This window comes from Pseudomonas sp. Z003-0.4C(8344-21), assembly GCF_900104975.1.
Classification (GTDB): Bacteria; Pseudomonadota; Gammaproteobacteria; order Pseudomonadales; family Pseudomonadaceae; genus Aquipseudomonas; species Aquipseudomonas granadensis.
Genome location: NZ_LT629756.1, coordinates 1,648,752 through 1,706,422, shown reverse-complemented (window position 1 = coordinate 1,706,422; position 57,671 = coordinate 1,648,752). Strand labels below are relative to the sequence as shown.

45 protein-coding genes and 1 pseudogene (2 of these 46 cut by a window edge) are annotated in these 57,671 nt (G+C 59.1%); 20 read left to right on the top strand and 26 right to left on the bottom strand.

Annotated elements, in window-relative coordinates; genetic code table 11:
* From ruvC to BLU24_RS07845, 6 genes are all read right to left on the bottom strand, one after another.
* Window positions 1-56 carry the 5' end (the start) of a crossover junction endodeoxyribonuclease RuvC gene (gene ruvC, locus BLU24_RS07870; protein WP_007962095.1) on the bottom strand. The gene continues 472 nt to the left of window position 1, outside the view, so the window shows 56 of its 528 coding nt (coding positions 1-56); the start codon lies at window positions 54-56; its stop codon lies off the left edge, out of view.
* Window positions 57-195: 139 nt separating this feature from the next.
* Window positions 196-942 (bottom strand): YebC/PmpR family DNA-binding transcriptional regulator, encoded by a 747-nt coding sequence (locus BLU24_RS07865; RefSeq protein WP_034153419.1) that lies wholly within the window; start codon window positions 940-942, stop codon window positions 196-198.
* Window positions 943-1,070: 128 nt separating this feature from the next.
* Window positions 1,071-2,846 carry an aspartate--tRNA ligase gene (gene aspS, locus BLU24_RS07860; protein ID WP_090285617.1) on the bottom strand — a complete coding sequence of 592 codons (1,776 nt, stop codon included), beginning with the start codon at window positions 2,844-2,846 and terminating at the stop codon, window positions 1,071-1,073.
* Between the two features lie 97 nt (window positions 2,847-2,943).
* Complete coding sequence (locus BLU24_RS07855; RefSeq protein ID WP_016773499.1) at window positions 2,944-3,165, bottom strand: FmdB family zinc ribbon protein; 222 nt, start codon at window positions 3,163-3,165, stop codon at window positions 2,944-2,946.
* Window positions 3,166-3,296: 131 nt separating this feature from the next.
* Window positions 3,297-3,635 (bottom strand): ribbon-helix-helix domain-containing protein, encoded by a 339-nt coding sequence (locus BLU24_RS07850; protein ID WP_093098969.1) that lies wholly within the window; start codon window positions 3,633-3,635, stop codon window positions 3,297-3,299.
* A 185-nt stretch (window positions 3,636-3,820) separates the two neighbouring features.
* Window positions 3,821-4,291 (bottom strand): Dps family protein, encoded by a 471-nt coding sequence (locus tag BLU24_RS07845; protein ID WP_007951212.1) that lies wholly within the window; start codon window positions 4,289-4,291, stop codon window positions 3,821-3,823.
* 313 nt (window positions 4,292-4,604) lie between these two features.
* Here BLU24_RS07845 and BLU24_RS28075 point away from each other — a divergent pair, with 313 nt between their 5' ends.
* A complete protein-coding gene (locus BLU24_RS28075; protein WP_090285622.1) occupies window positions 4,605-5,207 on the top strand; it encodes a cold-shock protein in 603 nt (200 codons plus the stop codon).
* A gap of 60 nt (window positions 5,208-5,267) precedes the next feature.
* Here BLU24_RS28075 and BLU24_RS07835 read toward each other — a convergent pair whose 3' ends face one another.
* Both BLU24_RS07835 and BLU24_RS07830 read right to left on the bottom strand, forming a co-directional pair.
* A complete protein-coding gene (locus BLU24_RS07835; protein ID WP_090285625.1) occupies window positions 5,268-5,474 on the bottom strand; it encodes a SlyX family protein in 207 nt (68 codons plus the stop codon).
* 3 nt (window positions 5,475-5,477) lie between these two features.
* Window positions 5,478-5,903, bottom strand: coding sequence for an HIT family protein (locus BLU24_RS07830; RefSeq protein WP_093098966.1), 426 nt, complete (start codon window positions 5,901-5,903; stop codon window positions 5,478-5,480).
* 893 nt (window positions 5,904-6,796) lie between these two features.
* Here BLU24_RS07830 and BLU24_RS07825 point away from each other — a divergent pair.
* Complete coding sequence (locus tag BLU24_RS07825) at window positions 6,797-8,125, top strand: OprD family porin (protein WP_090285629.1); 1,329 nt, start codon at window positions 6,797-6,799, stop codon at window positions 8,123-8,125.
* Window positions 8,126-8,243: 118 nt separating this feature from the next.
* Here the strand turns inward: BLU24_RS07825 and BLU24_RS07820 are convergent, their stop codons facing one another.
* Window positions 8,244-9,086, bottom strand: a complete 843-nt coding sequence (locus BLU24_RS07820) for a mechanosensitive ion channel family protein (protein WP_090285631.1) — start codon at window positions 9,084-9,086, stop codon at window positions 8,244-8,246.
* A gap of 149 nt (window positions 9,087-9,235) precedes the next feature.
* Complete coding sequence (locus BLU24_RS07815) at window positions 9,236-9,721, bottom strand: YajQ family cyclic di-GMP-binding protein (protein ID WP_090285634.1); 486 nt, start codon at window positions 9,719-9,721, stop codon at window positions 9,236-9,238.
* 140 nt (window positions 9,722-9,861) lie between these two features.
* On the opposite strand from BLU24_RS07815, the gene BLU24_RS07810 reads away from it, so the two are divergent.
* Genes BLU24_RS07810 through BLU24_RS07800 form a run of 3 tightly spaced genes read left to right on the top strand, consistent with a single transcriptional unit; the run spans window position 9,862 to window position 13,449 of the window.
* A complete protein-coding gene (locus tag BLU24_RS07810; protein WP_093106525.1) occupies window positions 9,862-10,779 on the top strand; it encodes a putative 2-dehydropantoate 2-reductase in 918 nt (305 codons plus the stop codon).
* A gap of 45 nt (window positions 10,780-10,824) precedes the next feature.
* Window positions 10,825-12,861: a sensor histidine kinase gene (locus BLU24_RS07805; protein WP_093098963.1), complete on the top strand. Its 2,037-nt coding sequence runs from the start codon at window positions 10,825-10,827 to the stop codon at window positions 12,859-12,861.
* 3 nt (window positions 12,862-12,864) lie between these two features.
* Complete coding sequence (locus tag BLU24_RS07800; protein WP_093098960.1) at window positions 12,865-13,449, top strand: cob(I)yrinic acid a,c-diamide adenosyltransferase; 585 nt, start codon at window positions 12,865-12,867, stop codon at window positions 13,447-13,449.
* Between the two features lie 120 nt (window positions 13,450-13,569).
* On the opposite strand, the gene BLU24_RS07795 is transcribed toward BLU24_RS07800, so the two are convergent.
* The 4 genes from BLU24_RS07795 to secA all read right to left on the bottom strand — a co-directional run bounded on the left by BLU24_RS07795 (window position 13,570) and on the right by secA (window position 19,375).
* Window positions 13,570-14,517, bottom strand: a complete 948-nt coding sequence (locus tag BLU24_RS07795; protein ID WP_093098957.1) for a Nudix family hydrolase — start codon at window positions 14,515-14,517, stop codon at window positions 13,570-13,572.
* Window positions 14,514-15,146 (bottom strand): glutathione S-transferase family protein, encoded by a 633-nt coding sequence (locus BLU24_RS07790; RefSeq protein WP_093098954.1) that lies wholly within the window; start codon window positions 15,144-15,146, stop codon window positions 14,514-14,516. The genes BLU24_RS07795 and BLU24_RS07790 overlap by 4 nt, the downstream gene beginning before the upstream one ends.
* Before the next feature lie 153 nt (window positions 15,147-15,299).
* Window positions 15,300-16,517: a bifunctional glutamate N-acetyltransferase/amino-acid acetyltransferase ArgJ gene (argJ, locus tag BLU24_RS07785; RefSeq protein ID WP_093098951.1), complete on the bottom strand. Its 1,218-nt coding sequence runs from the start codon at window positions 16,515-16,517 to the stop codon at window positions 15,300-15,302.
* Window positions 16,518-16,639: 122 nt separating this feature from the next.
* Window positions 16,640-19,375, bottom strand: coding sequence for a preprotein translocase subunit SecA (secA, locus tag BLU24_RS07780; RefSeq protein WP_093098948.1), 2,736 nt, complete (start codon window positions 19,373-19,375; stop codon window positions 16,640-16,642).
* A 307-nt stretch (window positions 19,376-19,682) separates the two neighbouring features.
* Here secA and BLU24_RS07775 point away from each other — a divergent pair, with 307 nt between their 5' ends.
* Window positions 19,683-20,138 (top strand): DUF721 domain-containing protein, encoded by a 456-nt coding sequence (locus BLU24_RS07775; protein WP_093098945.1) that lies wholly within the window; start codon window positions 19,683-19,685, stop codon window positions 20,136-20,138.
* A gap of 108 nt (window positions 20,139-20,246) precedes the next feature.
* Here BLU24_RS07775 and BLU24_RS07770 read toward each other — a convergent pair whose 3' ends face one another.
* Complete coding sequence (locus BLU24_RS07770) at window positions 20,247-21,734, bottom strand: helicase HerA-like domain-containing protein (protein WP_093106521.1); 1,488 nt, start codon at window positions 21,732-21,734, stop codon at window positions 20,247-20,249.
* Between the two features lie 186 nt (window positions 21,735-21,920).
* Between BLU24_RS07770 and BLU24_RS28165 the strand changes: the two are divergent.
* The 5 genes and pseudogenes from BLU24_RS28165 to BLU24_RS07750 all read left to right on the top strand — a co-directional run.
* Window positions 21,921-22,904 (top strand): annotated as a pseudogene (locus tag BLU24_RS28165) (HAMP domain-containing protein); the annotation flags it as partial.
* A 141-nt stretch (window positions 22,905-23,045) separates the two neighbouring features.
* Complete coding sequence (locus BLU24_RS28160) at window positions 23,046-23,810, top strand: methyl-accepting chemotaxis protein (RefSeq protein WP_442965781.1); 765 nt, start codon at window positions 23,046-23,048, stop codon at window positions 23,808-23,810.
* A 254-nt stretch (window positions 23,811-24,064) separates the two neighbouring features.
* The gene (locus BLU24_RS07760) at window positions 24,065-25,186 is read left to right on the top strand and encodes a glycosyltransferase family 4 protein (RefSeq protein WP_172833248.1); all 1,122 of its coding nucleotides are present in this window, start codon (window positions 24,065-24,067) and stop codon (window positions 25,184-25,186) included.
* Entirely contained in the window at window positions 25,179-25,955 is a 777-nt protein-coding gene (locus tag BLU24_RS07755) for a DUF2334 domain-containing protein (RefSeq protein ID WP_093098939.1), read from the top strand. Before BLU24_RS07760 ends, BLU24_RS07755 begins: the two co-directional genes overlap by 8 nt.
* Window positions 25,952-26,950, top strand: coding sequence for a lysylphosphatidylglycerol synthase transmembrane domain-containing protein (locus tag BLU24_RS07750; protein WP_093098936.1), 999 nt, complete (start codon window positions 25,952-25,954; stop codon window positions 26,948-26,950). Before BLU24_RS07755 ends, BLU24_RS07750 begins: the two co-directional genes overlap by 4 nt.
* On the opposite strand, the gene BLU24_RS27755 is transcribed toward BLU24_RS07750, so the two are convergent.
* Both BLU24_RS27755 and purU read right to left on the bottom strand, forming a co-directional pair.
* Complete coding sequence (locus BLU24_RS27755) at window positions 26,934-27,110, bottom strand: hypothetical protein (protein WP_172833247.1); 177 nt, start codon at window positions 27,108-27,110, stop codon at window positions 26,934-26,936. The two genes, BLU24_RS07750 and BLU24_RS27755, sit on opposite strands and share 17 nt — an antisense overlap.
* An 84-nt stretch (window positions 27,111-27,194) precedes the next feature.
* Entirely contained in the window at window positions 27,195-28,043 is an 849-nt protein-coding gene (gene purU, locus BLU24_RS07745; protein WP_093098933.1) for a formyltetrahydrofolate deformylase, read from the bottom strand.
* Between the two features lie 334 nt (window positions 28,044-28,377).
* On the opposite strand from purU, the gene mvaT reads away from it, so the two are divergent.
* Window positions 28,378-28,755: a histone-like nucleoid-structuring protein MvaT gene (gene mvaT, locus BLU24_RS07740; RefSeq protein WP_085689457.1), complete on the top strand. Its 378-nt coding sequence runs from the start codon at window positions 28,378-28,380 to the stop codon at window positions 28,753-28,755.
* A gap of 96 nt (window positions 28,756-28,851) precedes the next feature.
* On the opposite strand, the gene sbcB is transcribed toward mvaT, so the two are convergent.
* Complete coding sequence (gene sbcB / locus BLU24_RS07735; RefSeq protein WP_093098931.1) at window positions 28,852-30,282, bottom strand: exodeoxyribonuclease I; 1,431 nt, start codon at window positions 30,280-30,282, stop codon at window positions 28,852-28,854.
* Between the two features lie 237 nt (window positions 30,283-30,519).
* Here sbcB and BLU24_RS07730 point away from each other — a divergent pair, with 237 nt between their 5' ends.
* From BLU24_RS07730 to BLU24_RS07705, 6 genes are read left to right on the top strand one after another with little or no spacing between them, the layout of a single operon-like run.
* The gene (locus BLU24_RS07730) at window positions 30,520-31,245 is read left to right on the top strand and encodes an RDD family protein (RefSeq protein WP_093098928.1); all 726 of its coding nucleotides are present in this window, start codon (window positions 30,520-30,522) and stop codon (window positions 31,243-31,245) included.
* Window positions 31,242-32,219, top strand: a complete 978-nt coding sequence (locus tag BLU24_RS07725) for a stage II sporulation protein M (RefSeq protein ID WP_093098925.1) — start codon at window positions 31,242-31,244, stop codon at window positions 32,217-32,219. Before BLU24_RS07730 ends, BLU24_RS07725 begins: the two co-directional genes overlap by 4 nt.
* Window positions 32,206-33,753, top strand: coding sequence for a DUF4129 domain-containing protein (locus tag BLU24_RS07720; protein WP_093098922.1), 1,548 nt, complete (start codon window positions 32,206-32,208; stop codon window positions 33,751-33,753). The genes BLU24_RS07725 and BLU24_RS07720 overlap by 14 nt, the downstream gene beginning before the upstream one ends.
* Window positions 33,750-34,913, top strand: coding sequence for a DUF4350 domain-containing protein (locus BLU24_RS07715; protein ID WP_093098919.1), 1,164 nt, complete (start codon window positions 33,750-33,752; stop codon window positions 34,911-34,913). The genes BLU24_RS07720 and BLU24_RS07715 overlap by 4 nt, the downstream gene beginning before the upstream one ends.
* Entirely contained in the window at window positions 34,910-35,911 is a 1,002-nt protein-coding gene (locus BLU24_RS07710; RefSeq protein ID WP_093098916.1) for an AAA family ATPase, read from the top strand. The genes BLU24_RS07715 and BLU24_RS07710 overlap by 4 nt, the downstream gene beginning before the upstream one ends.
* A complete protein-coding gene (locus tag BLU24_RS07705) occupies window positions 35,908-37,236 on the top strand; it encodes a DUF58 domain-containing protein (protein WP_093098913.1) in 1,329 nt (442 codons plus the stop codon). The genes BLU24_RS07710 and BLU24_RS07705 overlap by 4 nt, the downstream gene beginning before the upstream one ends.
* Before the next feature lie 55 nt (window positions 37,237-37,291).
* Here the strand turns inward: BLU24_RS07705 and BLU24_RS07700 are convergent, their stop codons facing one another.
* The 4 genes from BLU24_RS07700 to BLU24_RS07685 all read right to left on the bottom strand — a co-directional run bounded on the left by BLU24_RS07700 (window position 37,292) and on the right by BLU24_RS07685 (window position 52,968).
* Window positions 37,292-41,950, bottom strand: coding sequence for a hypothetical protein (locus tag BLU24_RS07700; protein ID WP_093098910.1), 4,659 nt, complete (start codon window positions 41,948-41,950; stop codon window positions 37,292-37,294).
* On the bottom strand, window positions 41,947-46,053 hold the full coding sequence (locus BLU24_RS07695; protein ID WP_093098907.1) for a neuraminidase-like domain-containing protein: 4,107 nt from the start codon (window positions 46,051-46,053) through the stop codon (window positions 41,947-41,949). Before BLU24_RS07695 ends, BLU24_RS07700 begins: the two co-directional genes overlap by 4 nt.
* Window positions 46,043-49,660, bottom strand: coding sequence for a Tc toxin subunit A (locus BLU24_RS07690; RefSeq protein ID WP_093098904.1), 3,618 nt, complete (start codon window positions 49,658-49,660; stop codon window positions 46,043-46,045). The genes BLU24_RS07695 and BLU24_RS07690 overlap by 11 nt, the downstream gene beginning before the upstream one ends.
* Window positions 49,661-49,791: 131 nt before the next feature.
* Window positions 49,792-52,968: a hypothetical protein gene (locus BLU24_RS07685; RefSeq protein ID WP_093098901.1), complete on the bottom strand. Its 3,177-nt coding sequence runs from the start codon at window positions 52,966-52,968 to the stop codon at window positions 49,792-49,794.
* 324 nt (window positions 52,969-53,292) lie between these two features.
* On the opposite strand from BLU24_RS07685, the gene BLU24_RS07680 reads away from it, so the two are divergent.
* A complete protein-coding gene (locus tag BLU24_RS07680) occupies window positions 53,293-53,667 on the top strand; it encodes a DUF6124 family protein (RefSeq protein WP_093098898.1) in 375 nt (124 codons plus the stop codon).
* Window positions 53,668-53,760: 93 nt separating this feature from the next.
* Here BLU24_RS07680 and BLU24_RS07675 read toward each other — a convergent pair whose 3' ends face one another.
* Window positions 53,761-54,120, bottom strand: a complete 360-nt coding sequence (locus BLU24_RS07675; protein WP_093106512.1) for a PilZ domain-containing protein — start codon at window positions 54,118-54,120, stop codon at window positions 53,761-53,763.
* Between the two features lie 228 nt (window positions 54,121-54,348).
* On the bottom strand, window positions 54,349-54,735 hold the full coding sequence (locus BLU24_RS07670; RefSeq protein ID WP_093098895.1) for a tetratricopeptide repeat protein: 387 nt from the start codon (window positions 54,733-54,735) through the stop codon (window positions 54,349-54,351).
* A gap of 172 nt (window positions 54,736-54,907) precedes the next feature.
* Between BLU24_RS07670 and pyk the strand changes: the two genes are divergently transcribed.
* Entirely contained in the window at window positions 54,908-56,359 is a 1,452-nt protein-coding gene (pyk, locus tag BLU24_RS07665) for a pyruvate kinase (protein WP_090285716.1), read from the top strand.
* A gap of 276 nt (window positions 56,360-56,635) precedes the next feature.
* Here the strand turns inward: pyk and BLU24_RS07660 are convergent, their stop codons facing one another.
* Both BLU24_RS07660 and BLU24_RS07655 read right to left on the bottom strand, forming a co-directional pair.
* Window positions 56,636-57,385, bottom strand: a complete 750-nt coding sequence (locus BLU24_RS07660) for an enoyl-CoA hydratase-related protein (protein ID WP_093098892.1) — start codon at window positions 57,383-57,385, stop codon at window positions 56,636-56,638.
* Between the two features lie 27 nt (window positions 57,386-57,412).
* On the bottom strand, window positions 57,413-57,671 hold the 3' end of the coding sequence (locus tag BLU24_RS07655; RefSeq protein ID WP_093098890.1) for an iron-sulfur-binding ferredoxin reductase. The gene runs 677 nt beyond the window's last position; the window shows 259 of its 936 coding nt (coding positions 678-936); its start codon lies off the right edge, out of view; the stop codon is at window positions 57,413-57,415.

The following is a 57,671-nucleotide window of genomic DNA, read 5'->3' as shown; positions in this document are numbered from 1 at the left end:
ACAATCCCGTAACCGGTAATGCGCGAGCCGGGGTCGATACCAAGAATTAAAGTCATAGGCCTGCTGGTTCGAAATAACACAAAAACAAATGCGGGAGCTGGCTTGCCAGCGATGACGGAGTGTCAGGCGCCATCAATGCTGATGCGCCGACGCCATCGCTGGCAAGCCAGCTCCCACATTGAAGACTAGTCGCTCTTAACCGAGCTGAGCGGCGACGTCTTCTGGAATGTCCGCATTGGAATAGACGTTCTGCACGTCATCCAGGTCTTCCAGCATGTCGATCAGCTTGAGCACCTTCTCCGCACCTTCCAGATCCAGCTCGGCGCTGGTGGTCGGCTGCATGACGATTTCCGCGTCGTCGCCCTTGAATCCGGCCGCTTCCAGCGCGTTACGCACTGCGTAGAAGCTGGTGAACGAGGTGAACACGTCGATCGAGCCGTCCTCGTGCGTGACGACGTCATCGGCGTCAGCCTCAAGCGCCGCTTCGGTCAGCGCGTCTTCGTCAACGCCCGGCGCGAAGCTGATCTGGCCCTTGCGTTCGAACAGATACGCCACCGAACCGTCGGTCCCGAGGTTGCCGCCGCATTTGCTGAACGCGTGGCGCACCGCCGCAGCGGTACGATTGCGGTTGTCGGTCATGCACTCGACCATCACCGCCACGCCGCCCGGGCCGTAGCCTTCGTAGGTCAGCTCTTCAACGTTGTCCGCCTCGGTCGCACCGGCGCCGCGCGCAACGGCGCGGTCGATGATGTCGCGGCTCATGTTCGCGCTCAACGCCTTGTCCAGGGCCAGACGCAGACGTGGGTTGGAACCGGGATCACCGCCGCCCTGACGGGCCGCAACAGTCAGTTCGCGGATCCACTTGGTGAAGATCTTGCCCCTCTTGGCATCCTGACGTTCTTTGCGGTGCTTGATGTTCGCCCACTTGGAATGACCTGCCATAACTCGCTCCGAATTCTCTTTGAAACGTTGCCCGCCCTGCGTGCGCAGCGGCCAGCAAACACAAAAATCTCGACCTGCTCTTATAGAAAGAAAAAAGGCGCATCCGAAGATGCGCCTTCAGGCCCGTCTTACTCAGCCTTTGGCGTTTCGCGCAAACGAATATGCAGCTCGCGCAATGCCTTGGCATCCACAACGCCCGGAGCCTGCGTCATCACGTCGGCAGCACTCTGGGTTTTCGGGAAGGCGATCACTTCACGGATCGACTGGGCGCCGGTCATCAGCATTACCAGACGGTCCAGACCGAAGGCCAGACCACCGTGCGGCGGTGCACCGTACTTCAGCGCGTCAAGCAGGAAGCCGAACTTCTCTTCCTGTTCCGCTTCGTTGATGCCCAGCAGGCGGAATACCGCTTGCTGCATTTCCTTGCGGTGAATACGGATCGAACCGCCGCCCAGCTCGGTGCCGTTCAATACCATGTCGTAGGCGCGCGACAGTGCGCCGGCCGGGTTGGCCTCGAGCTCCTGCGGGGTGCACTTCGGTGCAGTGAACGGGTGGTGCAGCGCCGAGAAGCTGCCGTCGTCGTTCTCTTCGAACATCGGGAAGTCGACGACCCACATTGGCGCCCACTCGCAGGTCAGCAGCTTGAGGTCGTGACCGAGCTTGATGCGCAGCGCGCCCAGGGCTTCGCTGACGATCTTGGCCTTGTCGGCACCGAAGAACACGATGTCGCCATCGACCGCGCCGACGCGATCAAGGATCACGTTGAGCTTGTCTTCAGGGATGTTCTTGACGATCGGCGATTGCAGACCGTCAACACCGGCCGCGCGCTCGTTGACCTTGATGTAGGCCAGGCCCTTGGCGCCGTAGATGCCGACGAACTTGGTGTAGTCGTCGATCTGCTTGCGCGGCATGCTCGCCCCGCCTGGAACGCGCAGTGCGGCAATGCGGCACTTCGGATCGTTGGCCGGACCGCTGAACACCTTGAATTCGACTTCCTTGAGCTGGTCGGCAACGTCCACCAGTTCCAGCGGAATACGCAGGTCCGGCTTGTCGGAACCGTAGCGGCGCATGGCCTCTTCGAAGGTCATGTGCGGGAATTCGCCGAATTCCAGATCCAGCACTTCCTTGAACAGGTTGCGGATCATTTGCTCGGTCAGGCCCATGATCTCTTTTTCATCGAGGAAGCTGGTCTCGATGTCGATCTGGGTAAATTCCGGTTGACGGTCGGCGCGCAGGTCTTCGTCGCGGAAGCACTTGGCGATCTGGTAGTAACGATCGAAGCCGGCCACCATCAGCAGTTGCTTGAACAGCTGCGGCGATTGCGGCAGGGCGAAGAACGAACCGGCGTGAGTACGGCTTGGCACCAGGTAGTCACGCGCGCCTTCAGGGGTGGCACGGGTCAGGATCGGTGTTTCGACGTCGAGGAAACCGTTTTCGTCGAGGAAGCGACGGATGCTGGTGGTCATGCGCGAACGCAGACGCAGCTTCTCGGCCATTTCCGGACGACGCAGGTCGAGGAAGCGATAACGCAGACGGGTTTCTTCGCCGACGTCGGAGAACTCGTTGAGCGGGAACGGCGGGGTTTCCGACTCGTTCAGCACTTCCAGTTCGTAACCCAGCACTTCGATCATGCCCGAGGCCATGTTGGCGTTGGTTGCGCCAGCAGGACGCAGACGCACCTTGCCGGTGATCTTCACCACGTATTCGCTGCGCACGCGATCGGCGGCGGCAAAGCTCTCGGCGCGATCCGGATCGAAGACCACCTGGGCCAGACCGTCACGATCACGGATGTCGAGGAAAATCACCCCGCCGTGGTCGCGACGACGGTGAACCCATCCGCAAAGGGTAATTTCCTGACCTTCCAGGCTTTCGTTCAGTTGGCCGCAATAGTGGCTGCGCATCATGATAATGGTTCGCTTCTCGTCATTCGATATTCGGTGGAGATCCCGTTGCTCAAGCAATGCGGAAACTCACGCGTGTCGTTCGTTCAGGGCTTGAACCCTAGTCAGCTTTGTCGCCACCGGCCAGATTCTTCTTGGCTCCGGTCTTGAAATCGGTCTCGTACCAACCGTTGCCGCTGAGGCGAAAACCCGGCATGGACAGCTGTTTCTTCAGTTCGGGCGCCTGACAGGCAGGGCAGTCGACCAGCGGTGCGTCGCTGATCTTCTGAATGGCTTCCAACTGATGACCACAGGAAGCACATTGGTAATCGTACATCGGCATGGAGGTGTCTCGGCGATCAGATTGCTGCCGCGCGCAGGGCTTTGCGGCGAAAGAGCGGGATTATATCGATTAAATGCGGCCTGTGCAGCCGGTAAGCTGCACAGGCCGCGACCTCGTTTGCACGTGCTGTATCAGAGCGAATCGGACCGCGCCTCCTGACCAATGCCGTTCATCACACACACAACCCGCACCAGTGCGCTGAAATTCTTCACCCCGCCGTGACGCAGATGCACCTCACGGTCGACGTGAGACAACAGCGAGCTGATCGAACAGCAGTTGTCCGCCGCCATTGAGCCGAGGATATTCCAGTAGACCTGCTCAAGACGCAGGCAGGTGGCGTAACCGTTCAGGCGTACGGACCTCGACAATGGCCTGATCAGCGCCATGTCGAATCCGCTGACGAACGGATCGACCTTTAAAGCATGTGGCGCGCCGACTCTGCGGTCGACGCGCCTGTCTCCTTCAACCATATCGCTGACACTCCTTTGTCATCTCTGCTTGTCTGAAAAAGTCACATCCTGTGGCTTTTATAAAAGCGCAGACACAAAGTTATAGCCAGACGACTTTTAGACCGTCGCCGTAGGATAAGCCAACGATACAAGTAAGACTTTGCTCGGGTACGCAGGCCTTGAGAGACAAGGCCTGCGTACGGCAATCAGGCTTCGAGCAATGCGCGCAGCATCCACGCGGTCTTCTCGTGCACCTGCATGCGCTGGGTCAGCAGGTCGGCGGTCGGTTCATCGCTGACCTTGTCGAGCAGCGGGAAAATCCCGCGCGCCGTGCGGGTCACCGCTTCCTGGCCTTCGACCAGTTGTTTGATCATGTCTTCGGCGCTCGGCACGCCTTCCTCTTCCTTGATGGACGACAGACGTGCGTAGGTGGCATAGGCACCCGGCGCCGGAAAGCCCAGGGCGCGAATGCGCTCGGCGATCGAGTCCACCGCCAGCGCCAGTTCGTTGTACTGCTCTTCGAACATCAGATGCAGGGTACGGAACATCGGGCCGGTGACGTTCCAGTGGAAGTTATGGGTTTTCAGATACAGCACGTAGGTATCCGACAACAGACGCGACAGCCCTTCGACGATGGACTTGCGGTCTTCTTCACTAATACCGATATCGATTGCCATTGTGACCTCCTGAGGGCGATTGATTTCATCCAAAAGATGCAGGCCCACTCTAGCAAGGCTGCCGCCACCCCGCAGCCCCGATCAAACGCTTGCACTGCGACAAAACGACCAACGCACTGCCACTGGCCGGGCTGATTTGAGTCGCCGCAGGCTTTGCTGTTAAATAGGCGATGTGTCGCCATGCCCCGTTTTTCGGGGTGTTCGCGCATAGGCTGATGCCGTGAACGTGTCCACCGCCTCTTTTTTTGTTCCGAAGCGAACCGTTCGCCTTCAGCTCTTCCTTGTGAGCCGTCATAAACGTGAGCCAATCAAAATGTTGAAAATCGTCCACCTGCTGATGGGCGCAGCGGCCTTGCTGCTGTCGTTCATACCCAGCTTGAAATCCGAAGCCGTTCCCTACCTGCAACAACCCGATGCACTTTACCTGGCCTTTTTCGGCCTGCTGAACCTGATCCTTGCGCCAGTAATTCCCTACTGGAACAAAGGCCCGCGTCAGCATCTGCAAAACCTGGTCAGCGCTCTTCTGGTACTGACCGTCGTCCTGCAAACCCTGACCCTGATCGCACCGATGCCGGTCATTGCCGGCCAGCCTGCCGTGCTGTTCAGCCTGGTGATCGCACTGGTTGCGGTGGTCGTTCACCTGGCGGTGAGCTTCTATCGCTCTTCACCGGCCGCCGCGCCGACCAGCTACGACATGACCAACCGTGATACCGGCACCGTCAAGTGGTTCAACACCTCCAAAGGCTTCGGCTTTATCTCGCGCGATTCCGGCGATGATATTTTCGTGCACTTCCGTGCGATCCGTGGCGAAGGTCACCGCGTTCTGGTCGAAGGCCAGCGCGTGGAGTTCTCGGTGATGAACCGCGACAAGGGCCTGCAAGCCGAGGACGTCATCGCCGCGCTGCCGCGCCGCTGACCCAAAGCAAAAAACCGCGAACAGCCTGGCTGCTCGCGGTTTTTTTATGCCTGCATGAAATCAATAATGCGGCGGCGGTGCGTCTTCTTCGAAAGAACCGAACTGCCCGACCATTTCTTCCTGGCGCTTGAGCAGTGCCGCCATCTGCAGCTGCAGGCGCTCGACCACGCGCTGCTGCTCCACCAGAACGTCATTCAACGCCTGAATCGTATCGTCCTGAAAGGCCAGCCGGCTCTCCAGATCGGTAACGCGTTGTTCCAGAGTCATGACTCAGCCCTCCACAAAATTGAAATCGTCGGTCAGCACCAGGCGCAGGCGCTCGCGGATGGCGGCGACCTGCTCTGCACTATACGGTCGGGCCGGGTGCTTGCCCCAGACCGGCGCTGGCCACGCGGCATCATCGCGTTTGCGCACGATGACATGCATGTGCAACTGGCTGACAACGTTGCCCAAGGTGGCGACGTTCAGTTTGTCGGCGTCGAACGAATCCTTGAGCAGTTCGGCCAGCATGGTGGTTTCCTGCCAGAGCTGCTGCTGATCAGCGACATCCAACTGAAACAACTCGCTGATATCCTCGCGACGCGGCACCAGGATGAACCACGGGTACTGGCTATCGTTGGACAGCAGCAAACGGCAAAGCGGGAAGTCACCGATGACCAGCGTGTCCTGTTGAAGTCGTGAATCTAAAGCAAACACTGCGCGCACTCCCGGCTGATCGACATATTCAGCTTAGCGGCGATCACTGTGGACGGCCCGCCAAGCGACAGGCGTGCAGCATACCTGTGAATGCGCGAGCCTTCACGACAGCGCTGCCTGCCATCGTCGCGCCGACGCCCCGACATGGGACATTTGCGAACGCTACGCACCAACACAGACCCGATACCCATCGCTATCTCGATGAAACGATCGAAACACACGCTATGCTCGGCCTCTCAAGCGCTCAAAGCCGCGGGAAGCCGAACAGGGGCAGAAAATTATTTGCACCAAAATCGCACAACCCGTCTACGCTCAGTGCGTCGGGCATCCGCCGAATACTCAATGACGGGGTGAACGGGTAACGTTTTTGATTGTCACGCGCGCGAAACAGCGTGACAACACCATGGCAGGGCTAACGTCAAGCGCTGAAAAAAACAGCCTCGAAGCCCCCGTTTCACAAGGTTTTCACAAATGCAGAGAGGCGCTGGGGAAAATAACCGCAAGGAAAACGCGGTTTGAGCACGCTTGTTGCATTCGTACTCATATGGACTATAAGCGCACCACCGGAAGTGGATGCCTAAGCCCCATAAAAACAGTGGCAGGGTTGCCCGATGGAGATTCAAGTGTTTTGCCAGGGACTCTTTTTTACCGATGCAAAAAGGCCCATGAACAGCGAGAAAGTTGTCAGTCCGGCTGCGTCGGTACTGTGAATTTGCGACATCCATCCAGTCATTCGCGACAACGTCGTAAAGAAGCTGAAAGGTTGAATTCGCAAGTATCGCCAACATTGTCGGCGTGATATAAGTTTGCGCCGACACAAAAAGAAAGAGCCGCCCAGATAATAAAACAGGTGGGACGGCAGTACTCTTCTAAAACCAAAGGAGCAAATCACGATGCGCGTGATGAAGTGGAGCATGATCGCACTGGCAGTTGCAGCAGCTGCCGGTTCTCAGTTGGCTACGGCCGCACCGTTCGTTAGTGACCAGGCAGAGGCCAAGGGCTTCGTTGAAGACGCCAAAGCTGACTTGCTGATTCGCAACTATTACTTCAACCGCAATAACAAGAATGGCGGCAACGACCAGAAAGACTGGACCCAGGGTATCTGGGGCAACTTCAGCTCTGGTTACACCCAAGGCACCGTAGGCGTGGGCATTGATGCCTTCGGTTATCTGGCCATCAAACTCGATGGCGGTGACGGCACTGGCGGCACCGGCAACATGAGCCGCGATGCCGATGGCGAAGTCAACGACAGCCAGGGCAAAGCCGGTGCTGCGGTCAAGTTCCGCGTATCGAAAACCGAGCTGAAAGTGGGCGACATGCAGCCGAGCACTTCTCCAGTGTTCGCAGTCGGTGGTTCCCGTATCCTCCCGCAAACTGCCAGCGGCTTCCAGCTGCAGAGCAGCGAAATCAAAGATCTTGATCTCGAGGCCGGCCACTTCTACTCGGGTACCAGCCAGGACCGTAACTCCCGCGAAGGTGGTCTGTACGCCAACTACGCTGGCGAAGAAGCCAACACCATCGACTACTTCGGCGGCAAGTACGGCATCACCGAAAACCTGAGCGCATCGCTCTACGGCGCCAAGCTGGAAGACATCTGGAACCAGTACTACGCCAACGTGAACCTCACCACGCCTTTCAGTGGTGACACCTCGCTGAACACCGACTTCAACATCTACCGCACCACCGACACCGGTGACGCGAAAGCCGGCGATATCAGCAACACCACGTTCTCCCTGGCAACCGCTCTTTCGTTCCTGAAAGCGCACACCATTACCCTGGCCTTCCAGAAGGTCAACGGTGACACGCCTTTCGACTACATCGGCGTGGGCAAGAACAACCGTGGTGGCGACTCGATCTTCCTCGCCAACTCCATTCAGTACTCTGACTTCAACGGTCCGAACGAGAAATCCGCTCAGATCCGTTATGACATCAAAATGGCCGAGTACGGCGTTCCAGGTCTGAGCTTCATGACCCGTTACGTTAAAGGCTGGGACATCGATGGCACTAACACCCCAACTGGCAGCGCTTACGCTGGCCTGTACGGTGAAGATGGCAAGCACAACGAGACCAACCTGGAAGCCAAGTACGTTGTTCAGTCTGGCCCGGCAAAAGATCTCTCCTTCCGCATTCGTCAAGCATGGCACCAGGCTAACGCTGACCAGGGCGAAGGCGACATCAAAGAGTTCCGTCTGATCGTTGACTACCCGCTGTCGCTGTTGTAATCGCATCCAGTTAGTTTGCGATAACACATAAAAAGGCCCATCTCAGGATGGGCCTTTTTTATTGCTGCTGCATTCAACTGCGTTGACTGCCGAGTCAGACAGTTTAATTAGCAACCTATCATTTAGTTGCCGGTTCCTGCATTACACGAATAACCCGCTGCGGAAAAGGAATATCAATCCCGGCGGCTTTCAGGCGATCGCGCGACAGTTCATTGAACATGAACATAACATCCCAGTAGTCGGCAGTTTTAACCCAGACCCGCAAGGAAACCGTGATCGAACTGTCACCCAGTGTCGAAATCACCGCCTGTGGCTCAGGGTCCTGCAATACGCGCTCATCCTTGGCCAGGTCCAGCAACACCTGACGGGCTTTTTGCAGGTCTGCTTCGTAATCGACACCGACATCGAACACAACCTTGCGCGTCGGCTGACGATTGGTGTTGGTGATGATGCCGTTCGACAGATTGCCGTTGGGCAGGATGATGGTCTTGTTGTCGCCGGTACGCAGCACGGTGTGGAAAATCTGGATGCTGTCGACAGTGCCCGCCACGCCTTGCGCTTCGATCCAGTCACCGATGCGGAACGGCCGGAACAGCAGAATCAGCACGCCACCGGCAAAGTTTGCCAGGCTGCCCTGCAAGGCCAGACCGATGGCCAGACCGGCCGCACCGATGGCCGCGACGAACGAGGTGGTTTCCACGCCGATCATCGACGCGACGCTGACGATCAGCAGTACCTTGAGAATGATGTTCGCCAGGCTGCTGATAAAGCCTTGCAGTGCCAGGTCGGCATTGCGCAAGGCCAACAGACCGCCGAGCTTTTGCGTGACCTTGTTGATCAGCCACCAGCCGATGGCGAGGGTAATCACCGCCAGCAGCACGCGGCTGCCGTACTCCATGATCATCGGAATCCACGCCTGGGACGCCTTGACCAGGTGGTCCACCTCAGCATTCAAATCCATGTTCTTTCTCCTGATTTCCGGCTTCCCGGGGTGTACACAAAATAATGTGGGAGCGAGCCTGCTCGCGAATGCGGTGTGTCATTCAAAGATGAATTGACCGACACCTTGCATTCGCGAGCACGCTCGCTCCCACACAGTCACAGAGCAGTTTAGTCGCGGAAATTGTTGAACTGCAGCGGCATGCCGAATTCCTTGGCGCGCAGCGCCGCGATGGCTTCCTGCAGGTCGTCGCGCTTCTTGCCGGTCACACGCACTTGCTCGCCCTGAATGGCGGCCTGCACTTTCAGTTTGGCTTCCTTGATGTGGCCGACGATCTTTTTCGCCAGTTCCTTGTCGATGCCTTCCTTGAGCACGGCGTCCTGCTTCATCAGCTTGCCCGAGGCATAGGCGTCCTTGACCTCAAGGCACTGCACGTCGATCTTGCGCTTGACCAGCGCCAGCTTGAGGATTTCGATCATCGCCTCGAGCTGGAATTCGGCCTCGGCGGTCAGGCTGACGGTCAGGTCCTTTTCCTTGAACTCGAAGCTGCCTTTGCCTTTCAGGTCATAACGACGGTCGAGTTCCTTCACGGCGTTCTCGACCGCGTTGGTGAGCTCGTGTTTGTCCAGTTCGGATACCACGTCGAACGACGGCATGTAATCTCTCCAATAAAAAGGCGCGCTCGATGGTGATGGAGCGCGCTTGGCTTGCGGTTAAAATCGGGCTCATTATAACGGCTCTTTTCCCACCGATACGGCGCGCCGCACATGCCTGCAAGCAATCGAGCAAAAAACTGATGTCGACTCCCTGGCATGTACTGGGCGCCGGCAGTCTCGGCACGTTATGGGCGACCCGCCTGGCCCGCGCGGGCCAGGCGGTGCGGTTGATCGTGCGCGACCCAACGCGTTTGCGCAGCTACGAGGCCGCCGGTGGACTGACCCTGGTAGAAAACGGACAAGCCAGTACCCATGCAGTTCCCGCCGAAACCGCAGACCACCCCGCGCCGATCCGCCGCCTGCTGGTGGCGTGCAAGGCCTATGACGCCGAGAACGCCGTCGCCCGTATCGCGCCGCGACTGGCGGCCGATGCCGAGCTGATCCTGCTGCAGAACGGTCTCGGCAGTCAGGACGCGGTCGCCGCCCAAGTGCCGCATGCACGTTGCATCAGCGCCTCGAGCACCGAAGGTGCGTTCCGTGATGGCGACTGGCGCGTGGTGTTTGCCGGGCATGGGTTTACCTGGCTCGGCGATGCCGCAAACCCATTGGCGCCGATCTGGCTGGACGATCTGCAAGCGGCGAACATTCCCCATGAATGGACCGCTGACATCCTCACCCGCCTGTGGCGCAAACTGGCGCTCAACTGTGCGATCAACCCGCTGACGGTGTTGCACGGCTGCCGTAACGGCGGACTGACCGAGCATCACTGCGAAGTCGCCACCCTGTGTGGCGAGCTGGCCGAGTTGCTTGAGCGCTGCGGCCAACCGGCAGCGGCGGACAACCTGCAAGCGGAAGTCGAGCGGGTGATCCAAGCCACGGCGGCCAATTATTCCTCGATGTACCAGGATGTCGCCAACCAGCGCCGTACCGAAATCAGTTACCTGCTGGGCCACGCCTGCAAAGTTGCCGAGCGCCATCAGGTTAACCTGCCGCACCTGCAACAATTGCAGCAGCGCCTGATCGGCCATCTGCGCAGCCTCGGATTGCCCAGCGACTGAGCAGCGGCTACGCTGGCGACTTGTTCCTTTGCTGCGATAAACCTGATGCCATTGCGCCAGCGCCTCGAAAACCTGCCGGTCGGCCAGAAACTGTTGGCCGCCCTGTTGGTGTTGTTGACCACGGTTCTGCTGGTCGCCAACCTGACCTTTATCAGCGCCGCCTATTACATCTCCCAGGAAAGCATGGCGCCGCAAGCCTTGCAGACCATCGGCCGGCTGATCTCCAACCCGAGTCTGGTCAGTGAAGCCCTGCAATCACCGCAAAGTGCCGAGCGCCTGCTCAAGGAGCTCGACAGTTATTCACCGCTGCGCGCCGCCGCCCTCTACGACGGCAAAGGGCAACGCCTGGCGCAAGTGCAGCGTGGCGACAAGCTCAGCCTGCCGGAGCATTACCGCCACGTCGAGGCCTGGCAACTGACCGAATTTCGCAGCAACCAACTGATCACCCTGCCCCGTCCCGGCACCTCACCGGGCCATTTGCTGCTGGTTGCCAGCAGTGAGCTGCCGATGGCGTTCTACACCGGCACCCTGACTGCAAGCCTGGGCATCCTGATTTTCAGCGTGCTGCTGTGGCTAGTGATTGCCCGGCAGATCAAACGTCTGATCACCCGGCCGATCCATCAGCTCGAGGAGCTGTCGCGCCAGGTCACCCGCGAGGAAAACTACGCCCTGCGGGCCGCACGCGGCAACCACGATGAAATCGGCAGTCTGGCCGAGGCCTTCAACACCATGCTGTCGCGCATCGAAGCGCGCGAGCAGCAGCTCAAGCGCGCCCGCGATGATTCGCAGGCGGCTTACGATCAGGCTCAGGGGCTGGCCGAAGAAACCCGCCACACCAATCGCAAACTGGAACTGGAAGTCCAGGTGCGCAGCAAGATCGAGAAGAAGCTCACCGGTTTCCAGAATTACCTCAACAGCATCATCGACTCGATGCCCTCGGCGCTGATTGCCCTCGACGAGCAGCTCTACGTCACCCAATGGAACCAGGAAGCCAGCGCCCTCTCCGGCACGCGTCTGGACGAAGCGCTGAACCAGCCGATCTTCCTTGCCTTCGAACCGCTCAAGCCGTTTCTGCCGCAACTCAAGCAGACCGTCGAGCAGCACACCGTGGCGAAAATCGAGCGGGTCACCTGGTTCAAGGACGAAGAGCCGAAGCACTACGCGCTGACCTTTTATCCGCTGATGGGCGGTGCCGGGCGCGGCGTGGTGATCCGCATCGATGACATCACCCAGCGCTTGTCGCTGGAAGAAATGATGGTGCAGTCGGAAAAAATGCTCTCGGTCGGTGGCCTCGCCGCCGGCATGGCCCACGAGATCAATAACCCGCTGGGCGCGATCCTGCACAACGTGCAAAACATCCGCCGACGCCTGTCCGCGGATCTGCCGAAGAACCTGGAAACCGCCGAACAACTGGGCATCGAACTGGACACGGTCAACCGCTACCTGCAAGGGCGCGAAGTGCCGCAACTGCTCGACGGCATTCAACAGGCCGGTGCGCGAGCGGCGAAAATCGTTACACACATGCTCAGTTTCAGCCGCCGCAGCACTCGGCAAATGGCCCCGTGCGACTTGCCGGCACTGATCGACCAAGCCGTGGAAATCGCTGGCAACGACTTCGATCTGGCCATCGGTTTCGACTTCAAGGGCCAGGCGATCATCCGCCAGTTCGACCCGGCGCTCGGCCCGGTGCCGGGCACCGCCAACGAGCTCGAGCAGGTGCTGCTCAATTTGCTGAAAAACGCCGCACAAGCCATTCACCAGCGCGAAGACGACGGCGAGCCGGGGCGGATCATTTTGCGCACCAGGCTCAATCCGCCCTGGGCCGAAATTCAGGTCGAAGACAACGGCATCGGCATGAGCGAGAGCGTGCGCAAACGCACCTTCGAGCCGTTCTTCACCACCAAGGAAATCGGCCAGGGCACCGGGCTGGGCCTGTCGGTGTCTTACTTCATCATTACCAACAATCACAAAGGGCAGATGGAAGTGCAGTCCGCGCCGGGCCAGGGCACCTGTTTCACCTTGCGTCTGCCACTGACCCAGCCAACACCCATCGCCGCTGAAAACAATCAACTACCGAGGTAACCCATGGGCTTTCGCCTGTCGAAAATCTACACCCGCACCGGCGACACCGGCGAAACAGGCCTGGGCGATGACCGTCGCGTGCCCAAGGATCATCCACGCATCGAAGCGATCGGCGAAGTCGATACGCTGAACAGTCAGGTTGGCGTGCTGCTGGCCGGATTGATCGCCGAACGTGAAAGCTGCCCGGGGCTGAATGAGCTGATCGAGGTGTTGGCGCCTTGTCAGCATCGCCTGTTTGATTTGGGCGGCGAATTGGCGATGCCGGAATATCAGGCGTTGAACGCAGCGGAAATCGAACGGCTGGAAGCAGCGATCGACGTGTGGAATGAAGAGTTGGGGCCGCTGGAGAATTTCATTCTGCCGGGCGGCTCGATGCTCATTGCTCAAGCGCATGTGTGCCGCAGCCTGGCGCGCAGTGCCGAGCGACGCTGCCAGCACCTGAATGCGCTGGAACCGCTGGCCGGGGTTGGCCTGGCGTATATCAATCGGTTGTCGGATTTGTTGTTTGTTGCGGCAAGGTTGATTGCGCGGCGGCAAGGGGTGGCGGAGATTTTGTGGCAGGCGGCCCCAAAGCCAACAGAAATGTAGCGCCTGTTTAGCCGCCATCGCTGGCAAGCCAGCTCCCACAGGTTTAGTGGCTTACGCAAAATTTGTGAACGACACAAAACCCTGTGGGAGCTGGCTTGCCAGCGAATGGGCCATCAGCCTTTACAGAGACTCAGGCCAGAACGCGCGAATCCCCGCGACACCCTGCGCCCCGACACTCCAGGCCTTGTCCCGCTCCGCAGGCCCTACCCCCCCGAGCAAAAATACCGGTTTGCTGAAACCCTCGATCAAAGTCTCTGTCTGTTCCCACCCTAATGGCTGCCCATCCGGGTGGGTCAGCGTCGGCTGCACTGGCGACAGGGTGACAAAATCCACACCCATCTGCTCGGCCAGTGCCAGCTCTTCGGCGTCGTGACACGACGCGGCGAGCCAGCGCTCCGCCGGCAACGGCCGCCCCGCCGCTGCGTATTTGCGCAACTGCGCCGAGGTGATGTGCCAGCCGGCCGACGGGAAATCGCCAAGCCATTCGAACGGCCCCTTGATCATCAATTGCGCCTTGCCGGCACACAGGCCGACCGCATCCACCGCCAGATCGCGGTACTTGGGGTCGTAGCCATTCGGCGCACGCAACTGAATCAGCTTGATGCCACCCGCAATCGCCTTCTGGATCCCGCGCAGCAGCGCCGGGGTTTCCAGATCCTCGGGGGTGATCAGGTACTCGGCGGGCAAACGCGCCGCGGCGACGATGGGCTGGTTGGCCGCCGGGAAGTCGTAATTCACCAGTTCCTTCGCCGTGACCCAAGCCAACGGCTGGCCCTCGGCGCCATGCGGTTCGCCAGTGAATGCCGAGACTTCCCAGACATCCAGCAACACTTGTTTGTCCGGATAATCGTGGCGAACCTTGATCAGCGGCCGGGCAGCACCAACGACGATACCCAGTTCCTCGTTCAACTCCCGCGCCAGCGCGCTTTCAACCGATTCGTCAGCCTCGACCTTACCGCCGGGAAATTCCCACAGCCCCCCCTGATGCTGGGTGTCGGCGCGGCGAGCGATGAGGATTTTGCCGCTGGCGTCACGAATGACTGCAGCGGCGACGTGAACGCGTTTCACGGCTTCAATTCCTCCAGTCCGGCCTTCTGCCACGCTTTGAATGCAGGCCATTGGTAGACGGTTTCAACATAGGCTTCGTCAGCGGCCGGCAGTTGCACTTGATAGGTGCGCAGGCGTACGGCGATCGGCGCGAAAAAAGCATCCGCCAGGCTTACGCGACCGAACAGGTACGGCCCTTCTTCGGTCGCCGCTGCACGACATTCCGCCCACAAGGCGAGCATGCGCTCGATGTCGACCTTCACTTCTGGCGGCACCGGATCGAGCGGCGCGTCGTGATTGAGGTTGAACGGCATGTGATTGCGCATGGCAAAGAAGCCGCTGTGCATCTGCGCGCAGGCAGAGCGGGCCTGTGCGCGGGCGAAAATATCGCTCGGCCAGAGCTGCTCGGAGGGGAATTGCTCGGCGAGGTATTCGGCGATCGCCAGCGAATCGGCGATGGTACCGCGGGTGGTTTTGAGCAGCGGCACCTTGGCGGTCGGCGAATGCTTGAGCAGTAGCGCGCGGGTGTCGGGCTTGCCGAGTCTGATCAGTTCTTCGCTGTAGGGTGCGCCGGTCAGCTCCAGCGCCAGGCCGGCGCGCAGGGACCAGGAGGAAAGCAGTTTGTCGCCGATGATCAGGTGCAGGGACATGGTGGTGGCGCCTTTTCGTCAGAGGGAAACTCTAGATAAGTGGTGTCCGGGCTGGCGCAATCGCGAGCAGGCTCACTCCTACAGGGGATTTGTGAACGACACAGATCCCTGTGGGAGCCAGCCTGCTGGCGATGCAGGCGGCTCGGTCTCGGATCAGGTGCGGTACTCAGCGTTGATCTTCACATACTCGTGCGACAGGTCGGTGGTCCAGATGGTTTCGCTGCAATCGCCGCGACCCAGCTCGATGCGGATGGTGATCTCTTCCTGCTGCATCACCGCCGAGCCTTGCGCTTCAGTGTAGGTCGTCGCACGGGCGCCGCGGCTGGCAATGCACACTTCGCCGAGGAACACGTCGATCTTGCTCACGTCCAGATCCGGCACACCGGCACGGCCGACGGCGGCGAGAATCCGGCCCCAGTTCGGGTCGGAAGCGAACAGCGCGGTCTTGATCAACGGCGAGTGGGCCACGGTGTAGCCAACGTCCAGGCATTCCTGATGATTGCCACCGCCGTTGACTTCAACAGTGACGAACTTGGTCGCGCCTTCGCCGTCACGCACGATGGCCTGGGCCACGTCCATGCACACTTCGAACACCGCTTGCTTGAGCTTGGCGAACAGCTCGCCTTCAGCACGGGTGATTTCCGGCAGCGCAGCCTTGCCGGTGGCGATCAGCATGCAGCAGTCGTTGGTCGAGGTGTCGCCGTCGATGGTGATGCGGTTGAACGACTTGTTGGCGCCATCGAGCATCAGGTTGTGCAGCACATCGCGCGAAACATTGGCATCGGTGGCGATGTAGCCAAGCATGGTCGCCATGTTCGGGCGGATCATGCCGGCGCCTTTGCTGATGCCGGTGACGGTGATGGTCACGCCGTCATGCTCGAACTGGCGGCTGGCGCCCTTCGGCAGGGTGTCGGTGGTCATGATTCCGGTGGCGGCGGCTTCCCAGTTGTTTTCCGACAGATCGTCGAGCGCGGCTTGCAGTGCGCCTTCAATCTTCTCGACCGGCAGCGGCTCACCGATCACCCCGGTGGAGTACGGCAGGATCTGGCTGGCATCGACGCCGGTCAGCTCGGCCAGTTTCGCGGTGGTGCGCTCGGCAGCCGCCAGGCCCGGTTCGCCGGTGCCGGCATTGGCGTTACCGGTGTTGGTCAGCAGGTAGCGCACGGCATTCTGCACGCGCTTTTTCGCCAGGATCACCGGCGCCGCACAGAAGGCGTTCAAGGTGAACACGCCCGCCACGGTCGAACCTTCGGCACAGCGCATCACTACAACATCCTTGCGCCCTGGGCGCTTGATGCCGGCCGAGGCGATACCGAGTTCAAAACCGGCAACCGGGTGCAACGTTGGCAACGGACCAAGACCAACAGCCATGAATGCGCTCCTTACTCAATGATGTCAGCACCGCCACTCGCAGCGACGGTGGTGTGAATGGCAAAACGCCGCGACGGCAGAAGCCGGTCGCGGCGCGGGGTGTTCAGCGAGTGCGACGGGTTTTACTGGATCTGCCCGTGGCAATGCTTGTATTTCTTGCCCGAACCGCAATAGCACAGCTCGTTGCGGCCCAGCTTCTGCTCGTTGCGCACCGGTGCGGTGGCGAGGGCGACATCGACCTCTTCACCCAGCGCTTCGGGCTGATCCAGCCCTGGCGCTTCGGCGTGTTCGAATTGCATGCGGGCGGCCAGCGCTTCGGCTTCCTGACGCAGGCGTTGTTCTTCGGCTTCCGGATCTTCGCGGCGAACCTGAACGTGCGACAGCACACGGATCGAGTCGCGCTTGATCGAATCGAGCAGCTCGGAGAACAGCGTGAACGACTCGCGCTTGTATTCCTGCTTCGGGTTCTTCTGCGCATAGCCACGCAGGTGGATGCCGTGACGCAGGTGATCCATGGTCGACAGGTGGTCTTTCCACAGGTCGTCCAGTACGCGCAGCACGATTTGCTTCTCGAACGAGCGCAGTGCTTCGGCACCGGCCTGATCTTCTTTTTCGTTGTACGCGGCGATCAGCTCGGCCATCAGCTTCTCGCGCAGCGTTTCTTCGTACAGGTGATCGTCTTCGTCGAGCCACTGCTGGATCGGCAGTTTCACGCCGAAGTCGCTTTCGATCGTCGCTTCCAGACCAGCGACGTCCCACTGCTCGGGCAGCGATTGCGGTGGAATGTGCGCGCTGACGGTAGCGTTGAGCACGTCCTGACGGAAGTCGGCGATGGTCTCACCGATGTTGTCGGCGGCCAGCAACGTGTTACGCATGTGATAGATCACTTTACGCTGTTCGTTGTTGACGTCGTCGAACTCGAGCAATTGCTTGCGAATGTCGAAGTTGCGCCCTTCAACCTTGCGCTGCGCCTTCTCGATCGCGTTGGTCACCATGCGGTGCTCGATCGCTTCGCCCGGCTGCATGCCAAGGGCTTTCATGAAGTTCTTCACCCGGTCAGAGGCGAAGATGCGCATCAGGCTGTCTTCCAGCGACAGGTAGAAGCGGCTCGAACCGGCATCGCCCTGACGGCCGGCACGGCCACGCAACTGGTTGTCGATACGACGCGATTCGTGACGCTCGGAAGCGATCACCTGCAAGCCGCCGGATTCCAGCACTTGCTGATGGCGCTTCTGCCAGTCGGCCTTGATCTGCGCGATCTGCTCGGGGCTCGGGTTTTCCAGCGCCGCGACTTCCACTTCCCAGTTGCCGCCCAACAGAATGTCGGTACCGCGACCGGCCATGTTGGTGGCGATGGTCAGGGCGCCCGGACGACCGGCCTGAGCGATGATTTCAGCTTCTTTTTCGTGGAACTTGGCGTTCAGGACCTTGTGTTCGATGCCTTCCTTGGCGAGCAGGCTGGACACGTGCTCGGAAGTTTCGATGGTCGCCGTACCGACGAGGATCGGACGGCCCTGGGCCATGCCTTCCTTGATGTCGTTGATGATCGCCGCGTATTTCTCTTCGGCGGTCAGGAACACCAGGTCGTTGTAGTCTTTGCGCGCCAACGGCTTGTTCGGCGGAATGACCACGACCGGCAGGTTGTAGATCTGGTGGAATTCGAACGCTTCGGTGTCAGCGGTACCGGTCATGCCGGACAGCTTTTCGTACAGACGGAAGTAGTTCTGGAAGGTGGTCGAGGCCAGGGTCTGGCTCTCGGCCTGAATGTTCAGACCTTCCTTGGCTTCGATGGCCTGGTGCAGGCCTTCGGACAGACGACGACCGGGCATGGTACGACCGGTGTGTTCGTCGACCAGCACGACCTGACCGTCCTGCACGATGTATTCAACGTTGCGGTTGAACAGCTTGTGCGCACGCAGACCGGCATAAACGTGGGTCAACAGACCGAGGTTGTGCGCCGAATACAGGCTCTCGCCTTCGGCCAGCAGGCCGACGCGGGTGAGCATGTCTTCGATGAACTGGTGACCGGCTTCGTTGAGTTCGACCTGACGGGTCTTTTCGTCAACGGTGTAGTGGCCGGCCTTGGTGACCTGACCTTCGACTTCTTCGACGTGCAGTTCCAGCTGCGGGATCAGCTTGTTGATCTCCATGTACAGCTTGGAGCTGTCCTCGGCCTGACCGGAAATGATCAGCGGGGTACGCGCTTCGTCGATGAGGATGGAGTCGACTTCGTCGATCACGGCAAAGTTGAGTTCGCGCTGGAATTTTTCTTCCATGCTGAACGCCATGTTGTCGCGCAGGTAGTCGAAACCGAATTCGTTGTTGGTGCCGTAGGTGATGTCGGCGGCATAGGCCAGACGCTTCTCTTCCGGCGGCTGGAACGGCGTCACGACGCCGACGGTCAGGCCGAGGAATTCGTACAGCGGACGCATCCAGTTGGCGTCACGACGGGCCAGGTAGTCGTTCACCGTCACCACATGCACGCCCTTGCCGGACAGTGCGTTGAGGTAAACGCCGAGGGTCGCCACCAGGGTTTTACCCTCACCGGTGCGCATTTCGGCGATCTTGCCTTCGTGCAGGGTCATGCCACCGACGAGTTGCACGTCGAAGTGGCGCATGCCCATCACGCGCTTGCCGGCCTCGCGGGCCACGGCAAAGGCTTCAGGCAACAGCTTGTCGAGGGTTTCCCCTTTGGCGATGCGGTCCTTGAACTCTTGAGTCTTGGCGCGCAATTGATCGTCCGAAAGGGCCACCATTTGCTCTTCGAAGGCATTGACGAGCTGCACCGTCTTGAGCATGCGTTTGACTTCACGCTCGTTCTTGCTTCCAAAAAGTTTCTTTAACAAAGGCGCAAACATATCGGCAGGATCTTCCACACTAAAGGGATGGAGGGCGGCCCCGTGAGTCGCCCGTGCAGCCCTCATGGCCGCATGCGAACGAGCATTCTACCCGGAAACGGTGGTGAGGAAAGTGGCGATGTTCCACGATGCTGGCACTGCGCTTTGACGGGGCTCACTTGAAATAAGGGCGTTTTGCTCAACTTCAAGCCACGCGGGCAAGAAGTTAGTCGTTGATTTAATGAGCAAAGCAGGGACAAAAGCAATGGGCGAGTGGTTCCGCAGCTTTCTGCTACCATGGCGCTTCTGTTACTTCAGGTGTTCGATCATGGCATTTCGCCCTCTCACGGCCAGAGCACCCGCCGTTCTGCTACGCGAAGCCAAGCCGCTCAAAGCCATCCTCGGCCATGCCCAACGGCTGGGACATTTGCAACGTCTGCTCGAAAGCCAGCTGCAACCCGCCGCCCGCAAACACTGCCATGTGGCGTCATGGCGCGAGGGCAGTCTGCTGCTGATTGTGACCGACGGCCACTGGGCAACACGTTTGCGCTATCAGCAGAAACGCTTGCAGCGGCAATTGCAGATGTTCGACGAGTTCGCCAGCCTGACGCGGATTCTGTTCAAGGTGCAGCCGCCGACGGTGCAGCGCGGCGCGACCGGGCACACCATGGATCTGTCGACCGATGCCGCCGCGACGATTCAGGAAACGGCCAATGGGATCAGCGATCCGGGTTTGCGTGCGGCGCTGGAACGACTGGCAGCGCACGCCAAGGCCAAAACCTGAAATCAGCAAATCCCGCAGGAGCGAGCCTGCTCGCGATAGCGGTAGATCAGTCACTACAAGTGTCGACCGTTGCATCGCCATCGCGAGCAGGCTCACTCCTGCATTGTTTTAGCGGCGTTTGCTGCCGCCGAGCAAAGAGCCCATCAAACCGCGCACCAGTTGCTTGCCCAGATTGTTGGCCGCTTGGCGCATGGCTGACTTCAGTGCCTGCCCCGCCGCGGTGCCGAGGAACTCCCCGGCCCGGTCGGCCAGGCTTGGTTCTTCGGCAGCTGCTTTGCCTGCGGGCGCTTCAGCTTCCGGCGCCAGGCCTTTACGTCCCATCAGGATTTCATACGCCGACTCGCGGTCGATCGGTTTGTCATAACGGCCCTTGTACGGCGATCCGGCAATCAGCACGGTGCGTTCGGTTGCGCTGAGCGGCCCGATCCGCGATTGCGGCGGCGCGACCAGCACACGCTGGACGATTTCCGGCGTGCCCTTCTCGGTCAGCGTGCCGACCAAGGCCTCACCAATCCCCAACTCGGTCAATACCGACAAGCTGTCGAACGCCGGATTCGGGCGGAACCCCTCGGCCACCGCGCGCAAGGATTTCTGCTCTTTGGCAGTAAACGCACGCAAGCCGTGCTGGATGCGCAAGCCCAGTTGGGCCAGCACGTCATCCGGCAGATCGGCGGGCGACTGGGTGACGAAATACACGCCAACGCCCTTGGAGCGAATCAACCGCACCACTTGTTCCAGACGCTCCTGCAACGCCTTCGGTGTGTCGCCAAACAGCAAATGCGCCTCATCGAAGAACAGCGCCAGCAGCGGTTTGTCGGCATCGCCCCGCTCCGGCAATTGCTCGAACAGTTCGGCCAGCAGCCACAACAGGAACGTTGCATAGACCTTCGGCGCCTCGTGCACCAGACGGCTGGCGTCGAGCAGATGAATGCGCCCGCGGCCGTCGGCGGTCGGTTGCAGAATGTCTTCCAGTTGCAGTGCCGGCTCGCCGAACAAGGCTTCTGCGCCCTGCTGCTCAAGGGTTGCCAAGCGGCGCAGCAGCGCCTGACTGGAGCCAGTGGTCATCAGCGCCGCGTCTTCGCCGAGCAACTGAGGATTGTCCTTGAGGTGATTGAGCAGCGCTTTCAGGTCTTTCAGATCGAGCAGCAACAGACCTTCGCGATCGGCGACCTTGAACGCCGCATACAGCGCCGACTGTTGACTGTCAGTGAGCTCCAGCAGACTGCCGATCAACAGCGGGCCCATTTCGCTCAGGGTGGTACGCAGCGGATGCCCGGATTCGCCATGAATATCCCACAAGGTCACCGGATACGCCTGCGGGGTGTGGTTGAGCCACGGCATGCCGGCGATGCGTTCGGCGACCTTGCCCTGTGGATTGCCGGCGGCACCGAGGCCGCACAGGTCACCCTTGATGTCGGCGGCGAACACCGCGACACCGGCGTCGCTGAAGGCTTCGGCCAGGCGCTGCAAGGTGACGGTCTTACCGGTGCCGGTGGCGCCGGCGATCAGGCCGTGGCGGTTCGCCAGGCGCATCGCCTGGGCAGTCTGCTGGCCAGCCGGATCGGCGCCGATTACGAGTTGCGAGGAGTCAGGCATTTTGTCACCCAATGGTTAATCTTTGATGCTGCATGGCCGATAAAAAGGTTGAGAGACCCGACCCGGGTCAGCCGGACATTTCCCTAAGGAGAGATGGAAATATCAGCTTTTTTTGCCCCTTGCCCGTTTCACGTGCCTCTATAAAAGCACGCCCGGGACATTAAGACCTTAGCGGAACCCCAAGCCATGAACAAAAATCTGCGCTTCAGCCATAAAATCCTGCTTGCCGCCGCCCTCGTCGTCATCGCCGCCTTCGCCTCGTTCACTCTTTATAACGATTGGTTGCAACGCAACGCGATCCGCGATGACTTGAACAGCTACCTCGAAGAAATGGGCGAGGTCACTGCCGGTAATATCCAGACCTGGCTGACCGGTCGCATCCTGCTGATCGAAAACGCCGCCCAGAACATCGCCGCCAATCCGGAACCTGCCAACGTCGCCAGCCTGCTCGAGCAGAAAACCCTGACCTCGACGTTCATGGCCACCTACCTGGGTGATGCCACCGGCCATTTCACCATCCGTCCCGACACGAAAATGCCGGACGGTTTCGATCCGCGCGTTCGTCCCTGGTACAAGGGCGCCGAAAGCAGCAGCACCTCGACCCTGACCGAGCCGTACATCGATGCGGCAACCGGTCAACTGATCATTTCTATCGCCACCGCCTCGAAAAAGGCCGGCCAGAGCGTCGGCGTGGTCGGCGGTGATCTGAGCCTGCAATCGCTGGTCGACACCCTCGCCGCGCGGGATTTCGACGGCATGGGTTATGTGTTTCTGGTCAGCGCCGACGGCAAGATTCTCGTGCATCCGGACAAGGCCTTGGTGATGAAGTCACTCAAAGAAGCCTATCCGCAGGACACGCCGCGCATCAGCAGCGACTTCAGCGAAGTCAGCGTCGATGGCAAGACCCGCATCGTCACCTTCGCGCCGATCAAGGGTTTGCCCTCGGTGAACTGGTACATCGGCTTGTCGGTGGACAAGGATCAGGCGTTCGCGATGCTCAGCGAATTCCGTACCTCGGCGGTGATCGCGACGGTGATTGCCGTGGCGATCATTCTCGCGTTGCTGGGCATGCTGATCCGCATCCTGATTCAGCCGCTGCATGTCATGACCCGCGCCATGGAAGACATCGCCGACGGCGAAGGCGACCTGACCAAACGCCTGACCATCGTCAACCACGATGAATTTGGCGTGCTGGGCACTGCATTCAACCGTTTCGTCGAGCGTATTCACGGCTCGATCCGCGAAGTTTCGTCGGCCACCGGGCAAGTCAACGAAGTCGCCCTTCGGGTGGTCGCAGCCTCGAACTCGTCGATGTACAACTCCGATCAGCAGGCCTCGCGCACCAGCAGCGTGGCGGCAGCGATCAACCAGCTCGGCGCCGCCGCGCAGGAAATCGCCCGCAACGCCGCGCAGGCGTCGAATCAGGCCAGCGATGCGCGCGGTCTCGCCGAAGATGGCCAGCAAGTGGTCGAACGCAGCATTCAAGCAATGAACCGGCTGTCGAGCATGCTTAGTGCATCGAGCAGCAACATCGAGTCGCTGAACAGCAAAACCGTGAACATCGGGCAGATTCTCGAAGTGATCACCAGCATTTCCCAGCAGACCAACCTGCTGGCGCTCAACGCGGCAATTGAAGCGGCGCGCGCCGGCGAGGCTGGCCGTGGTTTCGCCGTGGTCGCCGATGAAGTGCGCAATCTGGCCCACCGCACCCAGGAATCGGCGCAGCAGGTGCAGACCATGATCGAGGAACTGCAAGTTGGCGCCCGTGAATCGGTGAGCACCATGAGCGACAGCCAGCGCCACAGCCAGGACAGTGTCGAGATCGCCAATCTCGCCGGCGAGCGCTTGAACAGCGTGACCCTGCGCATCAGTGAAATCGACGGCATGAACCAGTCGGTGGCGACCGCGACCGAGGAGCAGACCGCCGTGGTCGAGTCGATCAACGTCGACATCACCGAGATCAACACGCTGAACCAGGAAGGCGTGGAAAACCTGCACGCGACCTTGCGTGCCTGTTCGGATCTGGAGCAGCAGGCTGCGCGGCTGAAGCAGCTGGTGGGCAGCTTCAGGATCTGAAGATCAAGAGCCTCCCCCTCACCCCAGCCCTCTCCCCCAAGGGGGCGAGGGGAAAGGGAGCAGATCTTCAAGCTTTTCAAACCTGAGTTCGACTCGTACCGCCAGGTCGACTTGGATCAAACATCCAACGCGATCAGTCCCCTCTCCCTCCGGGAGAGGGTTAGGGTGAGGGCGCTCCTCAAACCCACCGCGCAATCCCGACCGAACATCCATTCTCGATAAAGGTCAACAAGGGAGAACCCAGCAGCGGAGGGATGATCACCGTGCATATCGCCGACATCACCATGTTCTACGCCCCGGCCAGCGGCGGCGTGCGGACTTATCTGGATGCCAAGCACCGTCGGTTGACGGGCAGATCCGGCATTCGCCACAGCCTGTTGATTCCCGGCGCCCGTTATGGCGAAAACGACGGCGTTTACAGCGTTCCGGCCCCTGCCCTGCCCTTCGGCAAGGGCTATCGCTTCCCGCTACGGCTGGCGCCATGGCGCAACGTCCTGCAGGATTTGCAGCCTGATCTGATCGAAGTCGGCGATCCGTACCTGACCGCTTGGGCGGCGCTGGATGCGCGGCGGCAGCTGGATGTGCCGGTGATCGGTTTTTATCACTCGGACCTGCCGCTGCTGGTCGGCAACCGCATGGGCCATTGGGTCACGCCGAATGTCGAGGCTTACGTAACCAAGCTCTACGGCAACTTCGACCGTGTGTTGGCCCCCAGCCAAGTGATGGCGGACAAGCTCACCGGGCTGGGCGTGCGCAACGTCTACGTGCAGCCGCTGGGCGTTGATCTGCAGACCTTCCATCCCGGCGCGTGCGAGCGCAATCTGCGTGCCGAACTGGGCATCGCCGAGGACACACGCCTGCTGATTTTCGCCGGGCGCGGCTCCAAGGAGAAGAATCTGCCGGTGCTGCTCAAATGCATGAAGCGCCTCGGCCCGCGTTATCACTTGCTGCTGGTCGGTTCGTCGATGCCGGCCATCGTCCCGGACAATGTCAGCGTCATTGACGAATTCTGCCCACCGGCGCGGGTAGCACAACTGATGGCCAGCGCCGACGCACTGGTGCATGCCGGTGACCAGGAAACTTTCGGTCTGGTAATCCTCGAAGCCATGGCCTGCGGCATTCCGGTGGTTGCCGTGGCCGCGGGAGCCTTCGAAGAAATCGTCGATGAATCCTGCGGCCTGCTCTGTGCGCCGAATAACCCGCAGGCAATGGCCAATGCCGTGCGCGAACTGTTCAGTCGCGGCTGCGCAAAACTTGGACGACAAGCGCGCCAGCACGTCGAGCAGCATTACGCCTGGGACAATGTGGTCGACAGTCTGCTCAGTCACTATCACGCCGTACTCGGCCACGCGATTCCCAGGGTGGCCAATGGCTGAATCGAACAATCGCCGCGCCGTACTGCTGGTCTTGCATGACGTGGCGCCGGAAACGTGGGCCGATTATCAGCCGTTTGTCGAAGCGGTCGATGCCATGGGCGCGGTGCCGATGACCTGGCTGGTGGTACCGGATTTTCATCGGCGCAATGCACTTGATGCGCACCCGGCGTTCCGCCGCTTGCTTGACAAGCGGCTGGCCCGGGGCGATGAACTGGCCCTGCACGGTTACTATCACGACGACCATGAGCCCGGCCCTAGAACACCGCGTGACTGGTTCATGCGTCGGGTCTACACCCACGAAGGCGAGTTTTATCGCTTGTCCCGCGAAACCGCCCTCTCCCGCTTGCATGCCGGTCTTGAGATCTTTCAACGTCGTGACTGGCCAGTGCACGGTTTCGTCGCCCCGGCGTGGCTGATGAGCGACGGCACGCGCCAGGCATTGCGTGAGTTGCCGTTGCAGTACACCAGCGATCCGCAGCATATTTATCGGTTGCCGGATTTCACCGCCATCGACGCACCGGGCTTGGTGTGGAGCGCGCGCAGTGCCTGGCGGCGTGGTTTGTCCAAAGTGCTCAGCGATCAACGCGAACAGCGCTGGCGTCAGGCGCCAGTGATTCGCCTGGGCCTGCACCCGGTGGACATGCGCCACCCCTTCTCGCGCACTTATTGGCTGCAAACCCTTGAACGCCTGCTGGCGGATGGACGCGAACCGCTGACCAAGGTCAACTGGCTCGCTCGACAACGTATGCAAATGGAAAGCGCCGCATGAAACGCAGCCTGTTATTGCTGATCGGCCTGCTCGTCGCGGTGCTGATTCCAGTCGTGCTCGGCGGTGGCGAAACCTGGGCGCGCCTGCAAAGCTTCCCGCTGCGCTGGTTGCTGCTGATGTTCGGCATGATTCTGCTCTGCTGGGGCATCAACACCCTGCGTTTGCGCTTGTTGCTGGGCGACCAGCGTGGCCAGGTGCCGCCGATCAAGAGCCTCGGCGTGGTCATGGCCGCAGAATTCGCCTACTGCGCCACCCCCGGCGGCAGCGGCGGACCGTTGACCATCATGGCCTTGCTGGCGCGCTTCGGTGTACGCCCGGCGCGCAGCAGTGCGGTGTTTGCCATGGATCAGCTCAGCGATCTGCTGTTCTTTCTCTGTGCCCTGACCGGCATCCTGATTTATGCGTTGTTCCAGCATCTGAGCGATCGTCTTGAGTGGCTGTTGATGCTCAGTGCAGTTTCGCTGTTTGGCGGGTTGTTCAGTTGTGTGCTGATTGCGCGTTATCACCGCGCATTGATTCGCCTCAGCGGGCGACTGCTGGCCGGCATGAACGTCACGGCGCGCACGCGACGGCGCTGGGCGCGCAAGTTATTGCATTTTCTCGCCGCGTTCACTGACACCCTGAAGTTGCCTTGGCAAACCCTGATCAAGGTCTTCGCCCTGACTTGCGTGCACTGGCTGCTGCGCTACAGCGTGCTGTATCTGGCGCTGCTCGGGCTGGGCGCGGACTTGCAGTGGGCGTGGAGCTTTCTGATACAGATGCTTTCGCTGGGCGCCGGGCAGTTCAGCCTGCTGCCGGGTGGCGCCGGGGCGGCGGAGTTGACGTCGGCCGCGCTGCTGGCGCCGATGGTGGGCAAATCCACCGCAGCGGCAGCGATCCTGATCTGGCGGGTGGTGACGTATTACTTCTATCTGTTGGTCGGTGGCCCGGTTTTCGTGTTGATGCTCGGCCGGCCGCTGCTGAAGAAGCTGATGAATGTCAGGCAGGCTTCTTAGCGTCGTCCTGGTGATCCTGAAGCTGCTCCCACAAGTCGGCGGCTCCGGGAAACTCCGTACCGTCGTCAGGGCTCATGTCCTCCGGGTCGTAGCGGCTCAAACAGCCTTCGCCCAAGGTCGCCGGGGCTTTGGAGGTGGCTTTGTCGAGTGGATCGCTCATCGGCTTGCTCCGAGTGGCTGGTATAAAAAAGGGCCTGAGCGATTCAACGCCCAGACCCTGTTTTTTTCAAGCCCGGGGGTTCGATCAGAACACCACCGTCTTGTTGCCGTGCACCAGCACGCGATCTTCGAGGTGATAGCGCAGGCCGCGGGCCAGGACCATCTTCTCGACGTCACGGCCGAAACGCACCATGTCTTCGATGCTGTCGCTGTGGCTGACGCGCACCACGTCCTGCTCGATGATCGGACCGGCGTCCAGCTCTTCGGTGACGTAGTGGCAGGTCGCACCGATCAGTTTCACGCCACGCAGCGAGGCCTGGTGATACGGCTTGGCGCCGACGAACGACGGCAGGAAGCTGTGGTGAATGTTGATGACCTTGTGTGCGTATTCGCGACACGACTCTGGCGGCAGGATCTGCATGTAGCGCGCCAGCACCACCACTTCGGCGTCGTGCTGCTTGACCAGCCGCGACACTTCGGCGAACGCCGGCTGCTTGTCCTGCGGATTGACCGGGACGTGGTAATAAGGAATGCCATGCCACTCGACCATGCTGCGCAGGTCGTCGTGGTTGGAAATCACACAGGAGATTTCGCAGTCCAGTTCGTCGCTGTGCCAGCGGTGCAGCAAGTCCGCCAGACAGTGGGACTCACGGCTGGCCATCAACACCACGCGCTTTTTCTGCTCAGTGTCGGTGATGCGCCAGTCCATCGAGAACTCTTCGGCGATCGGCGCAAACTTCTCGCGCAACTCTTCAATACCGAACGGCAGCGAGTCGGCACGAATTTCGTGACGCATGAAGAACCAGCCCACTTGATTGTCGGAGTGGTGGCTCGCTTCGGTGATCCAGCCGTTATGAGAGGCCAGGAAATTACTGACTTTGGCAACGATGCCAACGCGGTCCGGGCAAGAGATCACCAGACGAAAAGTGCGCATGAGGGGGAACTCCAGAACTTCGCAAAGGCCGCCATTCTAGCGACTGCGCGGGAAAACTGCAGTAGTGATCGGCACCAGGCCTCGCCACGGCGGGCGCTACGCCTTTAGTTGGCACTCAACGTCAACCACTCAAACGCTGAGGCGGCATTCGATCAGGCAACTGTGAATATCGGTGACGAGCCGATCACATTATTTAACGGAATATTCAAAAGTCGGCAGTTTCTCGTAACTAATTCAAATAAAAACCTTGGTTAAATGTTTACTTGATGAAACACCCTGACTATTATTGCGACACTGTCCCCCTGCCATTCAACACTTCACCAAGGTAGTAACCATGTCCCTGATCAACGAATATCGCGCCACCGAAGAAGCCATCAAAGAGCTGCAAGCTCGTTTGAAGAACCTGTCGCAAGACGACAAACTGCAAGCCGAGCTGGAATTCGAAGGCAAACTGCGCACCCTGATGGGCGAATACTCCAAATCCCTGCGCGACATCATCGCGCTGCTGGATCCGGAAGCAAAAACCAAGGCACCACGTGGCGGCGCAGTGAAAACTACCGGCACCAAGCGTGCACGCAAAGTTAAACAATACAAAAACCCGCACAACGGCGAAGTCATCGAAACCAAAGGTGGCAACCACAAGACTCTGAAAGAGTGGAAAGCCAAGTGGGGCGGTGACGTGGTTGAAGGCTGGGCTACCCTGCTGGGCTAAGCCGCAAGCTTTTCGCAGAGCAATCCGTGAAAAACAAACGCCAGCGAACGCTGGCGTTTTTTTATGCCTGGCATTTAAGCCCAGGCATGTTCGAATTCAAAGATCCAAACGTTTGCGCAATGCCTGGACATAATTTTGCCAGTCATTGAGTACCTCTCTCTGCAACGGTGTGGCATTAACTGCCCATTGCTCGGCGGCCTCGGTAAAAGATTGCACGGTATTCGGCGCGCCGTATTCAGGCAGGGTCAAACGCCGCTGGCAAAATATTCGCCAGCGTTGTTGCTCTTCGCCCGTCAGGGTCTCGGCAAAGTTGCGTGCGCGATATCGAAAGAGCAATTCGGGTAAACGTTCATCATCGAACGGCCATTGCTCTTGTGCCAGTTGAGCCGGGTCGGCATTTCGCACTTGCTCGCACAGGCGCCGATCGCGATCACCGATAAATCCGTCGTACAACTGTTGTTCCGGATCTTCGCTGGGAGTGAAATCTTCAGCGACATAAATCTCGGCAACTTTATCTTTCCAGACTTGTTGTGCGTCAGTTAGCCGCAGTGCGCGCTGTTGATACAAAGCCATGTCCAGGCCCAGACGCTGCTGATCTTCCGCACGCAACACTGCAAGCGGGGCCACCACCGGGCAACGGTTGACATGAATGAGCTTGAGCGGCACTGGCAACTCGCCCTCTGCCAGCTCGTCACGGCGTGTGTACAAACGCTGACGCAAGGTTTGCGCATCCAGATCCAGCAATCCCTGCGGGTCGAGATGCAAATCGCAGACGATCAGGGCGTTGCGGTTCTTTGGGTGCCAGGCCAGAGGCAGCACCACACCGACATAACTGCGCGCCGCCGAGAACCGCCCAGAGACGTGCACCAGCGGTTGCAGCAGGCGAATCTGGTCCATGACTTTCTGTTTGCTGCGCAACTGGAACAGCCAGTCATAGAGTTTCGGTTGTTTTTCGCGAATGAGCCTGGCCAGCGCAATGGTCGCGCGCACGTCCGACAAGGCTTCGTGAGCATGGCCGTGATCGATCTGGTTGGCGGCGGTCAGGCGTTCGAGCTTGAGCGTCACCCGCCCCTCGTCGTCGGTCGGCCAGACCAAGCCATCGGGGCGCAATGCATAGGCGGCGCGCACCACATCGATCAGGTCCCAACGACTGTTGCCGCCCTGCCATTCACGAGCGTAGGGGTCGAAGAAATTGCGGTACAGGCTGTAGCGGGTCATTTCGTCATCGAAACGCAGGGTGTTGTAGCCGGCGCCACAGGTGCCCGGTGCCGCCAGTTGCGCGTGCACGCGGGTCATGAAATCGGCTTCGCTCAAACCTTTTTCGGCAAGCTGGCCAGGCGTGATGCCGGTGATCGCGCACGCCGCCGGATGCGGCAGGATGTCGTCGCTCGGCTGGCAATAGAGGTTGACCGGCTCGTCGATTTCATTGAGTGCGTGGTCCGTGCGAATCCCGGCCACCTGCAACGGACGATCATTGCGCGGATTGATGCCAGTGGTTTCGTAGTCGTACCAGAAGATGGAAGTCACGGGCGGTCCCTGAACTGAAGATCGGCGAAGTCTAGGCGCTACCGGGTTGCCACGGCCAGCCTCGAAGCCCTCGAACAGTCATTTCTCCAGATTCCTACAGCTGCAAATGCGTTTCCCTGTGGGATTTTCAACCGGCGGCTTTTACATGCAGTGCAATACATAGTTATGTCGTTTTCCCCCGAGAGGCTGCTAGCATCGGCCTCACTTGCACCCGAACCGGCGAACATCAGGTAGCCCATGCTCGAGCCCACAGCACCGCCAAGGAAAGCACCGCTGGCCCCACCGCTGGATACGCGGCATCAGGTCGAAACGCCGGAGGGTATCGACCTGCCCTTGCGCCCGGCCGGGTTGCCGGTGCGCGCGGTGGCCTTCGCCATTGATCTGGCTTTGCGCGGGGTGATCATGGGCGTGTTGTTCATCGCATTGGCGTTTCTCGGCAAGCTCGGCATGGGCCTCGGTTCGCTGCTGCTGTTCGCTATAAGTTGGTGGTACATGGTGTTGTTTGAAGTGCTGCGACAAGGCCGCTCACCCGGCAAACAATGGATGGGTTTGCGTGTGGTGCACGACGACGGCACACCGGTGGGCTGGTCGGCCTCGCTACTGCGCAATCTGCTGCGCTTTGTCGATCTGCTGCCGTTCGGTTATTTCCTCGGCACCTTGAGTTGCCTGCATCACTCCACTTTCAAACGCCTCGGCGATATCGCCGCCGGCACGCTGGTGGTCTACAGCGAACGCCCACTGACCCGGCCGCAACTGCCCGAAGCCGAACCGCGGCGCACACCGGTCCCGCTGACTCTCAAGGAACAACGCGCGGTGTTGTCCTTTGCCGAACGCCAGAACGATCTGTCGCCGGCGCGGGTCAACGAACTTGCCGCACTATTGGCGCAGCCACTGCGTATTTCCGCCCCCAAAGCCGTCGCCGAACTCAACGGCATCGCCCGTGGCTTGTTGGGCCCGACATGAAGCAAAGCCTTTTCGAAAGCCGCCACAAGGTCGAGTGGGAGCGTTTTGCCATGGCACTCGAACGCCTCGAGCATGGCAAGGACACCACGCAAGTCAGCGGTTTCCCCAAGGCCTACCGCAGGCTTTGCCAACATTTGGCGCTGGCGCAAGAGCGCGGCTACAGCAGCTTTCTCATCGACTCGTTGCAGCAGCAAGTCCTGCGCGGGCATCAACAGCTCTACCGCCATCGCAGCCATCTCGGCGCCAATCTGCTGAGCTTTGTCCTTGCCGACTTTCCGCGACTGGTGCGTGCAGAATGGCGCTTCGTACTGGCTGCCGGCCTGCTGTTTTTCGGCAGTCTGATCGCCGTCGGTGTGCTGGTTTATGCGTTTCCAGAGTTGATCTATAGCCTGATTCCCGCCGATCAGGTGCGCGAAATGCAAGGCATGTACGACCCGGTCGCCGGTCACCTCGGCCGCCCCGTGGAACGCGCGGCCAGCGAAGACTGGGTGATGTTCGGTTATTACGTGATGCACAACATCGGCATTGCCTTTCAGACCTTCGCCAGCGGTCTGTTTCTCGGCGTGGGGAGTGCGTTTTTCCTCTTCTATAACGGCATGGTCATCGGGGCGGTGGCCGGGCACCTGAGCGACATCGGTTACGGCCAGACCTTCTGGTCGTTCGTCATCGCCCACGGTGCTTTCGAACTCACCGCCATTGCCCTGGCGGGTGCGGCGGGCCTGCGACTCGGCTGGGCCTTGATCGCCCCTGCGCGCCTGAGTCGCGGCGAAGCGCTGCAACGCGCGGCGCGCAAAAGCGTGTTGTTGGTGTGCGGCGTGATGATGTTCCTGTTGATCGCAGCCTTCATCGAAGCCTATTGGTCTTCTAAAACCAGCGTCACGCCGTCGACCAAATATCTGGTCGGTGCCGGGCTGTGGGCATTGGTCGCGGTTTACTTGACGTTTGCCGGGAGGACCCGTCATGCGCCTGAGTGACGCCACCGTTGAAATCCGCCCTCGCCCCACGTGGGAAGCCATGGACCTGGGCGTGCTCATGAGTCAGCAGCATCGGCGTTTGCTGATGACCAGTTGGGCGATCATCACGTTGCCGCTGTTCGTCCTGCTCAGCCTGTTGCTGTGGGATTCGCCATCGCTGGCAGTGTTCATCTTCTGGTGGCTGAAGCCCGCCTACGAAAGATTGCCGCTGTACATCCTTTCCAAAGCGCTGTTCGGCGAAACGCCGACGCTGCGCCAGGCGTTGCGTGAATGGCCGCGCCTGCTCAAGCCGCAACTGCTGGCCAGCCTGACCTGGCGTCGACTGAGTCTGAGCCGCAGTTTCCTGCTGCCGGTGCTGCAACTCGAAGGCCTCGACGGCAGCGCCCGCCAACAACGCCTGCAAGTGCTGCTGCAACGCAACGCCGGCGCCGCGCAATGGCTGACGATCATTGGCATGCATCTGGAAACGGCGTTGTGGATCGGCCTGATGGTGCTGTTCTATCTGTTACTGCCGCAGCAGATAGAAACCGATTGGGACTGGCAGGCGCTGATCCTTGCAGCGGATCATCAATGGCGCTGGCTGGAACACCTGACCAATGCCTTCTATGCACTGATACTGGTGGTGTGGGGGCCGGTGTATGTCGCGTGCGGCTTCAGCCTGTACCTGAACCGGCGCACGCAACTGGAGGCGTGGGATATCGAACTGGTATTTCGCCGTCTGCGCCAGCGGCTGAGCCATTCGGTGTTGGGGCTGTTGTTGGCGGTGTGTCTGGTGTTGCCGAATGTGCCGCCAGTCTGGGCTACCGCGCCGGATGACGATCCGCAGGCTCCACGCCTGTTGAATCAGCCGCTGACCAGTCAGGCCTCGCAAGAAAGCATCAAGGCATTACTCGAACAACCGCCGTTCAAGCACAAGGAATCCGTCACCCGCTATCGCTTCGGCAACGACCCGGCGGCACCGGCCAAAGGCTCGGAATTCGGCGAGGCACCGCAGTGGCTGAAAACCCTGCTGGGCTGGCTCGACGGGCAGCACCTTAATGGTTTGGCAAAACTCATTGAGGTGTTGTTATGGGCTACGGTCATTGCGCTGAGCGGCTGGCTGGTCTGGCGCTATCGCGACTTTCTGCAAGCTTTTGTCAGCCGTCGCCCGCGCCTGCCAGCCAGGCCCAAACGCACAGTGCCACAGCAGGCCTTCGGTCTGGATGTACACCGCGACAGTCTGCCCGACGACATCGCCGCCAGCGCTGAACAACTCTGGCAAAGCCAACCGCGCGCCGCGTTGAGCCTGCTCTATCGCGGCTTGCTCAGTCACCTGCTACACGACTTTGATCTGCAACTGAAAGCCGCCGACACCGAAAATCAGGTACTGGCACAAGTCGAGCAATTGCAGCGTCCGCAATTGCTCGCCTTCAGCCGCAGCCTGACTGCTCACTGGCAGAACATGGCTTACGGACATCGGGTGCCGACAGCGTCTGCGCGGCAGGAATTGTGCGATGGCTGGCGCGCTCTGTTCGGCAAGGAGACGGCCCGTTGAGTCGCCGCACATTGGGCTGGGTAGGCGTGCTGCTCGTCGCTTTACTGAGCGCGTTGGTCGTTTTTCTGTACATCAAAGCCACGCCGTATCAGGAAGAGATCGATCACGGCCCCTCGCCCGCTGCGCAAGCCAATCCGTATCTCGCGGCCGAACTGTTTTTGCGTGAACGTGGCCTCAATATCAGCCACGCTGAAAGCCTCGCCTTACTTCCCGACATCGACCCGCACCAACATACGCTGCTGTTGCTCAACGATCGCTCGCGGATGACGCCGCGTCAGGTCGATCAGGTATTGAACTGGACCCGCGCCGGCGGGCGCCTGGTGTTCGTCGCCGAATCGCTGTGGGACGAACAGAGCAAACAGAGCAACGACCTGCTGCTCGATCGGGTGCGATTGCATCAGTCCCTCAGCAAGGATCTGAAAGACGTACCCGCAGACGTTGAACCCGACCGTTTCCCGCACCTGACCAAACTCTATCTTGAAGACGAAGACGCACCAGCCTACGCCGGCTTCGATACCGACTTCCACCTCGACGATCCGAAAAATCTCGCGCAAGCCTGGGCCAACAGCGCCAAGGCTACGCACATGATGCAATTGCCTCACGGCCTCGGCTCGATCACCGTGGTGACCGACGCCGAGCTGTGGAAAACCGATGCCATCGCCGATTACGACAACGCCTGGCTGCTCTGGTATCTGAGCGCCGACACCGACGTCACGCTGGTCTACAACAGCGAACACGACGGTTTGCTGACCTTGCTTTGGCGCTTCTTTCCGCAAGCACTCGTCGCCCTGCTCGTCTTGATCGTCCTGTGGTTATGGCACGTCGGCATGCGTCATGGCCCGGTTCAGGCGCCAGCCTCGAGCGGGCGTCGACAGTTGCAGGAGCATTTGCGCGCCAGTGCCGACTTCCTGCTGCGCCACAACGGCCAGCAGGCGCTGCTGCAAGCCTTGCAACAAGACGTGCTGCGCCGCGCGCGCCGCCGCCATCCCGGCTTCGACCAATTGAACGTTGCCGAACAATGGCTGGCCTTGTCGCGCCTGACCCGGCAACCCACCCGCGCCATCAGCCAGGCCCTGAGCCCGACACCGAAGCGGCGCCTGTCCAGCGCTGAGTTCTGCCGCCGGGTCGCCCACCTGCAAACCTTGAGGAACACGCTATGACTGAACAGATCGAGCCCGGCAGCGTCAGCCACGCCGCGCAGCAACGCCAGCGTGCCAGCCAGTTGGCACAGGCGGTGCGCGGCGAATTGCGCAAAGCGCTGATCGGTCAGCATCAGGTGATCGACGACGTGCTGACGGCGCTGATTGCCGGCGGCCATGTCTTGCTCGAAGGTGTGCCGGGGCTGGGCAAGACCCTGCTGGTGCGCGCTCTGGCCCGCTGCTTCGGCGGCGAGTTCGCGCGCATTCAATTCACCCCCGACCTGATGCCCAGCGACGTTACCGGCCATGCCGTGTACGACCTGCAAACCGAGCAGTTCAAGCTGCGCAAAGGCCCGTTGTTCACCAACCTGTTGCTGGCCGACGAGATCAATCGGGCTCCGGCGAAAACCCAGGCGGCGTTGCTCGAAGCGATGCAGGAACGGCAAGTCACCCTCGAAGGTCGTGCCCTGCCGATTGCGCAACCGTTCATGGTGATGGCCACGCAAAACCCGATTGAGCAGGAAGGCACCTATCCCCTGCCGGAAGCCGAACTCGACCGGTTCATGCTCAAGGTACGCATGGACTATCCCGACGCCGAGCAGGAACTGGACATGGTTCGTCAGGTCAGCCGCTCGACCCGCGCTGACATGCTCGACGTGCAACCGCTGCGCACCGTGTTGCAGGCCAAGGATGTGCAAGCCTTGCAGCGCATCGCCAGTGATTTGCCGCTGGACGATCAGGTCCTCGATTACGCCGTGCGACTGGCGCGCAACACGCGCACCTGGCCGGGGCTGACCCTCGGCGCCGGGCCGCGCGCGTCGATTGCGCTGGTACGTTGCGCCCGCGCACGCGCCCTGTTACGCGGTGGCGATTTCGTGATTCCTGATGACATCAAAGGCTGTGCCCTGGCTGTGCTGCGCCATCGCGTGCGCCTTGCGCCGGAGCTGGATATCGAAGGCCTGCAGGTCGATCAGGTGCTGACGCAATTGCTCGACCAAGTGCCGGCGCCGCGCCTGTGAAACCTTCACGACTGCTGCTGGGCTGGGTCGCAGCGCTGCTGGTCATTGGCATCACGCTGGGCACATTGCAGGCTCTGGAAGTCTCCGTCCCGGCGAGCCTGATCTCGATCAACTGGGGCTTGCTGCTGGCGCTGTTGGCTCTGGCGCTGCTGGATGCGCTGCGCCTCAAGCGCCTGCCGCAGGTCCGGATCAGCAGGCAAATGCCGGGCAGTCTCGCGCTCGGGCGTTGGGCCGAAGTACCGCTCAAGGTTGAACATGACTTCGGCGCGCCGCTGAGCATTCAAATTTTCGACCATTTGCCGGATGGCCTGAACTTCGACCATTTGCCGCTGGCGGTTGAGCTGCAACCCGGCCGATTCAGCCAGATCAACTACCGCCTGCGTCCGTTGAAGCGCGGGCATTTCATTTTTGAACGCTGCGAAATCAATCTGCCGAGTCCGTTGGGATTATGGACAGGCAAGCGCCTGCTCGATGTCAGCGACCAGACCCGCGTCTACCCAGACTTCGCCCGGCTCTACGGCGGTGAACTGCTGGCCGTGGACAACTGGCTCAGCCAGCTCGGTGTACGCCAACGGCAACGCCGCGGCCAAGGCCTGGAGTTTCACCAATTGCGCGAATTTCGCGAAGGCGACAGCCTGCGCCAGATCGACTGGAAAGCCACCGCCCGCCAACGCACGCCGATCGCTCGCGAGTATCAGGACGAACGTGATCAGCAGATCATTTTCATGCTCGACTGCGGCCGGCGCATGCGCAGTCAGGATGATGACCTATCGCACTTTGACCATGCGCTTAATGCCTGCCTGCTGCTCAGTTACGTGGCCCTGCGTCAGGGCGACGCGGTGGGGTTATGCACGTTTGCCGGGGATCAGCGTTATGTAGCGCCGGTCAAAGGCAGCGGACAGCTGAACGTTTTGCTCAATGCGGTTTATGACCTGGAAAGCACTCAGCGCCCGGCTGATTACCAGGCGGCGGTGAACCAGCTGCTGGCTCGACAAAAGCGCCGGGCGCTGGTGGTGCTGGTGACCAATTTACGTGATGAAGATGATGAAGAATTGCTCGGTGCGGTCAAACGCCTGAGCGCTCGACACAGAGTGCTGGTGGCCAGCCTGCGCGAGGATACGCTGGATGCGCTGCGCAACACGCCAGTGCAAACGTTGCCCGAGGCGTTGGCTTACTGCGGGGCGGTGAGTTATCTGAATCAGCGAGGCGAACTCCATGAGCAGTTGAGTGCTCATGGAGTTGCGGTGGTGGATGTTCGGCCTTTGGAACTTGGCGCTGAACTGTTGCCAGCGTACTACGCGCTTAAAAGAGCCGGAGGTTTTTAACGGAAAACGCGTCCCCCGAATGGAAGTAACCAGCCATACAGATGTATCACACGACCTATACAACGGTGCCGTTGTAACGATTTGTGATTTTAAAGCTGATATGTTCACCCGTGGTCGTCGTGATAACTACATCTCCTCTGACGTTGGTGAAGCGAAATTCTGGTGACGTTGAATAATTTCGATAGACAGCCACTTCCACATTTGCAGCCGGTACATTCAAGAAACTTGAAATTGCCCTGATTCCGTACTCCTCATAAAAATAGATCGGGCCATCGTATTTGTTTTCCCATCGTTCAGCGGACACCAAGTGATGCCCCAACGACATTGCCAGCGGTGAGTTCGTGATCCACGTTCCCGAAGCATCTTGCAAACGCAATGAAAAATTGCCATTTTTTGTACTTTTCTTGGCATCAAGCGTCCACGAAATCCAGTCTGTACCCAGCGTGTCTCTATCCGGCGGATATACCTCTATTGCAAGACTTTCGGCGCTATCGCCTTCCCACACCCAAACCACCGCACATCCGATCAATGGACTTTCCGGCTTCACTCGGACCCTGACAAGGTTATTAGCGCCAAGGCAAGGAAAAGCCGTTTCACCGAGCGCCGTCGAAACGCCGTTGCATTCCATCTCAAACTGACTATCGAGGTCAGAATCAGATAAATGCCCTGGCAACAAACGATCCGGAAGATCTGGGCTCGTCAACTTCAGCATAAACTCGCCAACTGGCCCGGAAACCTCTGCTGAAACGTTCCAACGAATAGGTTCTCCGTCGACCGAATGCAAGGTTTTCAGTTCAGGCTCAAATCTCAAGCCCAACTCCTCAACCCCAGTTACATCTTCCAGCGCCACCTTCGCCCAACCAATCAACCAGCTGTGCTTCCTCACCCTTAATTCCAGGTCATAGGCCAAGGCGCGTGTCAGAATCAGCTTTCCACCGTCGAGGTCCACCTCTTCGCCATTGAGCCAAAGCGTAAACTCCTGCAACCACGTGTTCGAATTCGGAATCGCTGTAAACATCATCCTTCTGGCCTCCCATCCGGCGTAGCCCCCCTTCACATGGGCAAACAACCACCCTTCCCTGATCGGCGGTAACCTGAACGTGACATTGGCCTTGCCGGTGTCATCGGTTTTCGTCGGGGCAATCTTGATGCCCGGATATTCCCACTCCACCTCGATACCCATCAAGGGCTTGCCTGTACGAGCGGAAATCACAACTGCGTGTGCGGAGACCTCCTGCCCCGGATGTCCGCTTGGCGTATCGGCGAGAAGGGCTTCCATCTTGCGAGGCTCATCCATTACGTAATGGAAGTCGACATATTCCAGATCAGCGCCGCCCACTACCGAAGCACAAACTGCGCCTGGACCGGGGAAGTCGGGTATGAAGCTGAACCACGTCGAGCCACGAAAACCGGTGTTCGTAACCACCGGCTCATGCTCCCCTCGTTCCCACTTGACCTGCGCATTTGCCATAGCCCGGCCAGTCAAGGCACTCGTCACCCCCAACTCGCAAACAACGGGCTCGCCCCACTGGACTATCTGAAGCACACCGGAACTCGCTGTGATGTTCGCGGCAATGGCGTGGGAGCCCAATGACATGGGCTGGGGAGGAGACAATTCCAGCAAGCGACTGGCAGCCAATCGGACAGACACGCTGCCGTCCTTGACATCGCCCGCGCTGAACGAGCACTCCAGTCCCTCGCTCGTCCAATTGCGGAACTCACCCAATTGCTCGACGAACTCAAGCTCGAGCTCGCTTGGGTCTGGATGATTCAGGCCAACTGCCAGCGTTTGATGGCGCAACGGATTATTGTCGTCGGCCCGAAGATAAAAGCTGAGGCTCTCGCCGCGCCTCGGAAAAAGAGCGCGTTGCGCCCAAAGCTGATCGGATGAAGCAGTGGTCAGCCGCAGGCTTGTCCATGGGTCGGTCGACAACGTCTTGAGTTTAAAATGCTGTTCGGCTGTTGTTTGATCATAAAGATTGAGCGCAGTAGCACATACGTCACTGGTAGGCGCGGTTTGCGCCGGTGCGTCATACACTGACCAGCCATTTGAACCGGTCGGAGAGTTGACCGGATCTGCACTCCCGACCCGCCATCCAACTTGCGCAGACTCAACCGGTCGATTTTTAAAAGCCGAGTAGAAGCGCGCTTGCACGCGTGCACGCTGGCCCTTGTCCAATATCGGATCAATGGCCGGCCCGCGTGCAGCAACCACTTTGATTTTATTGTGGCCCAGCTTCAATTGGGTACGCGCCGTCAGCTGCTCGTCACCGAACATGACGGTCTCGGTCAACGTCATTTCTGCATCTTCCGAGCTATCGGCAAAATTCAGCTCCCTGCGCGCCCCACCTGCCGTCATGACAATATCGATGGTCAGCGGGGGAACGATCTCCAACCCGGATGGCATCGGTGCAATGGCGGTCTTCACCGCCAATCCGTGCAACGCACTGACCCCGTATGGCATAAGTGCACATTGGTGGCTGGCCCAAAGGCAGGGGTAAAGCGTGTCGGTACCCGGTACGGCCGAAACATGATCAAGCATCACCCGGGTTTCTGTTGCGAGATTGTCACCCAGCAACCGCAGAGGGAATTCACGTGTTTCCGGCACATGCGAACTGGTGAACATCAGACTCGACAGTCCACTGATATCGGTGCCCGAGCCGATTATCCATTCGAGGCCGCTGGCATCCATTGATCGGGTTACACCGGGTAACGGATTCATTGTGAACCCTGGCAAAGGGTCCACTTGCGGGCCCCAATCCAATGCAATCAATTGGTTGATAAAGCCGCTGCCTGCAACGGGATCGATGCGCAGTCTATATGTCCTTCCTCGTCGACAGATCACACCCAGCAGCGCCCTATCAAGCGGCTTCTCGTCCAGAGAGAAGACGACTTGTTCTTTCCAGGCACTGGTTGGCAACGCCTTGACGGAAAAAACATGTTCCGCCACAGGCGCACCCTCGTGGCGCTGGACCCGCGCGGTGATCACGTAAGCACTGGCAATGTCTGGCTGATGATCCACACTCCCCCAGCCATTCATGCCAGTGATGGATCTGACCGTACCGGTCGGCGTCTCAAACTCGACGTCTGCGTTGCTGACAGGCTGTCCATCGCGCCGTTGCACCTGCACCATGCAAGTGACGACGTCGTCTTCATCCTTGACCGGCGACTTGCTTGGCCCCCAGGTCTTACCGATCTGGACTCTGTTGTACGCCAATGACAGGGCATTGCCGGGCGATGCATGCTGCAACCTGGAACAACCAAGGACCCAGTGAAAAAAACCGTCGCGTTTGTCATCGAAATTTGCCGTCCAGAGCACCGTATTGCCGGCGACCGCTGCTGGGTCCCCGAAGGCAGGTTGACAGCTTGCTCCCAGATCCGTTGGCAAATCGCCCTCTCCCCAGACCAGGGAAAAGTCAGCATCGTTTAGAGGATGGCCTGCAGGAATGTCCAGATTGACGAGGAATGGCTCTCCTCGCTCCGGGTAGCGGAGTTTTTCTCCCCAGATAACGGGTAATCCGTTATCAAACCGGGCCCGCAAAGTTTTGAACGGATCGATATCAAACGCTCGCACCTTGAAGGTAAGCGTGGCTTCACCCTTTTCGGACAGAAGACTGGTAACGGAAGCCCTAATCTCGCTCACGTTTGCGTCCGTTGGCGTGTATTGGAAGGACGCTCGACCGTGAGCATCGGTAGACACTCGGTGCAGGATCGTATTCTTCCCATCCCCGGTACTCCAGCAGACTTCTCGTGCTACCGGTGCCTGGGTGTAAAAAGACCGGACTTGAACTTGCAGCTCGACCGATTGGGCATACTCAATGACCGGGTACGTCTGCGCTTCCTTGAGGGCGATCAGCTCCAGCCGATGATGCCCCCAGGAAACCCGCAGCGGGCAAGGTGGCGCCGAGTACTTGCTGTAGATCATCGCCTCCAATTCGCGAGGCTCATCACCTGGCAAATCCGGACAATCCAGCCACCAGGGCCGATCGATCGGCTGGCTTTTACCCATCACTGGCTCACTGGTGATTGCGTCCAACGGATTGTCCACAACCCACAGGCTCGCATCATGCCAAAGGCTTACGGGCTTCACCTCGAAACCCAGCGTATGCCTTTGATTCCCGGTGGCTCCCAGGCAAACAGGAAAAACACTTCCTGACAAGAAGTGGCGATCATCAATGACAACGGCGTCCAGCGCCAACGCAGGCAGATGCAGATTCAGAAAGAACCCGGTCAGGCGAATTTCCGCAGAAGCGTCGTCGCCCGCGATTTGTTTCGGGCTGATCAGATTGATCACAAGTTCATCGCCGGCTTGCAGGCCCAACGTCTCCGGCAGTTCCACTTGCCTCTCGAGCAGATCAACGGTCAACGGATCGGCGTTGTCCAGTCCAGTCTTCGCCGGTAATTCGATATCGAGCTTTTGAGTACTGCCTTTTTTGTTGACCACCACTTGGCCGGCTGATGACGGGTAGGTGTTTTCGTAGAGAAAACGTAAGTGATAACGGGCATCAGCTTGCTGCTCGATCGGCACGATCATCATTTGACGAACCGCCGCCGCATTGGTAAGCGTCATGATCGATACCATTTCGTCACCCCAGCGGTCATGCCTGATGCCGACGCCCCCCGGATTGCTCACATCGTCCCAATGCTCATAGCCTTGCTGCATATCGTGGTTTTTCACGAAATTGTGATCCGTGTCGATCGCTCTCATGTTCATGATTGCTTCTCCTTCGCCTGGATCTTCCCATCCGCCTGATTCACCAGCTCCTGAACCTTTTTGGAAAAAGCCAGATCCCCAACCTTGGCCGTGTAATGGATCTTGATCACAATGTCTGTCAGCGACAAAAGCACCGGTTTTTTCTTCAGAGGCCAGGGAAACCCGATCTGCCAGCGCGACACGGCGCCGGTATTTTCGTATGGCAGGGTCATGCCTTCGTCAGGCCTGAGAGAAATCACACCGGGATCATCCAGTCCGGTGGACAGGCAAACCTGTTGCCCACTGCTTAGATTGATCAGCACATCGGCAGGCGCCACCCCTTCTGCGGAATGCAGATACTCCACCGATTCGAAGGACGGTTTTGTGGCGATGTAGCTGCCGACCTGCAGCAGATTTGCCACGACATTTTCAAAGGGGCCGGTGAGTACCGGCAGCGTGACTTCAATGCGAGCGATCTGTCGGCAATAGTGGTCGTGGTAATCACGATCGAACAGCAGTTGAGTAAATTCGAAATCCAGTGCACCCGTCGTCACCAAGTGATCGAGCGCATCCGCCCAGTCAACAAAGCCGTTTTGCCGGGTTGCCGGGTCGTCGAAAAGCTGTTGCAACGAAACCGTCTTGACGATTTCCTGGCGCCGCTCATGGTGTTGCAGATACTCCGAACGCATGCGTAACAAACCGGCATGCAATGCAGCGCCAGCCGTCAATCCGCGACGCTGGTCGCGCCACACATCAATATTCAGCGCAAAGGCATCGAACTCGCAGGTTTCCGCGCGTAAGGCTGCCTGAGCGCTCAGGCAGACTGCCACAGCAGCGTCATATGCCTGAAAATGCAAGGTCTGCAGCTGCCCCATCAACCACTGATACAACTCCAGATTGGTTGCGCGCGATTGCAAGAACTCAAACAACTTCAACGTCTGAGCGTTGGCCGCGAGGGTATGTTCCAGGTTAATCCTTGCCGCCTTGATGGTCCGCTCCTGGGCGGCGATCTGGGCACTGATCGCGTTTTTTTCCGCAACGGCCTGATTTCGCATCAAAAGCCATTCATGCCGACGGCGACGGTAACTTTCGGAGGTGGCCGTCTTGTTGGCTTTGGCCTGTAACACATCAGCTGCGATCTGGAAGCCGAACCCCACGGCATCGTACATATATCCCGGCTGTTGACCGCCATTGGCGAGACCGAAGATATTGGGAAACGCATGGACGACCGCCCCCCCCATCCTGAAACCGGTGGCCGCGGAGACGAGGCCTGCGCCCACTTCCGCATGATCCAAGACTTTGAATTCATCAGGCGAAATGTGGTTGTCGTACAGATCGGCGTAATGCTGCTCACGCTCTTCTGCCATGCCTCTGCTGTGTTGCAGTGCCGTCAGACTTTCGACTTCACGTGCGATGGATTCCTCCTGCGCCCGACGGGCGAAGTCGCCCAGTTCGGTGAGATGACGCTGTTGCATTTCTTCCTGCTCGACACGGTCCTGTTGCTCGAGCAGGCGCAGCACCTCGCCAGCCAGATCACGCAAGTGCTGCACCATCTGCAACGCGCAATCGAACAATACCGGCCAGCGAAACGCCGCTACCCTCAGTTGTCCGCCCATGGGTCGCACCGGCCCGGCATTGCCAGCGGCCAATCGGTTCAGCAAAGCCATTGGGTCCATGGCGGAGAAAAGAGGAATCGCAGCACGTTTTCCGTCGATTGTCCTGCCATGGCGGATGTTATCGATCCGCTCATCGGGCAGTCGAAAGAAGGTCAGCAGTCGGGGACTAAGCGGTATTTTGAAAGAACTCGTGCCATACACGCCCGGATGCGGAGCGCGCGGGGCACTGACAGGCAACTCCTCAGCTTGCAGCAGCAATGTCTTCTCAAACTCTGCCAGAGCGGGCCGCGTCTCCATCTCTTTGACAAGATCACCGAGTTTTTGCGGTGTCCAGAGATTGATACTGCGCGTATCCGGTTTTGGCCCCATCAGCGATTTGGCCCGGACATACTGCAGCTTGGCAGCGGTCAATGAGTCTTGGGTCATCTGACGAAAAAGCCAGTCGCCCCAAGCCATGATGTTGTTTACATATTCGAAGAAAATAACAATCTGGTAGTGCCGGGGTGAGGAATAGGCAATGGCATCCGGATCCGTCGGCGCGAAGACTTCATAAGCGATATCAGGCTTTGGGGTATCCAACGGCCGGCATTGCCAGTAGGCAGGTCTCGCAGGAATATCGCCTTGCGCCGGTTTGGCTGGAGACCTCGGATCGAATATGTAATGCAGCCAGCGCTGGGCTTGTTCAAAGCGGTTTTCGTCACGCAAGCGGGCGGCAATCAAGTGCGCCAGATGAAAAAACAACTCCCAGAAAAACAGGCCGTTGGCGCTGTCGAACGGGCCATTCGGTTCGGTCTCTTTGTCTGGCAAAGGGGGTTCTTGCGGGAACTGTGTCGCCCGATCCAGCAATGCCCCGATCGACACGCTGGCGCGCAGTACCAGTTCGTGACCGATCAACGTATTGAGCCGAACGTATTTCAGCTTCAGTACATTCGCTGGTTGATTGAATGCCAGAAACTGAGCGCCCTGCGCATCGGTGTCATGGATAAACGGTAGAGGCCCATGATGTCCAAGCGCAGCAGGCACCGTCAGGGTGATGGTTCGCTCACCGAAGCCCTGTCCGCTGTTAGTACCCGTGAGTTTCACGGTAATCGTGCTGTTGTTGAACGCCGGTCTTTTGATTTCCTGCCATGGGGTTGCCCATCCTCCTTTCCTCGGGTAATTGGCAACGAGGGGCTCTGGGTCATCACCGGTATCATTTTGAATGTCCAGCGTGAATTGCACATCCGTGCCGCTGACACGCGGCACATGGGCGCAAAAGCCCTGGACCCAAAGCGAATAGTCCGTGGTATTGCGAACGATATAAGCCTTGATGCCCAGGTACTCTGCCAACGTGCCAACTTGTGTAATCTGGCTGTCAACGGAAGGGAAAAGCGTGGGCTGCATTTTTTGCTGAAGCGTGCGGGAATCGCGAAACAGATGATTGGCCAAGTAATCCATGACAGCGGTTTCGTCCTTTACTTTGCGAAACAGCGAATCACGGGTTTCATAAATCGCGACAGATTGCCGCGACGGTAAACTGGTGCCGGGCTGCGCATTGGTCAAATGCACGGCCAGCCGACCTTTGGGGTACAGGGCATCGATTTCGTCGCGCAGTACGACCGCCACCAGACGACAACCCTTTGAAACGTCCAGATCCGTCTGGAGCAGATGCAAACGAATGGGCGGCGACCAGCTATCGTCCAGTGCTATGAACGCCACCATGACCTCCAGCTCATGGAGTGTTTGCAACTGACCAGCGTTATCGAAAACACCCGCTCGCCACTGAACCCAGACCATGCACGGCCGCCCCTCCCAATAGACCACTCGACAGTCCAGCACACTCACATCGGTGGGAATATCGACCGCTTTCCACTCTCGCCACGCGGTCGGATTGACAGAAGGCGAGTCGACCGCAAGTTCGATTCTCGCCTCACGCCAGAACCAGCCATAAGGTGCAACGCGCTGCCTGCCCACCAGGTAGTAGCGAGTGTTCAGCGGATTTGCACCGTCCAGGTAACCGGTCAAAACGTTCAGGTTGCAGGTTTCTTCAAAGCTGCGCAGGTAGCGTTGCGCGCCTTTGAGCACCGAATCGTCAGTGATCGATGTCTGGTTCACGTGACTCTCAAGTGCCTTGAACAACTCGGATTTACGTATGCGCACATAAGGCGTGATGTAATCCTCCGGTGTGCACCGCAGCAGCATGCTGGCCGACCAGGGACCGTAACTGCCGGCAATGTCCCACTCCTCCAGCAGATCGGGATCAAATTCGCGTTCGTCGAAACCAGGCTCGAGCTTCTGGAACACCGCATGAAGGTAAGCCTGCAGGCAGCTCACTGCTTCCGCCACCCTGGAGGTTTCAATCTCAGCGCTGTTCAGCGGATCGGAGCGCAACCACTCCCATAAATCGTCCGCCGACTGAATTTTCATCGGTAACGGCAGATCCGCCTTGGAATGCTTTGCGTGAAGGCAAAAATCAATCAACGCATCGCGGCGCAGGGCAGACAGTTGACCCGATTGTTCATTGAGCATAACCATCTCCCGTCACTGTTGTTGTTTGCGTGTCGGACACTCGCCGGCGCGAAGGAAGGGTTTCGACAAACGTCACATCCCGGAACGTGGCGGCAGACAGATTTCCTGCCGTCGCCTTGACCTTGACCTTGGCCGCCTCGGTACTGGTGAATGTCACCTCGGTATACCCTCGACTGTCCGAGATGGTTTTGGTCTCAAGCATGATCAACGGTTCAAATGTCCAAATCAGCGAGGCGCCGGATATGGGGTTGTCGTAGTTGTCTCGAACAACGGCGCGGCAGGTCACCGCAGTACCGACCAGCACCGTACCTGCGGGTGAAGGTAAAGAGTTCTCGGGTTTTACCTGAAGTGTGCCCAAATCCGGACCGATCTCGATGTTCGGCGCAGCCACCTCGTCATCCAGGTCGAGCCTGTAAGTGGGAGTTACGGTGCCCATGCGGCCATCCGGGAAAAACTTCACCTTTGCCGTGCCGGTGCTGTCCGTAGTGACCATTGAAGGCTCAAACCGGCCCAGCGCGCTCGCGCAATGAACATTGACGTTCACTCGTGGAACGCCCAGGCGATTATTTACCGTCACGGTAAACTCTGCCGATTCATCAGGTTTGTTGGCGATCAATTTGACGGGATCAGGAACGGTAGTCCAACCGACGACTACATCCACGTCGACGGACCTGATGCCGGCTTCATAAGGCGGCTCGACAACGTTCGTCAGGCTGCTTCTGACGCGGTCTGCCACTTGGGCGTAGAGAGCGTATTCGCTGTCGGCAGGCAACGTCCCGAGTTCGAGAAGGGTCTTGGCATTCTGACCGGTTTTTTTGGCAAGCAAGCACACGCGCGTCAGCACATCCAACTGTGGCATGTTTACGATCAGGCCTTTTGACGGGTTCACATGTGTGGCGCAGGCCTGCACTTCACTCACGCTCCAATTAACCAGTTCGGCCAACCACTTTGCCGCCCGCGCCTGAACCAGCTCAAGACCGTGATTTCCCAGTTGGGCTGGCAGCGCGTTGATTCGGCGCAGATAGTCAATCAGCCTGGCTTCAGGCTGACTGCTCATGGCCAGGGCACGCTTGTAGATCGTCAGGTAGTAAAGCGATGAAAGGTCAAACGCAGCGACTTGTCTTTCACCGAACCATTGGCTGTATCCGGTCGTGATGAAGTAAGTCAGGAATTCACCGCTCAGTTCCAGCATTGCGACCGCGGCGCTGCGTCGTGAGAACTCGGCCAACATCTGCAGAAAAGGATCACTCGGCGGCTCCTCCCGCCGCCGGACAATACTGCTGTCGTTAGCGTCCTGCGGCATTGCGAGCACTTGAGCCAATACGTAATGCACATTCGCGCCGGCCCAGCCAAGCACTTGCAGAACCAGATCAGGCTTCAGACCGCTATACGCGGCCAACTTCTCCTGCACGACAATATTCTGACCGGCGCGGCAACGTAACAGCTCCGCCACAATCAGCTCGACCAGCGCGATATCGAGGCTACCCGTCTCCTGCACCACGGCCCGTCCCGTCATTTCCCGGGCATGGGCTTCATAGTTTTTATCCGCTGATTCAACGAAATCACGAATCAGCCCGTATTCGTCCACCAACGCCACCAGCGCACGCAACCACTGACGATTATTGGACAAGGGAGGGGCGCCAGCCAGTTTCAGCGTGTCTTCCGTCATCAGAACCGCAGGGGCCTGGCGACGCCATTGATCGAACAGTGTGAGTTGCCTGGCATCAGGTTGTGCCGGTGGCCAGGCCGTTGCCTGTTGCACCACCCAGTCCACGGATAACTGAGCGGTGTAAGCCCATTGCACGCAGTCCATCAATGCGTGGATCACGCTGAGTACGTCCGGGGTATCCACCAATTGTTGGCTGTTGATCTGTGGCACGCCGGCCAACGCGTCTACCCATGCCTGACCTCCCATCAGGTTCAGTAACAGGATCGCCTCGATTGATGTGATGCCGAGTAAACGGGGCAGTCTGACCAAGCGATAAAAACTGGAAACAATCGGCAGGCTGAGCTTGAGATGAGTCAGACAATGAGCGGCAGCGACCAGATTGGCAATATAAAAATAAGCTTGCAAATCAATGCCCAGACCCGCGCATAACTGATTGACCGTGAGCAGATCTTCAGCAGTCACCGGGATGATCGGAACAGCTCGATCATCGAGCACCAACGGACGCGTATTGAAAGAAGTGCCATTGAAAATCCGGTCGTATTGCGAACGTTCCGTGCCCCGTCCGAAAACAGAAATCTGCGCAATGAACACGGCGCATTCCTCTGCCGTACAGCCGTACCCTTCGCGCAACTGCTGGAACAGGCCAAGGGCCCGCAGGGTGTCTGGCGTTATCCAGTAGCGAGTCGGGGCGGGCGACGGATGTTCGGCGAGCATTGCCGCGACGATGAGTTGATCGGTTTCATGGTGCTCCAGCCCCAACCAGTCATTGAGTCGCACTATTCGATTGATGCGGTCAATGCGGTCGTCGGTCATGTCCACGAAGCAATTGAGGAAATCTCCTGTGTCAGGGTTACGGATGGTAATGGGTGGATCCGTTGCCTCATGAATGAAAACCGATCCGAAATCCTTGCCGTTCACCAGGGTGTCGCCGTTGCCATAGCCCGGTGCATTTGCAGACAGCGAGGTTGAGAAACCCTCTAATGAAAGCAGTGCCTCAAGACTCGCGGTATCTAGCTTCGCTCTTTCGTTGAAAAGGCTGACATTCGCCAGATCGCCCCCATGCTCCAGCTGGAGACCGAAATATTTCTGGTAGAACTCTGCAGCTCCGTCCGGAAAACAGGCGCTTTCAGTTACCAGGATTCGCTGAGAAGGACTCAGTCGCGATGCCTGAATCAGTGCCGCATCCGACTTGGCACTCCATGGTGCCGAGCGAAGAAAGTACGGATACTGCAAATCGCACAGCCGCACCACATTGCCCACCGACTCGCCATGCCCGTTCATCACCTGATCAAGCGTGACCCAAGGCCAGTGGAAGGGCAGCGCTCTGGGAAAAGCCTGCTCGCTAAGCGCCTTGTCAAGATCCTGAATGGTTCCGAGCGTGTCGGTAATGAAGTTTTCCATGATGTTACTGATCACTTCTACCGACGACACCACGCCATGGACAGCATTGACATCGATCTTCAATCTTTCGAGATCCGTGCGCCGGTCACTCAGTGGAAATCCGCCGTTTGTCACACCGAGCCGGTGCAATGCCCAATGAAACAGGGCGGTCAGATACGCCCCAGGCGAGTGAATGGCCTCGATTGCACCCGGCACGCACAATGTTTCGAAGTTCGGCTTGAACAGCAAACTGTAAGTCGGCCCGTTGTCGAGCCCCCCTCGCGCGACGTCCCTGGCGTCCTTGCCGGTCAATTGATGTTCGATGAAGTGCCTTAGCACCACCGTGGACAAGACATTGAGACGCTGCTGAAACTCGCTGGCCTCTTGCCGGTTCAGAGCATAATCGCGTATCAACCCGTCGATGCCCTTGTGCGCCAGTACGGCGACCGACCCTCCCGCCTCGAAAAAACGTGCCAGTGCCGTCGAAGACGAACGCTTGGGCTTGCGAACCGTTTCAGCGAACATCTTTTGAGCGATTTGAACGGGAGTCTGAGTCATGGTGACGCTCCTGGGGCAAACACGGATGCAAAGTGAACGAACGGTCGAGTTTTCGTTGTTCCTGCACAATATTTGGCAGCATCAGCCGTGCAACGTCTACTGTCATAAATGACAGTAGACATGACCCCCGGTCAGATTAGTGGCGGTTGAGGGGCTTGCGTGGGAGTCTCATCAGGCGACGCCACTTCGAATCGTTTGCTGTCGGCTGGCATGGAGCGTTTCCCCGCGATGATCTGTACGGCCCGAGCCCAGTTCGGGCCTTCAGGCAAACCATACTCAGACGTGCCGGCCCAACTGCCATCAGAGCCGTCCAGGTTTTCGGCCCAGTTCGTCCCCAAGTCATACCACGCACAGACATCAACGCTTGCGTTTGTCCGTGCGTCCCCAGCGAACCCGGGTGTTTGAGACGTCCACGCGCCCTCTGAGGGCGCCGTAAACCGTGGCTCTACGTCAAGCAACTCGAGCTTTCTGGGCGTCGACCATCCCGAGACGTAAATACCATTGCGCTGCTCAGTGACAATGGACAGTCCACCCGCCGTTTCGGGGAGGACAACCTGACAGAACCAGGTAGCGTTCTCCTCGACGACTGCTGTTCCCAACAGTGGTTCGATAGCGGCGGCCAGCGCCACCACGACCGTGTCGCCGGGGTGTCCGAATCCGCAGACATTCAGTAGCTGCCCCACAGCCTCATCAACGCCGGGCGTTTCGATGCGCGCTTTGTCGGGAACGACCGTGATTTCCAGATCATCGGTAAACGGCGATATTTGATCCTTGAAGAACTGTCTGGCTTTTAGCTCGCAGGGGCCCAGCGGTAACGTGACACGGCGTTCGAAATAGCCATCGGCAAAACGCGGATGGATACGAGGCTGCATAGCGTCGCCGAGGTACAACTCGACCTCAGTCCGGTCGAACCCCTTCCCCCGTCGCGCATAGCCCTCAACCATGAAGGTCCGGGGGACGGACGTGCGCGAGAGTGCAAGGTTGAGCGTTGGTGCAAACAGAACCACGTTGAACATGACCGGCTCACCGGCCGACTTAATGTCACCCAGGCTCTGCATGGCGAAAACGGTATGACTCGTGTAATCAAGCTCCGTGAGTTCCACCGTCCAGTTGTCAGCTGTGGCGACCACCTCCCCGAGCACCTCATGGGTCACAAAGTCCAACACCTGAATCAGGCAGCCATCGATCCCGCCCGTGCCGTGCAGCACAGGTAAGTATTCCGTTTGCCCACCGGGTGGTGGAGTAATTACCGGTACGCTCATCGGGACATCGAACGACATGGACACCGGGTGGGAGGTTTGCCCGCCGAAGGTCTGCGTGGCGCTGGCCGTGAACTTGCCCGGGCTGAAGGCTGCCGGCCGCTGGAATGTCCATTTCCCGTCAGTATCGATGTCCGGGACGGGATGGAGATCATCGTTGTCACTGAACGTGATCGTCACCACAGCTCCCGGCCAGCATTGGCCAGAGAACTGCGGAAACAATCCGTTCTCGGCCACTTTCTCGATGACGACCAAAGGTGCTGGTATGACGACGGCAATAGCCGGCACCGATGTCGATGACAGCGTCCCAAACAGTTGCCGGGCGATTACCGAATAAGTACCGGGAGCCCAACGTTCAGATGCTGCACTAGACCAGGTTCCACTTCCCGTCACTTCGACAATGGGCACAATGGGAACGTCAGTGTTGTTCAACCGGACTTCTATTCGGCAAGCCGCCTGTTCAGGCCAGTTCCTGCCCGCTCCCGAGAAGGTGGGGATGCCCTCCGAATTGACGCGATAGCTTAATGTCGGCACAGGCACTGCGACAGTGAAGGTCGCCGCCACTTCCGTCCAGTCCGAATAGATGGGCTGATTGTCGCCGCCTGGGGTGCTTTGTCGCGCGCCAATACTATATTGCGTAGCACTGGGTAACCAATCAGGGAAATCCTTGCTCCATGGATTGCTGTCCACGGTGAACGACTTGATAGGCGTTTCGTTACCTACATAGTGGATATCAAGCGTAAGACCTACGGTTCCAGAACCTTGGACAGTGACCTTCGCATTGCCGTCGACCGTGGCGGAGAGCGACGCAACTCTGTCAGGCCTTATTTTAAATGACCGATAAAAGCTTCGATCGGAGGGCACTCCCAACGTCTGCTCAGCGGCAAGGCGGATTTCCCCGGGGGGGAAACTGGCCGGGATAACGACCGGTACCGTCCAGGCATCGCCTGTTACCGATGGAAGCGTGCCGACCACCACATCAATCAGATCGACATAGATCTTCATGGTGGTCCCGGCCTCGCCTGCGGTTCCGCTGAGCAAGAATGAACGGCTCTGTAAGGATTGGTCGGCAGGCTGGGTAATGACAGGCAAATAAGGCAAAACGGAAACAGGTACGTTGCTGGAGCATTTCGTTTCTCCAGCATATATCTGGACGGCAATCATCGTGAACGGTCCGGCGGGAAGCGGTGTCGTCAGCGGTATGCTCCACTGTCCGTTTCGAACGGTGCCGGTTCCATAGATTGGCGTTCCGTTATTAGCCCTGTAGATATTGATTGTCGCGCCAGTATGGCCCTTACCGGAGATCACCGGTTTGCGCTCTCGTATCACGTCACCCGTTCTTGGTGAGTCAATGACAGGATCCGGAAATTTTATCGTGATAGAGAGTGGGCCACCGAAGATCGTCCCGTTCCAGCCACCGTAGGTTTGTGCAATTGCAATCGGATGGGTCCCTTCCTCCAAGGGATCCGTTGCAGTGACCGACCAATCCCCGGAAGGACCTATCGTGACCCTGGCACCGAGCGCATTTCCTTGGTGGCGAAAGAGCTGAAAAGTAGCCCATGGCAGACCTTTGCCCTCAATCGTCGGGTAATCCGTCTCGAAAACCGTTCCGGGCGGTGTAGTGATAGTCGGTGGGTCTGCGGTAAAAAAGGGAGTGGAGTTGTACCAATCCCACCACTTGTTATCGACATATTTTCTGTAATGAATTTCCCATTGTCCGGCGGCCATGTCGAAATCGGTTGCGTAAGGAAAGCTCCTTGTCTGCCTCGACTGGTATGCTCCGTTTGGGCCATGAAAATCAAATTGTATGATGTGCCATGTGCCAACGTTGGGGATTGCTAGCCCATATCCCCTGAGACGAGAAATGAAGGCTTTGGGTCCAGGAGCTACCAGAGGACGGTCAGTCAAAAAAGGTTTCGCAGGCTCAGTATCGCCTTCGCCACGTCGCTCAATGATTGCGGGGACGCTCTCGGTGTCATCAGCAATTCCAGAAACGCCTTGCAATCCGTCGCGCAGCTCTTGTTTTTCGTCGTCATTTTCTTTGTCCATAATTGACTCCAAGACTATTCCGGGTGGCGATGCTGCAGGTAAAAGTTCGTCAAACCATCTAATGCCTCTCCATTTTTTCCATCACCTGTCAACTCTGACAGTCCCGACCAACGGTAACTATTCCCACACCGCAACATGCTGACGTCCTTCAGCCATTAACACCCGGCTACAGCGGGTTGCGCCGTTGCCTACACGGTGGCTGTTCGCAGGGCGCCTCAGGGCGCGCCGGTTTGTGCACTCCCGGTCGACTAAACCTGCTTACAGCCGCCACCCTTTTCGTTTAGTCGCGAAGAGGTGGATGCCCCAACCATGAGTGTGCAGACAATGATCAAACCAACACCCAATCCTCCGGAAACCGAAGATTCGACTTCCCCCTACGCTTCCCCCGATTCAACCAAGCTTCACGAGGCCACCGAAAAAGCCCTCGACCATTATCTCAAACCCGCCGCCCCGCCTTCGTGCAATTCCGTCGATCGCGGCATGCAGATGTTCATGGTCGCGCCCGACATCAATCCCGAAGCGATGGCGATTCAAACCTACGAAACCTTTTCTTCGGTCAGCATTCTGCTGCTCGACCTGGCGGACAGCCTCGAGGACAAGCCACGGCATCTGGCGATGGCGATTTATCAGTTTAGCGAGATGGGCTTGTTGCTGGCGGAGAAGGCGCTGGATCAGGAGCGGGCGATCGCGGTAGCGTGATGTCAAGATCAAAAGATCGCAGCCTTCGACAGCTCCTACATTTGGAATGCGTTTCCCCTGTAGGAGCTGCCGAAGGCTGCGATCTTTTGCTGTTCAGGCCGAAGCAGGCAACGGCTGAAAACTGAAGTACTGCTTCAGTGCCTCGACCAATTGTCCATACTCCGGCGGTGCCCGTTGCAGGCTGAAGCCGGCGTCATAGTGCTGGGGGGTTGCATCTTCGTGGCACCACAGGCAGCAGGCATTGAGATCGATCACCTGCTGACGGTTCCCATCCATGGGGATTTTCAGGCGCAGATTGAAATCGGCGCCCACCATCATCGGCAACTGGCTGATCAACATCAGCCCGTCCTGGGACAGGTTGCCCAGAAAGCCAATGGGTTTGTCGGTGACGGTGTTGAACACCCTGAGGAAGTACGGCAGCTGATGCCGTTCGATCCGGCGGTCGGTAAACATGCGCAGTTCGCCATGCAAGGCTCCATCACGGAGCCGCACCTTTGCTTCGGAACGTCCCGTACTCGGGCCGCTCTCCCCGCTTCCGGTGTGCCGGTCGCCAAGTCGCCGTCACCTTACCGCTGACCAGTTGCAGGTGTTGCTCCGGATCTCTGCTTGTATGCTGGATCCGGGTTATCTGACTATAGCTGAGCTTGTACACACGGCCAGATTTGTACGGTATCCCTGTCGTCAGAAACGCGTCGGGCGCACCACGGCAGCAGCGCTGCGCGTCGGGTAATGGCCCAGGCTCTGCAAGGTTTCCAGGCGCGCGCGGGCGCGGTAGGCGTATTCGCTGTTCGGGTACGAAGCGATGATGAACTGGTAGGTCTGCACCGCGTCAATGTAGAGCTTCTGCCGTTCCAGGCACTGGCCGCGCATCATCGACACTTCCGGCCACACGTACGGGCGGGCGCGGCTGGCGCGTTCGACCTTGGACAGCTCGAGCATGACCTGCTCGCAATTGCCACGATCATAGGCGCTGTAGGCGTTGTTCAAATGATGGTTCATCGACCAACGGGTGCAGCCCGTGACGGCGAGGACGCTGAGGGCAAGGGCGGCAATGGGCAACAATCGCATGGGGGTTCTCCTGTCTTGTGCTCTGTATCGACCCACCGTCGGAAATCTTCAGGCGCGTTTGTCCCGAAGTTGCCGCGTTCACTAAAGAAAACGATAAGTAGTGCAAACGAACAATGACTACACCCTTCGAGCATAGTAGCCTTCGCTGGCGCTTGAACTCAGGAGTCTTTGCATGTCCGTCCGTCGTACCAAAATCGTCGCTACCCTTGGCCCGGCCAGTAACTCGCCGGAAGTTCTCGAACAGCTGATTCTGGCTGGTCTGGACGTCGCCCGTCTGAACTTCTCCCACGGCACCCCCGACGAGCACAAGGCTCGCGCGAAGCTGGTGCGTGACCTGGCTGCCAAGCACGGCCGCTTTGTCGCCCTGCTCGGTGACCTGCAAGGCCCGAAAATCCGTATCGCCAAATTCGCCAACAAGAAGATCGAGCTGAAGATCGGTGACAAGTTCACCTTCTCCACCAGCCATCCGTTGACCGAAGGCAACCAGCAAGTGGTCGGCATCGACTACCCGGATCTGGTCAAGGACTGCGGCGTGGGCGACGAGCTGCTGCTCGACGACGGCCGTGTGGTGATGCGCGTTGATACGCAGACTGACGACGCCTTGCATTGCACCGTGACCATCGGCGGCCCGCTGTCGGACCACAAAGGCATCAACCGTCGCGGTGGCGGCCTGACTGCGCCGGCCCTGACTGAAAAAGACAAGGCCGACATCAAGCTCGCTGCGGAAATGGAAGTCGACTACCTCGCGGTGTCCTTTCCGCGTGACGCCGCCGACATGGAATACGCCCGTCAACTGCGCGACGAGGCCGGCGGCACTGCCTGGCTGGTGGCGAAGATCGAACGCGCCGAAGCCGTGGCTGACGACGAAACCCTCGACGGCCTGATCAAGGCTTCCGACGCGGTGATGGTTGCCCGTGGTGACCTCGGTGTGGAAATCGGCGACGCCGAGCTGGTGGGCATTCAGAAGAAAATCATTCTGCATGCACGCCGCCACAACAAGGCGGTGATCGTCGCGACCCAGATGATGGAGTCGATGATCCAGAACCCGATGCCGACCCGCGCCGAAGTGTCCGACGTGGCCAACGCCGTGCTCGACTACACCGACGCCGTGATGTTGTCCGCAGAATCCGCCGCTGGCTTGTACCCGCTGGAAGCCGTGCAGGCGATGGCGCGCATCTGCGTCGGCGCTGAAAAGCACCCGACCGGCAAGACCTCCAGCCACCGCATCGGCAAGGAATTCACCCGCTGCGACGAAAGCATCGCGCTGGCGACCATGTACACCGCCAACCACTTCCCGGGCGTCAAAGCGATCATCGCCCTGACCGAAAGTGGCTTCACCCCGCTGATCATGTCGCGTATCCGCTCCTCGGTGCCGATCTACGCGTTCACCCCGCACCGCGAAGCCCAGGCTCGCGCGGCGATGTTCCGCGGCGTCTACACCATCCCGTTCGATCCAGCCTCACTGGAACCGCACGAAGTCAGCCAGAAAGCCATCGACGAACTGACCAAGCGCGGCGTCGTGGAAAAAGGCGACTGGGTCATCCTGACCAAGGGCGACAGCTACCACACCACCGGCGGCACCAACGGCATGAAGATCCTGCATGTCGGTGATCCGCAGGTCTGAGTGATCAGCAGTTGAAAAACGAAAGCCCCGCCATGTGAATGGCGGGGCTTTTTTATTGCCAGCGCTAAAGCAAAAGCCCCTCGCCCTAGCCCTCTCCCAGGGGGAGAGGGAACTGATTGGGGGATATTGCAGGACTGCAGCGACCTGATCGCTCTGCGCCGAATCCATAATCAACCCATTCTTTCAGGTCGATGTATAACGCATTACAGCTCGGTCGGCCCCCTCTCCCTCGGGGCGGTCCGACGTTTCGGGAGGGCTGGGGTGAGGGTTGGCTTTTCAATGCCGTTTGATAAATCCGCTCAAAGCCGCCAACGCTTCCGGCGAGCGCAGCCGCTGAGTAAACAACGCGCCCTCCTCCTCGATTACCTTTCGCAGCAACTCTCGATCCGGCGCTCGCATCAATTGCTTGCTGATACGCACCGCTTCCACCGGCAGTTCGTCGAAGCGCAACGCCACTTCCCGCGCCTTGCTCAACGCCGCTTCGCCACTGTCCAGCGCCTCGGTGGCAATGCCCCAGGCCGCCGCTTGTTCCCCGCTGAAGCCTTCGCCGAGCAACAACAGCTCTGCCGCTCTGGCCTGCCCGAGCAACCGCGGCAGGATCAGGCTGGAGCCAAACTCCGGGCACAGCCCCAGATTGACGAATGGCATGCGCAAGCGCGCGTCGCGGCTCACATAGACCAGATCGCAATGCAGCAGCAGGGTCGTACCGATACCCACTGCGGCACCGGCCACAGCGGCGATCACCGGTTTGCGGCATTCGAGCAGATTGAGCATGAAGTGGAACACCGGGCTGTCGAGGTCGCTCGGCGGTTGCTGGAGGAAGTCGGCAATGTCGTTGCCGGCGGTAAAGCATTCGGCGCTGCCGCTGATCAGCACGGCATTGATGTCGGGATCGCTGTCGGCCTGTTGCAATGCCTCGGCGAGGCGGTTGTACATGGCGCGAGTCAGGGCGTTTTTCTTGTCCGGGCGATTGAGCCGCAGGCTCAGCAAACCGCGTTCGCGTTGCAACAGGATGGCTTCGGTCATGGCGTGTCTCGCGTCTGAAATCAGCGCTCAACCCCGGCTCAAAAATACGTCGGCCAGCAGTTGGTTGCGCGGCAGTCCGGCCAGGTATAGACGCCTGGCGAAGGCGTCGACACTGGCGGTCGAGCCGCAGACTAAAGCCAGGGTTTGCCGGGAAACAAGGCGCAGTTGCGCCAAAGCGGCGGCTGACTCGGCCGCCGTCCACAGCTCGACGCTGAGGCTTTCGCGCTGCGCAGCCAGTGCCGCCAGGGGTTTGGCCAGATAGTGGTCGCGCTGGTCATGGGCCAGA

What these genes read in the sequence shown, in the direction of transcription:
- BLU24_RS07820 (WP_090285631.1), bottom strand. Translation starts at nt 9,086, where the DNA reads ATGGATTTGAATGCTGAGGTGGACCACCTGGTCAAGGCGTCCCAGGCG.
- BLU24_RS07835 (WP_090285625.1), bottom strand. Translation starts at nt 5,474, where the DNA reads ATGACTCTGGAACAACGCGTTACCGATCTGGAGAGCCGGCTGGCCTTT.
- BLU24_RS07865 (WP_034153419.1), bottom strand. Translation starts at nt 942, where the DNA reads ATGGCAGGTCATTCCAAGTGGGCGAACATCAAGCACCGCAAAGAACGT.
- BLU24_RS07800 (WP_093098960.1), top strand. Translation starts at nt 12,865, where the DNA reads ATGGGCTTTCGCCTGTCGAAAATCTACACCCGCACCGGCGACACCGGC.
- aspS (WP_090285617.1), bottom strand. Translation starts at nt 2,846, where the DNA reads ATGATGCGCAGCCACTATTGCGGCCAACTGAACGAAAGCCTGGAAGGT.
- BLU24_RS07725 (WP_093098925.1), top strand. Translation starts at nt 31,242, where the DNA reads ATGAAGCAAAGCCTTTTCGAAAGCCGCCACAAGGTCGAGTGGGAGCGT.
- BLU24_RS07810 (WP_093106525.1), top strand. Translation starts at nt 9,862, where the DNA reads ATGTCGACTCCCTGGCATGTACTGGGCGCCGGCAGTCTCGGCACGTTA.
- BLU24_RS07685 (WP_093098901.1), bottom strand. Translation starts at nt 52,968, where the DNA reads ATGGACAAAGAAAATGACGACGAAAAACAAGAGCTGCGCGACGGATTG.
- BLU24_RS27755 (WP_172833247.1), bottom strand. Translation starts at nt 27,110, where the DNA reads ATGAGCGATCCACTCGACAAAGCCACCTCCAAAGCCCCGGCGACCTTG.
- BLU24_RS07695 (WP_093098907.1), bottom strand. Translation starts at nt 46,053, where the DNA reads ATGCTCAATGAACAATCGGGTCAACTGTCTGCCCTGCGCCGCGATGCG.
- BLU24_RS07845 (WP_007951212.1), bottom strand. Translation starts at nt 4,291, where the DNA reads ATGGCAATCGATATCGGTATTAGTGAAGAAGACCGCAAGTCCATCGTC.
- BLU24_RS07660 (WP_093098892.1), bottom strand. Translation starts at nt 57,385, where the DNA reads ATGACCGAAGCCATCCTGTTGCAACGCGAACGCGGTTTGCTGAGCCTG.
- BLU24_RS07815 (WP_090285634.1), bottom strand. Translation starts at nt 9,721, where the DNA reads ATGCCGTCGTTCGACGTGGTATCCGAACTGGACAAACACGAGCTCACC.
- BLU24_RS07760 (WP_172833248.1), top strand. Translation starts at nt 24,065, where the DNA reads ATGATCACCGTGCATATCGCCGACATCACCATGTTCTACGCCCCGGCC.
- BLU24_RS07775 (WP_093098945.1), top strand. Translation starts at nt 19,683, where the DNA reads ATGGCATTTCGCCCTCTCACGGCCAGAGCACCCGCCGTTCTGCTACGC.
- BLU24_RS07700 (WP_093098910.1), bottom strand. Translation starts at nt 41,950, where the DNA reads ATGAACATGAGAGCGATCGACACGGATCACAATTTCGTGAAAAACCAC.
- BLU24_RS07750 (WP_093098936.1), top strand. Translation starts at nt 25,952, where the DNA reads ATGAAACGCAGCCTGTTATTGCTGATCGGCCTGCTCGTCGCGGTGCTG.
- secA (WP_093098948.1), bottom strand. Translation starts at nt 19,375, where the DNA reads ATGTTTGCGCCTTTGTTAAAGAAACTTTTTGGAAGCAAGAACGAGCGT.
- BLU24_RS07675 (WP_093106512.1), bottom strand. Translation starts at nt 54,120, where the DNA reads ATGTTTACCGACCGCCGGATCGAACGGCATCAGCTGCCGTACTTCCTC.
- BLU24_RS07770 (WP_093106521.1), bottom strand. Translation starts at nt 21,734, where the DNA reads ATGCCTGACTCCTCGCAACTCGTAATCGGCGCCGATCCGGCTGGCCAG.
- BLU24_RS07825 (WP_090285629.1), top strand. Translation starts at nt 6,797, where the DNA reads ATGCGCGTGATGAAGTGGAGCATGATCGCACTGGCAGTTGCAGCAGCT.
- BLU24_RS07680 (WP_093098898.1), top strand. Translation starts at nt 53,293, where the DNA reads ATGATCAAACCAACACCCAATCCTCCGGAAACCGAAGATTCGACTTCC.
- mvaT (WP_085689457.1), top strand. Translation starts at nt 28,378, where the DNA reads ATGTCCCTGATCAACGAATATCGCGCCACCGAAGAAGCCATCAAAGAG.
- pyk (WP_090285716.1), top strand. Translation starts at nt 54,908, where the DNA reads ATGTCCGTCCGTCGTACCAAAATCGTCGCTACCCTTGGCCCGGCCAGT.
- purU (WP_093098933.1), bottom strand. Translation starts at nt 28,043, where the DNA reads ATGCGCACTTTTCGTCTGGTGATCTCTTGCCCGGACCGCGTTGGCATC.
- BLU24_RS28160 (WP_442965781.1), top strand. Translation starts at nt 23,046, where the DNA reads ATGTACAACTCCGATCAGCAGGCCTCGCGCACCAGCAGCGTGGCGGCA.
- BLU24_RS07850 (WP_093098969.1), bottom strand. Translation starts at nt 3,635, where the DNA reads ATGGTTGAAGGAGACAGGCGCGTCGACCGCAGAGTCGGCGCGCCACAT.
- BLU24_RS07720 (WP_093098922.1), top strand. Translation starts at nt 32,206, where the DNA reads ATGCGCCTGAGTGACGCCACCGTTGAAATCCGCCCTCGCCCCACGTGG.
- BLU24_RS07805 (WP_093098963.1), top strand. Translation starts at nt 10,825, where the DNA reads ATGCCATTGCGCCAGCGCCTCGAAAACCTGCCGGTCGGCCAGAAACTG.
- argJ (WP_093098951.1), bottom strand. Translation starts at nt 16,517, where the DNA reads ATGGCTGTTGGTCTTGGTCCGTTGCCAACGTTGCACCCGGTTGCCGGT.
- BLU24_RS07755 (WP_093098939.1), top strand. Translation starts at nt 25,179, where the DNA reads ATGGCTGAATCGAACAATCGCCGCGCCGTACTGCTGGTCTTGCATGAC.
- BLU24_RS07730 (WP_093098928.1), top strand. Translation starts at nt 30,520, where the DNA reads ATGCTCGAGCCCACAGCACCGCCAAGGAAAGCACCGCTGGCCCCACCG.
- BLU24_RS07790 (WP_093098954.1), bottom strand. Translation starts at nt 15,146, where the DNA reads ATGTCCCTGCACCTGATCATCGGCGACAAACTGCTTTCCTCCTGGTCC.
- BLU24_RS07710 (WP_093098916.1), top strand. Translation starts at nt 34,910, where the DNA reads ATGACTGAACAGATCGAGCCCGGCAGCGTCAGCCACGCCGCGCAGCAA.
- BLU24_RS07855 (WP_016773499.1), bottom strand. Translation starts at nt 3,165, where the DNA reads ATGCCGATGTACGATTACCAATGTGCTTCCTGTGGTCATCAGTTGGAA.
- BLU24_RS07670 (WP_093098895.1), bottom strand. Translation starts at nt 54,735, where the DNA reads ATGCGATTGTTGCCCATTGCCGCCCTTGCCCTCAGCGTCCTCGCCGTC.
- BLU24_RS28075 (WP_090285622.1), top strand. Translation starts at nt 4,605, where the DNA reads ATGTTGAAAATCGTCCACCTGCTGATGGGCGCAGCGGCCTTGCTGCTG.
- BLU24_RS07690 (WP_093098904.1), bottom strand. Translation starts at nt 49,660, where the DNA reads ATGACTCAGACTCCCGTTCAAATCGCTCAAAAGATGTTCGCTGAAACG.